General features: G+C 61.1%; 36 protein-coding genes and 1 riboswitch. Of the genes, 28 read left to right on the top strand and 8 right to left on the bottom strand.

Features of this window, described 5'->3' with window-relative positions:
- Together KVT38_RS28110 and KVT38_RS28115 are read left to right on the top strand one after the other, a co-directional pair.
- Window positions 1-731: ABC transporter ATP-binding protein (locus KVT38_RS28110; RefSeq protein WP_368859173.1), on the top strand; the 731-nt coding region annotated here is incomplete at its 5' end.
- A gap of 12 nt (window positions 732-743) precedes the next feature.
- A complete protein-coding gene (locus tag KVT38_RS28115) occupies window positions 744-1,379 on the top strand; it encodes a metallophosphoesterase family protein (protein WP_217597067.1) in 636 nt (211 codons plus the stop codon).
- A gap of 45 nt (window positions 1,380-1,424) precedes the next feature.
- On the opposite strand, the gene KVT38_RS28120 is transcribed toward KVT38_RS28115, so the two are convergent.
- On the bottom strand, window positions 1,425-3,107 hold the full coding sequence (locus KVT38_RS28120) for a VanW family protein (protein ID WP_217597068.1): 1,683 nt from the start codon (window positions 3,105-3,107) through the stop codon (window positions 1,425-1,427).
- A gap of 268 nt (window positions 3,108-3,375) precedes the next feature.
- Here KVT38_RS28120 and ftsE point away from each other — a divergent pair, with 268 nt between their 5' ends.
- From ftsE to KVT38_RS28150, 6 genes are all read left to right on the top strand, one after another.
- The gene (ftsE, locus tag KVT38_RS28125; RefSeq protein ID WP_217597069.1) at window positions 3,376-4,062 is read left to right on the top strand and encodes a cell division ATP-binding protein FtsE; all 687 of its coding nucleotides are present in this window, start codon (window positions 3,376-3,378) and stop codon (window positions 4,060-4,062) included.
- A complete protein-coding gene (gene ftsX / locus KVT38_RS28130; RefSeq protein WP_217597070.1) occupies window positions 4,052-4,966 on the top strand; it encodes a permease-like cell division protein FtsX in 915 nt (304 codons plus the stop codon). Before ftsE ends, ftsX begins: the two co-directional genes overlap by 11 nt.
- 39 nt (window positions 4,967-5,005) lie before the next feature.
- Window positions 5,006-6,184 carry a murein hydrolase activator EnvC family protein gene (locus KVT38_RS28135; protein ID WP_217597071.1) on the top strand — a complete coding sequence of 393 codons (1,179 nt, stop codon included), beginning with the start codon at window positions 5,006-5,008 and terminating at the stop codon, window positions 6,182-6,184.
- Between the two features lie 715 nt (window positions 6,185-6,899).
- Window positions 6,900-8,420 carry a PDZ domain-containing protein gene (locus KVT38_RS28140; protein ID WP_217597072.1) on the top strand — a complete coding sequence of 507 codons (1,521 nt, stop codon included), beginning with the start codon at window positions 6,900-6,902 and terminating at the stop codon, window positions 8,418-8,420.
- 90 nt (window positions 8,421-8,510) lie between these two features.
- Window positions 8,511-8,620, top strand: a riboswitch (guanidine-I (ykkC/yxkD leader).
- 98 nt (window positions 8,621-8,718) lie between these two features.
- On the top strand, window positions 8,719-9,072 hold the full coding sequence (locus KVT38_RS28145) for a DMT family transporter (protein ID WP_217597073.1): 354 nt from the start codon (window positions 8,719-8,721) through the stop codon (window positions 9,070-9,072).
- Window positions 9,072-9,389 carry a DMT family transporter gene (locus KVT38_RS28150; protein WP_217597074.1) on the top strand — a complete coding sequence of 106 codons (318 nt, stop codon included), beginning with the start codon at window positions 9,072-9,074 and terminating at the stop codon, window positions 9,387-9,389. Before KVT38_RS28145 ends, KVT38_RS28150 begins: the two co-directional genes overlap by 1 nt.
- 34 nt (window positions 9,390-9,423) lie before the next feature.
- On the opposite strand, the gene KVT38_RS28155 is transcribed toward KVT38_RS28150, so the two are convergent.
- Both KVT38_RS28155 and KVT38_RS28160 read right to left on the bottom strand, forming a co-directional pair.
- Window positions 9,424-10,551 (bottom strand): TFIIB-type zinc ribbon-containing protein, encoded by a 1,128-nt coding sequence (locus KVT38_RS28155; RefSeq protein ID WP_217597075.1) that lies wholly within the window; start codon window positions 10,549-10,551, stop codon window positions 9,424-9,426.
- A 6-nt stretch (window positions 10,552-10,557) separates the two neighbouring features.
- A complete protein-coding gene (locus KVT38_RS28160; protein WP_217597076.1) occupies window positions 10,558-11,664 on the bottom strand; it encodes an SPFH domain-containing protein in 1,107 nt (368 codons plus the stop codon).
- A 124-nt stretch (window positions 11,665-11,788) separates the two neighbouring features.
- Between KVT38_RS28160 and KVT38_RS28165 the strand changes: the two genes are divergently transcribed.
- Window positions 11,789-12,376: a YcxB family protein gene (locus KVT38_RS28165; RefSeq protein ID WP_217597077.1), complete on the top strand. Its 588-nt coding sequence runs from the start codon at window positions 11,789-11,791 to the stop codon at window positions 12,374-12,376.
- 103 nt (window positions 12,377-12,479) lie between these two features.
- On the opposite strand, the gene KVT38_RS28170 is transcribed toward KVT38_RS28165, so the two are convergent.
- Together KVT38_RS28170 and KVT38_RS28175 are read right to left on the bottom strand one after the other, a co-directional pair.
- Window positions 12,480-13,289, bottom strand: a complete 810-nt coding sequence (locus KVT38_RS28170; RefSeq protein ID WP_217597078.1) for an OmpA/MotB family protein — start codon at window positions 13,287-13,289, stop codon at window positions 12,480-12,482.
- Window positions 13,249-14,070 carry a flagellar motor protein gene (locus KVT38_RS28175; protein WP_217597097.1) on the bottom strand — a complete coding sequence of 274 codons (822 nt, stop codon included), beginning with the start codon at window positions 14,068-14,070 and terminating at the stop codon, window positions 13,249-13,251. Before KVT38_RS28175 ends, KVT38_RS28170 begins: the two co-directional genes overlap by 41 nt.
- A gap of 166 nt (window positions 14,071-14,236) precedes the next feature.
- On the opposite strand from KVT38_RS28175, the gene uvrB reads away from it, so the two are divergent.
- The 4 genes from uvrB to rpiA all read left to right on the top strand — a co-directional run bounded on the left by uvrB (window position 14,237) and on the right by rpiA (window position 21,663).
- Complete coding sequence (gene uvrB / locus KVT38_RS28180) at window positions 14,237-16,225, top strand: excinuclease ABC subunit UvrB (RefSeq protein WP_254639626.1); 1,989 nt, start codon at window positions 14,237-14,239, stop codon at window positions 16,223-16,225.
- 312 nt (window positions 16,226-16,537) lie between these two features.
- A complete protein-coding gene (locus KVT38_RS28185) occupies window positions 16,538-17,455 on the top strand; it encodes a transposase (protein WP_217597079.1) in 918 nt (305 codons plus the stop codon).
- A gap of 495 nt (window positions 17,456-17,950) precedes the next feature.
- Entirely contained in the window at window positions 17,951-20,815 is a 2,865-nt protein-coding gene (gene uvrA, locus KVT38_RS28190; RefSeq protein WP_217597080.1) for an excinuclease ABC subunit UvrA, read from the top strand.
- A 155-nt stretch (window positions 20,816-20,970) separates the two neighbouring features.
- Complete coding sequence (rpiA, locus tag KVT38_RS28195; RefSeq protein ID WP_254639631.1) at window positions 20,971-21,663, top strand: ribose-5-phosphate isomerase RpiA; 693 nt, start codon at window positions 20,971-20,973, stop codon at window positions 21,661-21,663.
- On the opposite strand, the gene ilvN is transcribed toward rpiA, so the two are convergent.
- Window positions 21,660-22,136, bottom strand: coding sequence for an acetolactate synthase small subunit (ilvN, locus tag KVT38_RS28200; RefSeq protein ID WP_217597081.1), 477 nt, complete (start codon window positions 22,134-22,136; stop codon window positions 21,660-21,662). The two genes, rpiA and ilvN, sit on opposite strands and share 4 nt — an antisense overlap.
- Window positions 22,133-23,962 carry a biosynthetic-type acetolactate synthase large subunit gene (gene ilvB / locus KVT38_RS28205; RefSeq protein ID WP_217597100.1) on the bottom strand — a complete coding sequence of 610 codons (1,830 nt, stop codon included), beginning with the start codon at window positions 23,960-23,962 and terminating at the stop codon, window positions 22,133-22,135. Before ilvB ends, ilvN begins: the two co-directional genes overlap by 4 nt.
- A 139-nt stretch (window positions 23,963-24,101) precedes the next feature.
- Between ilvB and KVT38_RS28210 the strand changes: the two genes are divergently transcribed.
- From KVT38_RS28210 to KVT38_RS28235, 6 genes are all read left to right on the top strand, one after another.
- Complete coding sequence (locus KVT38_RS28210; RefSeq protein WP_217597082.1) at window positions 24,102-26,288, top strand: LuxR family transcriptional regulator; 2,187 nt, start codon at window positions 24,102-24,104, stop codon at window positions 26,286-26,288.
- Between the two features lie 39 nt (window positions 26,289-26,327).
- Window positions 26,328-27,755: a sensor histidine kinase gene (locus tag KVT38_RS28215; RefSeq protein ID WP_217597083.1), complete on the top strand. Its 1,428-nt coding sequence runs from the start codon at window positions 26,328-26,330 to the stop codon at window positions 27,753-27,755.
- The gene (locus KVT38_RS28220; protein ID WP_217597084.1) at window positions 27,742-28,458 is read left to right on the top strand and encodes a response regulator transcription factor; all 717 of its coding nucleotides are present in this window, start codon (window positions 27,742-27,744) and stop codon (window positions 28,456-28,458) included. The genes KVT38_RS28215 and KVT38_RS28220 overlap by 14 nt, the downstream gene beginning before the upstream one ends.
- 70 nt (window positions 28,459-28,528) lie before the next feature.
- Window positions 28,529-29,266, top strand: coding sequence for a YwaF family protein (locus KVT38_RS28225; RefSeq protein ID WP_217597085.1), 738 nt, complete (start codon window positions 28,529-28,531; stop codon window positions 29,264-29,266).
- Window positions 29,263-30,855 carry a DUF2339 domain-containing protein gene (locus KVT38_RS28230; RefSeq protein ID WP_217597086.1) on the top strand — a complete coding sequence of 531 codons (1,593 nt, stop codon included), beginning with the start codon at window positions 29,263-29,265 and terminating at the stop codon, window positions 30,853-30,855. Before KVT38_RS28225 ends, KVT38_RS28230 begins: the two co-directional genes overlap by 4 nt.
- A gap of 59 nt (window positions 30,856-30,914) precedes the next feature.
- Window positions 30,915-31,139 (top strand): hypothetical protein, encoded by a 225-nt coding sequence (locus KVT38_RS28235; protein ID WP_217597087.1) that lies wholly within the window; start codon window positions 30,915-30,917, stop codon window positions 31,137-31,139.
- A 63-nt stretch (window positions 31,140-31,202) separates the two neighbouring features.
- Here KVT38_RS28235 and KVT38_RS28240 read toward each other — a convergent pair whose 3' ends face one another.
- The gene (locus KVT38_RS28240) at window positions 31,203-31,718 is read right to left on the bottom strand and encodes a DinB family protein (RefSeq protein WP_217597088.1); all 516 of its coding nucleotides are present in this window, start codon (window positions 31,716-31,718) and stop codon (window positions 31,203-31,205) included.
- A 347-nt stretch (window positions 31,719-32,065) separates the two neighbouring features.
- On the opposite strand from KVT38_RS28240, the gene KVT38_RS28245 reads away from it, so the two are divergent.
- From KVT38_RS28245 to pcrA, 9 genes are all read left to right on the top strand, one after another.
- Window positions 32,066-32,272 (top strand): DUF2759 family protein, encoded by a 207-nt coding sequence (locus KVT38_RS28245; RefSeq protein ID WP_217597089.1) that lies wholly within the window; start codon window positions 32,066-32,068, stop codon window positions 32,270-32,272.
- Window positions 32,273-32,446: 174 nt separating this feature from the next.
- Window positions 32,447-33,568: a S1C family serine protease gene (locus KVT38_RS28250; RefSeq protein WP_254639627.1), complete on the top strand. Its 1,122-nt coding sequence runs from the start codon at window positions 32,447-32,449 to the stop codon at window positions 33,566-33,568.
- 19 nt (window positions 33,569-33,587) lie between these two features.
- Window positions 33,588-35,498 carry a stalk domain-containing protein gene (locus KVT38_RS28255; protein WP_217597091.1) on the top strand — a complete coding sequence of 637 codons (1,911 nt, stop codon included), beginning with the start codon at window positions 33,588-33,590 and terminating at the stop codon, window positions 35,496-35,498.
- 155 nt (window positions 35,499-35,653) lie between these two features.
- Window positions 35,654-38,173, top strand: coding sequence for a U32 family peptidase (locus KVT38_RS28260; RefSeq protein WP_217597092.1), 2,520 nt, complete (start codon window positions 35,654-35,656; stop codon window positions 38,171-38,173).
- Between the two features lie 237 nt (window positions 38,174-38,410).
- Entirely contained in the window at window positions 38,411-39,760 is a 1,350-nt protein-coding gene (locus tag KVT38_RS28265; protein WP_217597093.1) for a UDP-glucose dehydrogenase family protein, read from the top strand.
- Window positions 39,761-39,781: 21 nt separating this feature from the next.
- Window positions 39,782-40,654 (top strand): UTP--glucose-1-phosphate uridylyltransferase GalU, encoded by an 873-nt coding sequence (galU, locus tag KVT38_RS28270; RefSeq protein WP_217597094.1) that lies wholly within the window; start codon window positions 39,782-39,784, stop codon window positions 40,652-40,654.
- A 76-nt stretch (window positions 40,655-40,730) separates the two neighbouring features.
- Window positions 40,731-40,961, top strand: a complete 231-nt coding sequence (locus KVT38_RS28275) for a hypothetical protein (RefSeq protein WP_217597095.1) — start codon at window positions 40,731-40,733, stop codon at window positions 40,959-40,961.
- Window positions 40,962-41,420: 459 nt separating this feature from the next.
- Window positions 41,421-42,158, top strand: coding sequence for a heptaprenylglyceryl phosphate synthase (gene pcrB, locus KVT38_RS28280; protein WP_254639628.1), 738 nt, complete (start codon window positions 41,421-41,423; stop codon window positions 42,156-42,158).
- Between the two features lie 63 nt (window positions 42,159-42,221).
- A partial coding sequence (pcrA, locus tag KVT38_RS28285) for a DNA helicase PcrA (RefSeq protein WP_217597096.1) occupies window positions 42,222-44,405 on the top strand: 2,184 nt, incomplete at its 3' end.

The following is a 44,405-nucleotide window of genomic DNA, read 5'->3' on the forward strand; positions in this document are numbered from 1 at the left end:
CGCGCGCCCTGGCGACGCAGCCGGATCTGCTGCTGCTCGTCGAGCCGATGTCCAATCTCGACATGCGGCTTCGCATCGAGATGCGGACGGAGCTGTCGTACCTGCTACGCAAGCTGGGGACGACCGTGTTCCATGTGACGCACGATCCCGAAGAGGCGTTTGCGATGGCGGACCGGCTCGTCATCATGCGCAACGGCAGGATCGACCAGATCGACAGTCCCGAAGCCTGCTATCGCCGGCCCGCGACGGCATCCGTCGCCTCGCTGCTTGGCGCGGGCAACCGCCTCGCAGGGCCGATCGCCGAAGGCGAGGCGGTGCCTGCCATCCGTCTGGACGGCTCCTTCGTAACCGGACGGACGGCGTCCGATTGGAGCGCCCGCCGTCCGGCAGGGCCGGCCATCGCGCTGTTCCGTCCGGACGCGGCGGCTTGGGAGACCGAGGATGCCCGGGCATCCGACCCGAGCCAAGAGGTTGCCGCGGGGGCGGAGGCCGGTACTGCCGGCTCCAGCGAGGTCGTTTTCCGCGGGGCGCCGGCCTTCAACCGGCTGGCCGCCCGCATCGCGCACAGCGCCTTCGAAGGCAATCGCTGGCGCGTGCTGGCGGAGATCGGGACCGGCGAGATGCTTTCGTTATTTCATCATGAGCCTCTAAAGGCGGGGGCGCGCGGCTGGCTGCGTTTTCCCGTCGACGAGACCTACTTGTACCCGGCCGACGCCGGCAGTGAAAGGTAGAGAAGGATTCACATGACCCGCATACTCGTCATCTCCGACATACACGGCCACGCGGCGGCGATGCGCGCCTTGCTGCGCATGGCCGAATACGCGCCGGGCAAAGATCGGCTCTACCTGCTCGGCGACTTCATCAACCGGGAGCGCGAGAGCTGGCCTGCGCTTAAGGAGGCGATGGCGCTGGTCAAGGAAGGCGCGCGCGCCGTGCTCGGCAACATGGAGCGGTGGCTGCTCGACGCCTCCGCGCGCGGCGAAGGCTTGCCCGCCGACGCGGAAGAGCTGCGTTTCCTGAACGAGACGCCTCTGTATTGGCGGGAGGAAGGTTTCCTGTTCGCCCATGCCGGCATCCGCCCGGGACTGCCGCCGGCCAAGCAAAGCGCATCGGACTTGACCGAGATTCGCGGCGAGTTCTGGGCGGACGGCGGACCGCTCCCGTATACGGTCGTTTTCGGCCATACGCCGACCTTCAAGCTAGGCGCGCCGGCAGGCGAGCTGTGGCTGGGCCGCGACCGGATCGGGATCGACACGGGCGCGAAGCACGGCTGCCGCCTCACGCTCGTCGATCTGACCAACCGGCTGGCCTATTCCTGCGGCGTAGAGCCGGAGCGCCAGCCATACGATTGTCGCTTGTCTTCCTGGGCGGCCAAGTAAACCCAAAATTCAAGCCGCCGAAGGCCCGGCGGCTTTTGCATTTCCTCACATCGGCTCTGCCGGCGTCCGTCCTTGCGGCGCAGGCGGCGTCTCCGAGCGTCTCGCGCGCGCGTCCGCGGGATTTACCGCGAAGACTGCATCCTGAGCGCGGTAGACGGAGCGGTTCAGCTTGCTGCGCGCGGCTAACCGGCCGTCCACGTACTTCAACCGGTACGTGTCCACGACAGCGCCCGGCCTTCCTGCCTGCAGAAGGTGCGACAAGCCAACGGGGATGCCTGCGTCCGTTCTGTACACGGTGGGGGGTGGAATATCTTTTACGCGAACCGTCTCCAGCTCATACCTCACATTGTCCGCCATCGTGCCGAACAGCTTGACCGTCAACCTTTTTTCTCGAACCGAGGCTTTAATAAGCAGCCGTTTTCCCGTATCGTTGCGAAACCGGAAATTGATCGACCCCTCCGCAAAAGTCGCGTCCGTGCCTTGCGGCAAGTAATTCACGGGCAGCGAGTGGTTGCGCCGCTCGACGATCTCAAGATTCGAGGCGCGCAGGACTGCGTTGTAAAGCGTGCTCGAAACCTGGCAGATGCCGCCGCCGATGCCCGGGACGAGCTTGCCCTTCAGGATGACGGGAGCCGCCCGGTAACCGTAATCCCGCCGTGCCTTGGCGACGACGGCGCCGTAATCGAACGTCTCGCCGGGCAGAAGCACGATGTCGTCCAAGGCGTCGGCGGTCGCCTTGACGTTATGGACGCGACCTTCGCCGCTCGCCGCGAAGGAGGTGGAAAACTCGGCGATCTTGCGCGAGATGCCTTGCGCCTGCAGCGCCGCCGTCGTGATCTCGGGCTGCACGAGAACGACGGGCAGACGCGCCTCGATCTCCAGCGGCTCGTTTGCAGCTGGTGCCGTTTTGCCGAGCGTCGCTGGCGCATGCTTTTTGAATTCGGCCAGCAGCGAAGAAAGATCGAGCGTCTCGCCCGGCGTTTCCGGCACATAGACGACGCGATCGGAGGCATCGATCGCGCGAACGGCGTCGATCGGCGCCTTTTCCGCGATCGCCCCCCACATCGCTTCGGCCTTCGCCGCGAACATCTCCTCGTCCCAGACGGCTTCGACCGGGAAACGTTTCGCGACCGCCCGCGCAGCGGCCCGCCGATCCAGCCAGCCTGCGTCCCGGAATTGCGCGATCGCCCTTATCGCTTCCTCGGCGTTCAAATGGAGCCCAAGCTCGCGCCAGGAGAGCGCCGACCCGGACGCGTCTTGGCCAGGGGAGAGCTGCCGACGCTCATGGACGAGCGTCACGCGCTCGTCTAGCCTCGCCTCGATTCGCGCCCGTATCTTGGCGATTGCGGCATCCGCGCTCATCCCGCCTAACGCCAAGCCGCCCACGGATACGTTTGCCGGCAGCGCGCGAGAATGGCGCGTTCCGCGTTTCGCGACCGCCGCAGCCCCCGCGTTCCCGCTGGCCAACAACGCTCCCCCGGCAGCCCCGCCGCCCGTGAGCGCATTCATCGCTGTCTCTCGGGCAGCCGACCCATAGCCTGCGACGGTGGTCGAGCCCACTGCGGGCGAACCCAAGGCAGTCGCGTCCGCGGCGTCCGGGCCCACGACAGTCGAGTCTGCGGCGGTCGAACCAGCCGCCAGCGCACGACCCGCCGCGGCCGTCCCGGCTTCCACGCCGACGATTAGCGCAAGGACCACTGCCGCGATCCGAAAGAATCGGTTGCCCATTTCCGATGATCCCTCCTTCCGCAAAAACGTTCCACCTTAGAATTCCCGACAGATTAAAAATTTCTCAAAATAACGAAAATCGACAAAAACGCAAGCCGAAACAAGCGCGAATACGCGTCCGTGCGCCAGATAAAGCTCGACAAATAAAGGATTTGCCGGCAAGATGTCGAAGTACCATTAGTCTGCGGAACTTTAGCCTTTCGACGGGAAGCGCTCCCGGAACGTATACATGCACGGGCTGTCCAACAATGAAACAGGAAGTGATCGCGTGATCGAAATGCACGACATATGGAAGACCTATCCGGACGGCACGCCCGCCCTGCAAGGCATCAACATCGTGATCGACCGCAACGAGTTCGTCTACGTCGTCGGCCCTTTCGGCGCCGGCAAGTCGTCGTTCATGAAGCTGTTCTATTGCGAGGAAGTGCCGACCAAGGGGCAGCTGTCGGTCAACGGGTTCAATATAGGCAAGCTCAAGCAACGCAAGATTCCGTACGTTCGCCGCAATATCGGCGTCGTATTCCAGGATTTTCGCCTGCTCCCCAAGCTATCCGTGTACGAAAATGTGGCCTTCGCGATGGAGGTCGTCGAGTCGCCGAAGCGGCAGATACGCCGCCGCACGATGGAAGTGCTCGAGCTCGTCGGACTGAAGCACAAGGCGAGCAGCCTGCCCGCCCAGCTTTCCGGCGGCGAGCAGCAGCGCGTCGCGATCGCCAGAGCGATCGTCAACAACCCTTCCGTCATCGTGGCGGACGAGCCCACCGGCAACCTCGATCCCGAAACCTCCTGGGGGATCATGAAGCTGCTCGAAGAGATCAATTTCCGCGGCACCACGATCGTCATGGCCACTCACAACAAGGAAATCGTCAACACCCTCCGCAAACGGGTCATCGCGATCGAACGGGGCACCATCGTGCGGGACCAGCAGAGAGGGGATTACGGCTATGAAGTTTAGCACCCTCGTGCGCCACATCCGCGAAGGTGTCAAGAACGTCTTTCGCAACGGCTGGATGTCGTTCGCTTCGATCGGATCGATCGTCGTGTCGCTGTTCGTGCTGGGCGTGTTCATGCTCCTCGCGCTCAACGTGAACCAGTGGGCCGACCAGTTCGACAGTCAGGTTCAAGTCAACGTGTACCTCGAGTCGGAGATCGGCCAGTCCAAGATCGACGAGCTGAAAACGCGCATCGGCAACATCGCCGAGGTCAAGCAGGTCACCTTCGTCTCCAAGGAGGAGGGGCTTGAGAAGCTGCGCGAGGATCTGGACGAGGACGTAAAAGGCGCGCTCGACGGCTACAAGGATTCCAATCCGCTCCCGGACGCGTTCGAGGTCGAGCTGTTCGACGCGCAGCAGGTAGCTTATGTGGCCAAGCAGATTGAGGCGTTTAACGAGACTGACACGGACAAGCCGATCCTCAGCGTCAAGTACGGACAAGGCTACGTCGAAAAACTGTTCCGCATCACGAACGCCGTTCGCAACGTCGGCCTCGTCGTTGTAGCGGGACTTGCGGTCATGGCGATGTTCCTCATCTCCACGACGATCAAGATGACGATACTGGCGCGGCGCAGAGAGATCGGCATTATGAAGCTCGTCGGCGCCACGAACAATTTTATCCGCTGGCCGTTCTTTATCGAAGGGATCATCATCGGACTGGCGGGCTCCGGCATCACGACGGCGCTGCTGCTGTACGGGTATTCCGAGCTGATCGCATCGACGCATTACAATATGGGCCTCATGATGATCGAGGTCGTCGACATGAACAAAGTCGGCTGGCTGGTTGGCGGCACGCTCGTCGCGCTGGGCACGTTGATCGGCGTCTGGGGCAGCGTCGTGTCGGTTCGCAAGCATTTGAAGGTGTAGCTCTTGCCGTTCATGATCAGATGATGGAGGAGAACATGCGTGAATAAAAGATTGATCGCAGTACTGGTTATGCTGCTGGGCGTCGTATTTCTCGTTCGGCCGTACGAGAGCCACGCGGAGACGAAGATGCAGAAGATCGAACGGCAGCTCAAGGAGATTCAGGCCCAGATGAACGCTGCCGCGGAAAGCAAAAAGGCAGCCGAGCGCCGGAGCGAGGACCTCACGAATAAAAAGGCGCTTGCCAAGACGGATATGTTTACGCTGCTCAAGCAAATTCAGCAGACGTCGGACCAGCTCGACGCGACCCAAGCCAAGATCGAGTCCGCCGAGGCCAAGCTGCTGAAGACGACATCGGAGCTAGAGTCCGCCGAAGCCTCCAGACAGAGCAGGGACGAGCAGTTGAGGGACCGGATCCGGCTTATTTACATGAACGGCTCCGTCTCTTATCTGGACGTGCTGCTAAGCTCCAAGAGCTTCTCGGACTTCGTAGGCCGGTTCCAGTCGCTGCAGTCCATCATGGAGCAGGATAAAGAAGTGCTGTCGCAGACCGAGAGCTACAAGGCGCTCGTCGCCGACAAGAAGGCGCAGGTCGAAGCGGACCTGGCTTCTGTCAAAAAGCTGTACAGCGACATGGCCGACAAAAAAGCCGAGCTTCAGGACCAGGAAAAAGAAAAAGAAGTGCTCGTCGCGAGCATTAATCAGAAGATCGAGGAAACCGAGGACATCAGCGAAGAAGCCGAAGCCGCGCTGATGGAGTTCGGCCAAAAGTACTCGAAGCTGCTGGAGCAGAAAAAGGCGCTTAAAACTTACTACACTGGCGGCAAGCTTGGCCTTCCGCTAAAACGGGAATATCGCCTGTCCTCGCCGTTCGGCTACCGGACGCATCCCGTGACCGGACAGAGGAACAAGCTGCACACGGGCTTGGACATGGCCGTTCCGCAGGGCACGCCGGTTTACGCGGCCGAATCGGGGACCGTCATCGTCGCCCAGTCGTGGAGCGGCTACGGCAACTGTATCATCATCAACCACGGCGGCGGCCTCTGGACGCTGTATGGCCACTTGAAGCCGGGCGGAATTCTCGTCGAAAAAGGCGAGACCGTCAAGCGCGGCGAAAAAATCGGTCTCGTCGGCATGACGGGCACCGCAACCGGCTACCATCTGCACTTCGAGGTCCGCAAGGACGGCACGCCGGTCAATCCCGCACCGTATCTCAAATAATCGTCGCCTCGCGCACAGCCGCCCATGGCGCCGCTCACCGTACCGGTGGGGGCAGCTCCGGGCGGCTGACGCATTTTTAGGCATTTAAACGGTATCCCTTTCGAACAGGCGGGGGATGATGAGCAGGAGATGGATGTGCGGCACGTTTGAACGGTATCCCTTTAAGTCAGGACGAGGGGCTGCACGTAAGAAGGATGTTGTACGAGACATTTGAACGATATCCCCTTCGAGCAGGAGACCGTTTTTTAACGCAAAGAAGTAGCGCCCTGCGCCTTTTTAACGATATCCCCTTTAGTCAGGCAGCAGGTATTCCGCATTTATAGAGGCCTTTAAACGTTATCCCCTTCAGTCCGGTCATAGGCTTACGTGCGCATGGAGGGAGCCTTTGCACGGTATCCCCTTCCGTCAGGCGATAGGCGATGGGTCAACAGGCAAACAGGCGACATGCGGAGGCGTAACATACGTGGATAGACGCGCGAACAGTTCTACAATGAGGCCGTCACCACTATAGCAGCCACTGCACGCAGCGTTACCTGCAGCGTTTCCTGCTCAAAGGGGATACCGTTAAAAAGAGGTAAAACGGCGGTAATCCATCGACGGATTCCACTATTTGTAAGTTTATAAAACGCTTTCCGGCAGGATTTGAACTTCCATCTGTCGAATACGTAGGGTCGGCATACTTATCGGATTAAGGAAACGGAAGGCGGGATTCGTCTTGGATCTGACGATCGATTGGTTGCGGTTGGCGGGCGAGAGTATCGGCGTTCTGTTTCTATCGCCCTTTTTATATATTGCGCTCGCGATGGTTTGGTGGCATTCGCGCCAGAGCAACGTGCTGCAGCGCAGGTTGTTCCATGTCAGGCTGCGAGGCACGCTGCCGATGACGGCGGCCCGCATCGTCGCGGGATTTGTCGCGGGCATCGCATTGTCCGCGCTCGGCTTTGCAGCCGGCGCACAGCTCACCGCTTCGACGCTCGTATGCGTCTGGGTCGCGACGTTCGTGCTTGCGTTGTTCAAGCTGCGTTATGTCTGCCTCGCCTACGCGGCCGGCGCGCTTACCGTCGTTCAAACGATTCTATCATGGACGGGCGTGCCTGACGGAGACGATACGGTGAACCGGGTCTGGCAGGCGGTAAAAGATATCGATGGTCCGTCGTTGTTATTTTTGGCTGGCCTGCTGCACATTGCGGAAGCGCTTCTCGTCCGGCTGCAGGGCTCGCGTTATGCGACGCCGCTGTTCCTCGAAGGCAAGCGGGGAAAACCGATCGGCGCCTATTCGCTGTCCGGTCTTTGGCCAGTCCCGTTGCTATGGCTCGTGCCGGCGGCGAGCGACAGCGGGCTGACCTTGCCGTGGACGCCGCTGTTCGGCATGGACGGCGGGCCTGCGATGGCCGCAGCTGGTTGGACGTTGGCGGCCTTCCCGGTGCTGATCGGATTTACGGACCGGACGGCGACTCGTTGGCCGGAAGCCAAAGCCAAGGAAATGGGCGGCGGACTCCTGCTTTACGGGCTGGCGATCGCGGCGCTGGCAGCCGGCGCAGCGTTTTGGGGGCAGCTTACGATCGTGGCCGGCGCAGCGGCATTTATTTTGCACGAAGGTCTGCTCTTCTGGGGAAGGCTGCGCGAGCGGGGGCATCAGCCCGTTTATGTGCAGGACGGCAGAGGCGTCGTCATTCTGGCCGTTCTGCCCGGCACGCCGGCGTACGAGATGGGATTGATCGCAGGCGAGACGGTGAGCAAGGCGAATGGCGTCCGGGTGCGCAGCAAAGAGGAGCTTCACGCTGCGCTGCAGTTGCAGCCGGCGTTCACGAAGCTCGAGGTGCTCAACCGCGAGGGCAACGTAAAATTTGCCCAGCGGGCCAGATATGCGGGGGAGCATCACCAGCTTGGCCTCATCCTTGCGCCGGATGAGGATGCTGAGTACGTAGCTGCACCGCGATCTTCCTCGCTGCGCCAGGGACTCCGTCTAGCTGGAGCAAGGCTGCGCGGCCAAGGCGCCCGAAGAAGCCACGGCGGTTCGGAGGAGGCGGCAGCGTCGGAAAGCGGACCACCGCCTGAGGGCAGAGGGATGTCGGGGGACGGCGTCCTGGCTCTGGCCGAAGGAACGCCGGCTCTAGAGCCAGAGCCGACAAGACGCGTCGACGACGCAGCGGACCAGGCCTTCGGAGCTGGGCCGACGGCGGCAGCGAAGCCCGTGCCGGAGGGACTGCCTCCGCGCAGCGGGCGTCGCAAATAGTAAGCGGATACGACGCTTGTCCGCTTTTTCTGAAATCAGATTTTCTGTAATCGGATTTGACAGTCCAAACGTTGTTCGTTAATATGGATGGGATTCGTCCTCTAGGGTTCCGGGGCGGCTTCGGCCGGCCGTCTGGTCCAAGGGAGGGCGCGCCTTGCCGAGTGCGGCAGGCGGCACGGAGGGACAAAAGCCCGGGAGTATCAGAATGCAAGGTGTTGCGCGACTTTTAAGCCGCGCGTCTTGCATGCCGATGCTTCCGGGCTTTTTTGCATCTTGAACGCGGGAAGAGGGATTGTCGATGACAAAATACTGGACGCTGCTCGTTACAGCCGGCGTGACGGAAGTGGGTTGGGTATCGGGCTTGAAGCATGCTTCGACCTGGTGGGAATGGCTGCTGACGGCCATCGCCTTAGCTTTTTCTTTTTGGAGCTTGATGGAGGTAACCCGCGTGTTGCCGATCGGCACGGCTTACGCCGCATTCACGGGGATTGGCGCAGCAGGGACGGTTATCGGAGAAGCCGTGTTTTTCGAAGGCGAGCTCAATACGGCTAAGTTGGCGCTTGTCGCGCTCATGATCGTCGGCATCGTCGGCTTAAAAGCGACGTCCGGCCCCAAACCGAAGTCGGATCAAGAGGAAAGGGGGACGCACTGATGGCTTGGATATATTTAGTTTGCGCAGGCTTGTTCGAAGTAGCGGGGGCGGTGGGGTTGAATCGTTGGAGCAGCCGCAGGGACGCGTGGGGACTTATAATCATCTGCGTGAGCTTCTTGTTCAGCTTCAGCCTGCTGACCCTCGCGATGCAGGATATCTCGATGGGAACGGCCTATGCCGTGTGGACCGGCATAGGCTCGGTCGGCGCGACCGTGCTTGGCATGGTTTTTTATGGCGAGTCGCGCCAGGCTTCGAGACTTTTCTTTCTTGCGCTTGTCATTGCAGCCGCGGTGGGCTTGAAGTTGATCGGAGAATAAAAATCACGCCCTGCTTTGGAGCGGGGCGTGATTTTTATTGAGGCGTTTGCTGGGTGCTCGCATACCACAGAACGATTGCCCCGACGACGGCCAGACATGCCAATACAAAAAAGGCAATCTTCCAGGCGCTGCGCGGCGCCTGACCGGAGACGAGTCCCGTTTGGCCGTTTACCATGAAGCGGTAGGGCTTGGATTTGTAGCTGTAGCTCGCATTCCAAACCGGCAGCAGCAGGTGCTTGAACGTACGATTGAAATATCCGGTATCGATGTTCAGCGAGCGGACTTCGTCGCCGCCGATCTCTGCGCGGATGTCGTCGCGCAGCACATCGTCGATTCGCTCGCGTGCCTGCTCCCAGCCTTGCGTTCGGTTGACGGAATAGCGCTCGGCGATATAGCCGCTCAAATAGTCCGGTTTGTACCCGAGCAGTCCGCCCAGCTCGAAGTTGCCCAGGCGCTCCAGCAGCCTGGCGTCGTACTGGCCGGATGCCGGGATCAGCACATCGTTGAAGAAGCGGTCGTAATCGCCGCTCACTCGGTGCCAGACCGTGTAGCGCTCCTGCTCGGTATAGGTTTCCGTTTTCCCGTTTACGACGCGCGTCCTGGTCACAGTCCGATAATGATAGTCGCCGCGTTCGGCGGTGTACGCCGAAGAAGTATTCGCATCGTACGTCCAATACGGAATGTAGATGCCGGCCAGACGCGCGTTTGTGTTTTCCCGTTTAAAGGCGCCGGGGAGAAACCAGCGTTTCTTTTTCCAAGCCCGGAAGGCGGCTGTCGCGTCGTCTTTGTCGACTTGAAACGGAATGAGCGATTCGGGCTTAATCGTAGCCTCAGCGGCCTCAACGGGCTGGGGCAGCACCTTCGGCGAGCCGCAGAACGGGCAAAGCGTCGCCGTCTGCAGGGCCGGAATCAGACTCTCGCCACCGCAGGACTGGCATTTGATCGTCTGCTGCGCCAAGCCCCAATCCGTGTCCGCATCTTCTGGCATACTGTCGTCCAGCGCATGCTCCCTCGGGACCGCGTCGTCGGCGTCAATGGCCTGCAGCCGGCCGCAATATTGGCATTTTAACTGCTGACTGTCCGCGTCGAAAAGCATCGTTCCACCGCAGCTCGCGCATGGAAATTGGATAGCCTCGATCGCGGCGTTTGCGTCTGTCGCCATCCTGCACTACACCTTCGTTCCGCAGTTAGAGCAAAACTTCGCGTTTGGAGCGAGCGGCTGCCCGCATTCCGAACAGAACTTTTTCGCCGGCGCCGCGCTGCCCCCGTCGGGTGCGACCCCGCCGACTTGCGCAGCCCGCTCGCTCGCGGCTGAACCGCTGCCCGGAGCGACGGAGCCTGCGCCCGAACCTGCACCCGAACCGGCACCCGAACCTGCGCTCGAAGCTCCGCCGGCATTCGCGCCGTTTTGCTGCTCGTTTTGCCGCATCATCTGACTCATCGCCTGTCCCATCGCCATGCCCGCACCCAGACCGATGCCCGTTCCCGCTGCGCCGTCGGCCGGATTGTTCGACGCCTCCCGCAGCGCTTCGGCTGTCTGATACTTCATGTACTGATCGAGGTTGCCCACGATATTCATCGACGAGCGGCGATCGATCGTCTTCTCGACTTCCTCTGGCAAGGAAATGTTCTCGATCGTGAGAGCGGTCAGCCAGAGGCCCATCGCCATGAAATGTGCCTGGAGCTTGTCGGCCGCCGCACGGCTCAATTCATCGTACGAAGCCGCCAGGTCGATGGCCGGAATTTTCGACTCGCCCAACAGATCGCTTACGCCGGAGACGATGACCGACTTGAGATAGCCGGCCACGTTTTCCGCCGAGAAGTCCTGCTGCGTCCCGAAAATTTCTTTCAGAAACAGGGCAGGATCGTTCACCTTAAGCGCGTAGTTGCCGAAGCCACGCAGGCGCACCATCCCGAATTCCGCGTCGCGCATCAGAACCGGGTTTGTCGTGCCCCACTTCAGCTGCGTAAAATTGCGCGTACTTACGAAGAATACATCGGCTTTGAAGGGCGAGTTGAAGCCGTATTTCCAAGACTTCAGCGCGGTAAGAACCGGCATGTTCTGCGTGCTCAGCGTATAGGTGCCCGGCCCGAAGACGTCGGCGATCTGGCCTTCGTTGACGAATACGGCTGCTTGCGACTCGCGTACAACGAGCTTGGCGCCCATTTTGATAGCGTTGTCGTAGACAGGAAAGCGGTATACCATCGAACCGGTATCGTCCAGCCATTCGATGACCTCGATAAACTGGCCCTTAATGAAGTCGAACAATCCCATATTCAGCCTCCGTTAGATCTCGTTTGCTCTCATTATAAGCTTTATTTCCCGTCCGTTCGATAAAATGTTGGTATAATGAAAACGGCAAGCGCGTCAGCGCAGCAAAAGGATGCGGGAGGAAGTTATGGCCAAAACCGTGAGGGCGCAGTTCGATACGACAGAGAAAGACCTCGTGGCGTTGAACACGAGACATTTTTACGGCAGTCCCGGCTTTGTTTTCTTTATGCTCATATGCGGGGCGAATTTCCTGTACATGGGGCTTTCGATGATAAAGGAAGGAGAGGGAGCGGCGGATCATTTTCATTTTGTCCAGTGGCTCCTGCTGGCCTTCGGGCTGTTTATCCCGGCATCCTCTTATCTCAGAGCGGCGCAAGCGATAAAACGGCGTTTTGCGCCCGAGCACCGGGAGTACGAGTTCGACGAGTCCGGATTCCGCTATCGCACGCCTACCGCGCAAGGGCAGGCTGCCTGGACGGCTGTTCGACGGTTTGCGATCGGTCGCCGCATGATCGTTCTCTACGTCGGCCAGAAGGGCGTGAGCCTCATTCCTGCGCGAAGTCTGTCAGGCAGCGAGGATCTGGCGCAATTAAAGAGCTGGATCCGGCAAAAGGTATCTTCACAAATCGTTCGCCGCGCAGCGAGAAACCGCGTCCTATTGTATGCCGGCATCGCAGCCGCCGTCATCATCGCGGCCGCGCTGGCTTTCGCTTAAGGGTGACAGAATTACGTGCCCGAGCCGTAAGTTGTAAAACAAAAGCCTCCTCAGCGATCGCTGATGGAGGCTTTTATCTTAAATATGGCCGATCTGTCGGTCGCTACCGGGCGGATCCTTCCGGCTGCCGCACGACGAGAATCTCCACGCGGCGATTTTTTTGACGATTCACCTCGGTATCGTTCGCAGCGACGGGGCGCATGTCTGCATAGCCGGCGATTTCGAATAAATCTTCCGGCAGCTTGCGGATGTCGACAAAATACCGGAGGACGGACAGCGCGCGGCCGGAAGACAAGCCCCAGTTGTCCTGAAATGCGGAGCCGGGCTGGATCGGCAGGTTATCCGTATGGCCCTGGATGGAGATTGTCGTATCCAGCTTGGTGAAAAGGCTGGACAGCTTGTCCAACGCCGGTCTGGCGTCCGGTTTAAGATCGGCTTTTCCGAGATCGAACAGAAATCTGTCGGACAGGCGGATCGAGATGCCTTGCGGCGTATCGCCGACGAAGACGTCCTGCTGCAGCTTGTTTTGCTGGACGTACGTCTCGATGACCTTCAGCAAGTCCTGCAGCGCCTGTTCCCGTCTGCGGGCAATCTCGGCGTCGATCGCCGCGCTTGAGCTGGCCGAGGATGCGGGCGACGCGGATGTGGATGCCGATGGCGCGGGATCCGGGTGCTTGGACACGTCCGTGCTTCCTTGGATGCCGGTGCCCATCTCGATGATGCTGTCCGCCCGATTGAACTCCAGCTGGAGCGACTTCGCCAGGCTGTCGTATTTTTTGATATCGATCTGGCTCATCGCGTACATAATGATGAAAAATATCAGCAACAGGGTGATCAGATCCGCATAGGTAATCAGCCAGCGGTCATGGTTCTCATGCGCGCTTCGGCTGCGTCGGCTCCGTCTCTGCGCCATCTTCGCTCTCCTCCTTTTTCCGGTCGAAAGACAGCGACTCCGTATGCATGAAGGCAGTCAGCTTCTTGCGGATGAGCGCCGGATTTTCCCCGGCCTGGATCGCCAGAATGCCTTCGAGCATCATCTCCGTGAACTGCACGTTCTCTGCGGCGCGGATGCGGATTTTCGAGGCGATCGGCAAGTAGAGAACATTCGCCGAAGCGACGCCGTACAGCGTAGCGGTAAAAGCGACCGCGATCGCCGGACCGAGCGAGCCGGGATCCGACAGATTGCTAAGCACGTGGATGAGACCCATGACGGTGCCGATAATGCCCATCGTCGGCGCATATCCGCCGGCAGATTCGAATATTTTCGCCTGGTTTTCCATCCGCTGCTCGATGGCGTCGATCTCGAATTCGAGGATTTGCCTGCTGAGCTCGGGGTCGGTGCCGTCGACGACGATTTGAAGGCCATTTTTGATAAAAGGGTCAGGGTGCTCGACGATTTTATTTTCCAGAGCGAGCACGCCTTCGCGGCGGGCGGTCGTGGCCAATTCGACGAGTTCGTCGATCCGTTCTCCTACCTCCAGTGCGCTCGGGCGGAATGCCGTCTTCAGCGATTCGGGGATCTGCTTGAGCCTGGAGGCGGGGAAGCTGACGACGACGGCGGCGAACGTGCCGCCAAATACGATGAGCAGCGCCGTTTTTTCGAAGAGCCCTTCCCAATGCCCGCCTTCCCATAAAAAACCGCCTATCAACGCAGCGAGGGCCGCCAATATCCCCCACGAGGTTGTTTGATCCATGCGCTGCTTCATGCAGCTTCACTCCTTTGACTGGTTTCCGGGAACCCGATATAATGAATGAGAACACATATTCGGACTCGTTGGAAGGGATATCCTGATTATCGGTCAGATGAAGCAGGGTACGATATAGGACTTTGGTCTACAAGACACGGAGGTGGGCTTAAACATGGCAGTGCCGTCCGGATTCAAGCTGCAATCGGAATACGAACCGCAAGGGGATCAGCCGGAAGCGATCCGTCAGCTCGTCGCCGGCATTCATGAAGGGAAGCGGCATCAGACGCTGCTCGGCGCGACGGGGACGGGGAAGACGTTCACGATCGCGCAGACGATCGCCAAGGTGAACAAGCCCACGCTGGTCATCGCGCACAACAAGACGCTGGCTGCGCAGCTGTGCAGCGAGTTCAAGGAGTTTTTCCCGGAAAATGCCGTCGAGTACTTTGTAAGCTACTACGACTACTATCAGCCGGAGGCGTATATTCCGTCCTCGGATACTTATATCGAGAAAGACTCCAGCATCAACGACGAGATCGACAAGCTTCGCCACTCCGCGACCTCGGCTCTCTTCGAGCGTCGCGACGTTATTATCGTGGCGAGCGTATCATGCATTTACGGTCTCGGTTCTCCGGAGGAGTACCGGGACCTTCGCTTGAGTCTGCGCGTGGGCATGGAGAAGTCGCGCAACGCGATCCTGCACAAGCTGGTCGACATTCAATACCAGCGCAACGATATGAACTTCACGCGCGGGACGTTCCGCGTGCGCGGCGACGTCGTCGAGATCTTCCCGGTGTCGGTCGGCGACCGCGCGATCCGGGTGGAGATGTTCGGCGACGAGATCGAGCGGATCACCGAGATCGACGTCTTGACGGGCGAGATCATCGGCGCTCGCGAGCATGTCGCGATCTTCCCGGCGTCTCACTTCGTGACCGCCGAGGAGAAGATGAAGGTCGCGCTGGTCAACATCGAGCGCGAGCTGGAGGAGCGACTCGCCGAGCTGCGCGAGCAAGGCAAGCTGCTTGAAGCGCAGCGACTGGAGCAGCGTACGCGCTACGATCTCGAGATGATGGCCGAGATGGGCTTCTGCTCCGGCATCGAGAACTACTCGGGTCCGCTCACGTTCCGCGAGCGAGGCGCCACGCCGTACACGCTCATGGACTTCTTCCCGGACGATTACCTTATCGTCATCGACGAGTCCCACGTGACGCTGCCGCAGGTGCGAGCGATGTACAACGGCGACCAAGCGCGCAAGACGGTACTCGTGGATCACGGCTTCCGCCTCCCGTCGGCGAAGGACAACAGGCCGCTGCGCTTCGAGGAGTTCGAGGCCAAAGCGAAGCAGCTCGTCTACGTATCGGCGACGCCGGGGCCGTACGAACTTGAGAACTGTCCGACGATGGTGCAGCAGATCATCCGTCCGACAGGGCTTGTCGACCCGATCATCGAAGTGCGTCCGACAAAGGGGCAGATCGACGACCTGCTTGGCGAGATTCGTGCCCGTATCGAACGCGACGAGCGCGTGCTCGTGACGACGCTAACCAAGAAGATGTCGGAGGATCTGACCGATTATATGAAGGAAGTCGGCATCAAGGTCCGCTATTTGCATTCCGACATCAAGACGCTGGAGCGGATGGCGATTCTGCGCGACTTGCGAATCGGCACGTTCGACGTGCTTGTCGGCATCAACCTCCTACGGGAAGGTCTCGATTTGCCCGAAGTTACGTTGGTCGCCATCCTTGACGCCGACAAGGAAGGATTCCTCCGCGCCGAGCGTTCGCTTATTCAGACGATCGGCCGGGCGGCGCGCAATGCCGAAGGACGCGTCATCATGTACGGCGACAAGATCACGGATTCGATGGCAAAGGCGATCGGCGAGACCGAACGCCGCCGCGCGATCCAGACCGCCTACAACGAGAAGCACGGCATCACCCCGCAGACCATTCGCAAGAAGGTTCGAGACGTCATCGAAGCGACGAAGGTCGCCGAACAGAAGAGCGCGTATCTGACCGGTCTCGAGGACGTCGACAAGCTATCCAAGAAGGACCGCCAGTCCGTCATCAACCGCCTGGAGGCCGAGATGAAGGACGCCGCGAAAAACCTCCAGTTCGAACGCGCCGCCGAGCTACGCGACGCGCTGCTTGAACTGAAGGCAAGCTTATAAATGGAGTGCGCAATCCTTGCCAGGATCATGAATCCTGGCAAGGATTATTTTTTGCAAAAGCCTGCGCGTAACCGACCGGGTCGGTCTACAACATTGCTTTTCTGCCGTTTCAACGGTATCCCCTCCGAACAGGTTACAACGTGACTTGAGTGCGTTTGAACGATATCCCCTCGGCTCAGGTGGGCGCTTAAGATGCAGCTGTTTAACCAATATCCCTCTCGATCCGGTTACAAAATGACGCTATGAATCGTTGGATGATCGTGGTAATGTAGGAACAAACGTTCTTGTTTTCGACGAGGAGGATGAACCGCTTTGCGATCAATTTACGAGCAAATGCCGGCATTTCAGGAAGATGCTTGCGAGATTGCGTTGTTCAAGGCTAAGTGGCCGGACGGTTTTCGCTGCCCGCGTTGCGAGGGAACCGCGTATTATCACATTACTTCCCGGCGCAATCGGCTTTACGAGTGCCGCGTCTGCCATCATCAAACCTCTCTGACCGCCGGAACGATAATGGAGGGGACTCGCACACCGCTCGTAAAGTGGTTCAGCGCCTTGTATTTGATGCAAAAAGGGATTTCCGCCAAGCTCCTGGCAGAGATTATTCAAGTGACTTACAAGACGGCATGGCTAATCAACCACAAGCTTCGGCATGCCATCCAAGTTTGGGACGAATCGAAACCTTTAAAAGGAGAATTGCGACTTTACGGCGATTTCTATGCGCGTCCGGCTATGAGCGGTGTATTCGATCCGCCCGATCAACGGGATCAGCCGGCAGTTGTAGGCGCTTCAATCGATCCTGAATCCGGCGAAGTGGCCGAAGTTAAGATTAAGCGGGTACCGCACGCACAATTCAGGCGGCGCTTATACGACGTCGAGTCCTACGGCACTTTCCTTTGGCGCCATGTGACGGATGTTCAATCCGAGATCCAAAGCATTGAAATCGTCAGACAGAGCGATAGCGAGGGAGTGACGGAGCTCGGTTTGATTTGGCGCGGGGTGATCGGCTGGCTGGCCAGAACGTTCGGGGGCATCGGTCCGAAGCATCTTCAAGCATACCTGGACGAATTTTGTTATCGAATCAACGCAGGCACGAGTGCGTTTGCTACGCTGTTAAATTTGTGCGGCATCACTCGAACAGTGACACTGCGCGGTCTGGTAAACAAGAGAAGAGCTGTGCGATCTGTGAGATGGACGGGAAAAACCAGCTTCAGGCAGCAAAAAGTTTCGTGAGGGAGCTTCGCGTCGCGAAAGTTTTCCCTTTTTAAATATGAATGGATCGCTGCATTTACGAAATCCGAGAGTAGCTAGTGAGGTGGGCGACCTGATCGAGAGGGATATCTCGGAAAAGGCGGATACGGCCCTTATTCAACGAAGGGCTCGACTGCTGAGGTCGGCTAAACAGGATGCTGGGATTGGTCTATGAAACGTCGAATAGGGGATTAGCTGCCTGCGAAATTTGTGTTTCGTACAGTCGCGCCTGAGCGAAGGGGATAACGTTGAAACGGCAGAAACAGCAACTGTTTGGGTCGTGGGCGGTCGAATCGGTGTAAGGACCCATGAGTAGCGCTCTCCAAAGAACGCCGCGTATTGTTGGGATTTCCATTTGCGAACCAGTTCGTCGGCAAGTATAATGAGATGAGAACACATATTCTTATGTGATGGGAACGTGAACGGAGGCGGCGCGGAGAGCGAGCCCAGGCCGTTAACGACAGGAGGCTGTACGTTTTGGGAAGCGATCAGATCGTCATTAAGGGCGCCCGCGCCCACAACCTGAAAAATATCGACGTGACCATTCCGCGCGACAAGTTTGTCGTGCTGACCGGTCTGAGCGGATCGGGCAAGTCTTCGCTCGCGTTCGATACGATATACGCCGAGGGGCAGCGCCGGTACGTGGAGTCGCTCTCCGCCTATGCGCGCCAGTTCCTCGGACAGATGGACAAGCCGGACGTCGATTCGATCGAAGGACTGTCGCCGGCTATCTCGATCGACCAGAAGACGACCAGCCGGAATCCGCGGTCGACCGTCGGCACCGTGACGGAGATTTACGACTACCTGCGCTTGCTCTATGCGCGCATCGGGAAGCCGCATTGCCCGGAGCACGGCATCGAGATTACTTCGCAGACGGTGGAGCAGATGGTCGACCGGATTATGGAGTATCCGGAGCGGACCCGACTGCAGATTTTGGCGCCGATCGTGTCGGGGCGCAAGGGCGAGCATACGAAGCTGCTGGCCGATATTCAGAAGCAAGGCTTCGTACGCGTGCGCGTGAACGGGGAGATCATGGATCTGTCCGAGCCGATCGTGCTGGAGAAGAACAAGAAGCACTCGATTGAGGTCGTCATCGACCGGATCGTCGTGAAGGAGGATGTCGCGACGCGTCTGGCGGACTCGCTCGAGACGGGGCTCAAGCTGTCCGGCGGACAGATCATCGTGGACATCATCGACAAGGAAGAGCTGATGTTCAACTCTCATCTGGCCTGCCCTGTGTGCGGGTTTTCGATGGGCGAGCTGGAGCCGCGGCTCTTCTCCTTCAACTCGCCGTTCGGCGCTTGTCCGGATTGCGACGGGCTTGGCGTTAAGATGGTCGTCGATCCTGACCTGCTGCTGCACGACAAGAGCAAGAGCATCGAGCAGGGGGCCTTTTCCGCTTGGGCGGGGAGCACCTCGACGTATTATCCGCAGTTTCTCGCTGCGGTGTGCAGCCACTACAAGATTCCGACCAAGGTGCCGGTATCCGAGCTGACGGACAAGCAGATGAAGCTGCTGCTGTACGGCACGGGGCCGGAGAAGATCCGGTTCAAATATCAGAACGAGTTCGGCTATACGCGCGACGCGATGGTCCAGTTCGAAGGCGTCGTACCGAACCTGGAGCGTCGCTACCGGGAGACGGCATCGGATGGCATCCGCGAGTTTATCGAGGAGTATATGGGGGCCAAGCCTTGCGAGGGCTGCAAAGGAAAGCGCCTGAAGAAGGAAGCGCTGGCCGTTACGGTCGGCAGCCAGAACGTTGCTTACGTTACTGCGCTGTCGATCGGCGACGCGATGAGCTTCTTCGAGGCGCTCGAACTGAGCGCCAAGGACAAGCAAATCTCCAACCTGATCTTGAAGGAGATCAGCAGCCGCCTGGGCTTCCTGGTCAACGTGGGACTGGATTATCTCACACTCTCGCGTGCTGCGGGCACGCTGTCGGGCGGAGAGGCCCAGCGCATTCGGCTGGCCACGCAGATCGGATCGAGCTTGATGGGCGTCCTGTACATTTTGGACGAGCCGAGCATCGGCCTGCATCAGCGGGATAACGACCGGCTGATCAAGACGCTGGAGCATATGCGGGATCTCGGCAATACGCTTATCGTCGTCGAGCACGACGAGGACACGATGATGGCGGCCGACTATCTGATCGATATCGGGCCCGGCGCGGGCATTCACGGCGGGACCGTCGTGGCGCAAGGCACGCCCGAAGAGGTCATGCGCGACGATAAGTCGTTGACTGGCGCTTATTTGAGCGGCCGTCAATTCATCCCGGTGCCGCTCAAGAGGCGCAAACCCGACGGCCGCTGGATCGAAGTGAAGGGTGCAACGGAAAACAACCTGAAAAACCTGAGCGCCAAGTTCCCGCTCGGCGTGTTCACGGCTGTGACAGGCGTATCGGGCTCGGGCAAGTCGACGCTCGTCAACGAGATCTTGTACAAGACGCTCGCACGCGACTTGAACAAGGCGAAGGTGCGTCCGGGTCAGTACAAGGAGTTCATCGGACTGGAGCATTTGGAGAAGGTCATCGACATCGACCAGTCTCCGATCGGGCGTACGCCTCGCTCGAATCCGGCGACTTACACCGGGGTGTTCGACGATATCCGCGATGTATTTGCGATTACGAACGAGGCAAAGGTGCGCGGCTACAAGAAGGGACGCTTCAGCTTTAATGTGAAGGGCGGCCGCTGTGAAGCCTGCAAGGGCGACGGCATCATCAAGATCGAGATGCACTTCCTGCCCGACGTCTATGTGCCTTGCGAAATATGCAAGGGCAAGCGTTACAACCGCGAGACGCTCGAGGTCAAGTACAAGGGCAAGAACATCGCGGAAGTGCTGGAGATGACGATCGAGCATGCGACGGAGTTTTTCCAGAACATCCCGCGTATCCATCGCAAGCTGCAGACGCTGCTTGACGTTGGCCTCGGGTATATGACGATCGGGCAGCCGTCGACGACGATGTCGGGGGGCGAAGCCCAACGCGTCAAGCTGGCGGCCGAGCTGCATCGCAGAAGCACGGGCAAGACGCTGTATATTCTCGACGAGCCGACGACAGGCCTTCACGCCCATGACATCGACAGGCTGCTTCAGGTGCTGCAGCGGCTGGTGGACTCGGGCGAGAGCGTGCTCGTTATCGAGCACAATCTGGACGTCATTAAGACGGCGGATTACCTGGTCGATCTCGGGCCGGAAGGCGGCAGCGGCGGCGGCACGATCGTGGGCGTCGGCACGCCGGAGCAGCTCGCGGCCAACGCGAAGTCTTACACCGGCAAATACCTGGGTCCCGTGTTGGAGCGGGATCGTGCGCGGACCGAAGCTGCAATGGCTACGGTTGAAGCTTAATTTTAATTGCAGATCGACGCGAAGCGTGCACGTCCGGGAGGACCGGACTGCACTGCCGGAAGGCGGCGGGCATGGGAGCTTATGAAGCTGCCAGTGCTCCGCCGCTTTTTGCTATAATGCTTGTATAAATCAGGAGAGCGGGAAAGGTGAGTCATATGGCAATCGATCCGAAACGATTGGCGGGCGAAGAAGCGGTCAAGCTTGTCGAAGAAGGAATGCTGGTGGGACTGGGGACGGGCTCCACAGCGTACTGGACGATTATGGATATCGGACGGCGTGTTAAGGAAGGCTTGAAAATTACGGCAGTTCCAACGTCAATTCGATCCGAAGAGCTGGCCCTTTCGCTTGGGATACCGTTGGTGCCTCTGGACGGCATTCCGCCGGGCGGCATCGATCTGACGATCGATGGCGCCGACGAGGCGGACGGAGACTTGAATTTGATTAAGGGCGGAGGCGGGGCGCTTCTGCGAGAGAAAATTATTGCCGCGCACAGCAAACGGCTGGTCATTGTCGCCGACGCTTCTAAAGCCGTGAAGACGCTGGGTAAATTCCCGCTGCCGGTCGAGATCGTGCCGTTTGGCTTCAAGCTGACGATGGGACGTCTGGAAGCGCTAGGCGGGCACCCTGAGCTGCGCCTGAGCGAGGGGGATGAGCCTTACGTGACGGACAACGGCAATTACATTGCGGACTGCCGTTTCGAAATCATCAAAGACGCGGCGGCGCTCGAGACGACGTTGAACCTCGTACCGGGCGTCGTCGAGAACGGTCTGTTCGTCGGCATGGCCGAACGCCTGATCGTCGGCCGCGAGGACGGCGCGATTAGCGTTCGGACGTGCAGATCGTTTTAGCGCGACATCGCGGTCTCGCCCGTACGGGCGACTTCCAAAATGCCATAGGCTTGAAGCAAGGTGAGCAGCGCATCGTTTTTCTCCCGGTCGCCGACGGCCTGGATCATCATCGTCTCGGGACCGACGTCGACGACCGCACAGCGAAATGTCTCGACGAGGCCGCGGACGGCCGCTCTTGAATCTGGCTGTACCGACAGTCGAACGAGCATAAGCTCGCGTGCCACGGCGGGTTGGTCGCCGAGCGGCAAGACCGAAACGACGTCGATCAGCTTGCGCAACTGGCTGGCGATCTGTCCGAACTCGCGCTCGCTGCCGCGCACGGCGACAACGAGCCGCGAATGCCCTTCGCGTTCGGACGTGCCGACGGTGACGCTGTCGATGTTGTAGCCGCGACGCGAGAAGAGGCCGCTGACCCGTTGCAGGACGCCGGGACGGTCCCGCACGAGCACGTTCAGATATTGACGGTCGCTCACTGTTTCTCCTCCTTCTTTTCCCCATACAAGTCCGGGTCTCCGAGCAGCATGTCTTGCAGTCGCTCTCCCTGCGGCACCATAGGATAGACGAGCTCGTCTTTGTCGACGACGAAGTCGATGAGCACCGGACCGTCCGTCGCCAGCGCTTCCGCCCAGACGGCTTCGGCTTCTTGCTTGTTCGATGCGCGCAGCCCCTTCACGCCGTAAGCTTCGGCCAGCAGCACGAAATCCGGACTGCCGCCGAGGTCGATGTGGCTATACCGGCCCTCGTAGACAAGCTCCTGCCACTGCTTGATCATGCCGAGCGTCCGGTTGTTGATGACAACGATCTTCACCGGGATGCGGCGAATCGCGCAGACGGCCAGCTCCTGGGCGCACATCTGCATACCTCCGTCCCCGTTGACGGAGACGACGAGACGGTCGGGATTGCCGATCTGGGCGCCGATCGCCGCCGGGAAGCCGAAGCCCATCGTGCCGAGCCCGCCCGAGGTGATCAGCGTGCGCGGACGGTTGAAGCGGCCGTACTGGGCTGTCCACATCTGGTGCTGGCCGACATCGGTCGTGACGATCGCGTCCCCGCCAGTCGTGCGGGCGATCATCTCGATGACGTACTGCGGCTTCAGAACTTCGTCGGAGTCGCGGTAGCGGAGCGGAAAGTCTTTTTTCCACGCGGATAGAAGGGACAGCCAACTGCGAACCGCGGGAGAGATGGCGTCGGCCTCGCGGGGACGCTCGGCAGCGTCCAGATCCAGCGCGCGATTCAAGGCGGACAGTGCCAGGCGAGCGTCGCCTTGAACCGGATAGTCGACCTGCACCAGCTTCCCGATCTCCGCGGCATCGATCTCGATATGCGCGATGGCGGCACGCTGGGCGAAGCCGTCGAGCCGCATCGTCACGCGGTCGTCGAAGCGCGCGCCGGCCGCGATGAGCAGGTCGCAATGCAAAATCGCCTGATTTGCCGCATACGTGCCGTGCATGCCGAGCATGCCGAGCCACAGCGGATCGTCGGCGGGCAACGCACCCATGCCCATGAGCGTCGTCGTCACGGGAATGCCGGCGCCCTGCGCCAGCTGCGCAAGCTCATCGGCAGCGCCGCTCTGGATGATGCCGCCTCCGGCGAGCAGCAGGGGTCGCTCGGCCTTTCGGATAGCCGCGGCCAGCGCCTTGACGCTGTTCTCGTCCGGAGGGACGGGAGCCAGCAAGGACGGCGGCAGATCGAGCTGCTCGGGGTAGATGAACTCGGCGCTAGCCGCAGATACGTCTTTGGGGATGTCGACGATGACCGGTCCGGGCCTGCCGGACGCCGCGATCGCGAACGCCTCGCGTATCGTACGGGCCAAATCCTCGACCTGCGTGACGAAAAATCCATGCTTCGCGATCGGCTGCGTAATGCCGATAATATCGGCTTCCTGGAACGTGTCGGTGCCGATCAGCGACGTCGCGACATTGCCGGTGATGACGACGAGCGGCACCGAGTCCATATGCGCCGTAGCGATGCCTGTGACAAGATTGGTCGCTCCGGGACCCGACGTGGCAAGGCACACGCCCGTCCTGCCCGTCGACCGGGCGTAGCCGTCCGCGGCGTGCACGGCGCCCTGCTCGTGTCGCGTCAGCAGATGCCGGAAGTCCGGATTGCCGTGCATCGCGTCGTAAATATAAAGAACGGCCCCGCCCGGATAGCCGAATACGCATTCGACGCCTTCGAGCAGGAGCATGCGCAGCAAAATCTCGGAGCCGCTGATCCGCTCCCTGCGGAGGAGCCGCTGCCGCAAAGCCTCGCCTGTGTCCGTTGTTTCGATCCGTTCCGCTGCTTGCACTATTTCCATCGCTTCTATCGGTTCCATCGTTCGAACGCCTCCTTCGGCTGTGCTAAGCCGAGCGTATCACGGCCGAGGCGGGAGAGACGCTATCCTTTCGGATACATTGATAGTATACTTTTCGATAAAAAAGGAAGGGGACTTGGGCATGTCGGGAACGATGGGGGAGCGGCTGGCGCGGCTGATGGACGATCACTTCGTCGGCCGTGCCTTCGAGCTCGGATACTTCGCGGATTGGCTCGCCGGAGCGGGAGAGCGCGCGGAACGTCTGCTGAACGTCTACGGCCCGGCCGGCATGGGCAAGTCCTATCTGCTCCGGCAGTACGCGGGCATCGCGAGGCAGGCCGGCTGCGCGGCCGCCGAGGTGCAGATCCGGGACGCGCTGGAGGGGCGTGACGCGTTCGTCCGGCGCTTGCTGGCGGCGCTAGGCGACGAGGCCGCGCCGCTCGCCTCCGGCGACGTTGACGCACCGGGACGCTCGTCGCTGGAGGAGCGTTGCCTTGCAGCCATCGGGGAGCTGGACCGCGCGGGCGGATGCGTGCTGCTGCTCGACGGCTGCGAGTCGCTGGGGAGCCTGGATCACTGGCTTCGGGAGTCGTTTTTTCCGCGCTTGCCGGGACGCTGCTTCATCGTGATGGCGGGCCGGCGGCCGCTCGAGGGTGCCTGGTTGGCGCTTCCGGCCTGGCGACGGCTGATCGTGCGCCTGCCGCTGCGCGAGCTGTCCTACGACGAGATCCGGACGTATCTCGAGCGATGGGGCGTGGCAGACGAAGCCGCGATCGACGGCGTCTGGCTGCGGACGAAGGGACACCCGCTAGCGTTGTCCTTGCTCGCGCCCGAAGGACCGGCGCCCGTGCGCGTCGCGGAGCGGCAGCGGGGCCCGGACTGGCGCGAGCCGGCTGCGCAACCGGACGCCGATCACATGCCCGGGACTTCCGCGCTGGAGCAGGTCTGGGAGGCCTGGCTGGCGGAGGTGGCGGACGAAGCGCTGCTGCAGGCGCTCTATGCGGCGTCTGTCGTGCGCACCTTTAATCTTGAGACGCTGGGCGAGCTGACGGGCGGCACGCTCTCGCCGTCCGCGTTCGCCGAGCTGTGCCGGCTCTCGTTCGTGAGCCGCAGCGGCGGCGGATGGCAGCTTCAGGAGTTCGTCTGGGAGCATCTGCGCGTCCGGCTGCGGGAGACGATGCCGCAGACGTACGCCAGGCTTGAGGCGCGCGCGGCCGCCTATTACCGCAGGCAGATCGAAGCGGAGCTGCAGAGCGGCCGCGGTCTGGGCTCGGCCTGGAGCGAGCTGCTGCGACATGCAGGCAACCCGGTGCTGCGCGCCCACTATCGGCATGCGGCGGACGCCGGCAGCCAGTGGGAGCCAATGCACGCCGGCACGCTCGGCGAGGCGCTCCGCTATATCGCGCGGCGGCGTCAGGGGACGCGCGACTGGAAGGTCGTCTGCGGCGACCCGGACTCGGGCGCCATGTTCCGCTTCGCGCTGCCGCAGACCATCACCCAACGGCGTCTCGCGCACCTCGATCCCGAGCGGCTGCACGCGCTGGCCCCTGGCGCGGTCCGGCTGCTGCGCGACCGCGACGGCCGTGTCGCCGGCATCGCGGCAATCGTACCGATCGACGGCCGCACGCTCGGCGAGCTGTCGGCGCTGCCGGTGTCGCGTGCCTATTTTGCCGCGTGGCCCGAGGACAAGAAGCGCGCGCTCGCGGCCGACCCGGATCGGACGGAGGGGTGGTACGTCTACGCGATGGACGCCGAAACGCTGGAGCGCGATGATCTGCGCAGCGCCATGCTGCAGCCGCTGCTCGAGCTGGCGGCGACGGGAGCGCTGCTCGTCGAGTCGCCGCCGCCGCATGCTTATTACCGGCTGAGCAAGCGCAGCCTGGGCTTTGTCGAAGTGCCCGAAGCCGCGCATGCGGACTACGGGCTCGGAGAGCCGGCCGCGACTTACGAGCTGGATACGCGCGGCGACGGCATGCGGGCGTTTTTGCGCCGTACGGGCGCTTGGGCGGGCGAAGCCGCCGACGATTCGCCGGACGACGGTGTGCCGACCGCCCGAGCGGCCGTCGACGTGCCGTCCGAACCGTTCGCTTCGCCCGAACGGACTGCTGAACAGCATAAGCAGCCGGAACCGCTGACGCCTCGCGAGCACGAAGTCGCCCGGCGGCTCGTCATCGGCGAGACGAACGCGCAGATCGGCGCATCCCTGTTCATCAGCGAGGCGGCCGTGAAGAAGCATGTAAACGCCATGCTGTCCAAGTACGGGCTGCGCAACCGGACGCAGCTGGCCGCCAAACTGCTGGAGGACGGCATCGAAAGCAGCGGCCACTGAGCCGGGATAGATCGGCCACGATGGGAGGAGGAAGCAAGGATGCTGTTCGTATGGCCGGTCTTGTGGGCGGTGGCGCTGTTTTTGCTGGCCGCGGGCTCAGGCTCCTCCGCTTCGCGGCGGCTCGCCGCCGTCTCCTTCTTTGCCGGGACGGGCGCGCTGGCGGCTGTCCTCGATCTGAACATCATTCCCGCGCTGGTTGAGGGCGCCGTCCGCGAAAGCTGGGAGCGGCCGCTTTATCATCTGCAGGCGGCGGCGTCCGTCGCTTCTTACTATGGCGTGCCTTACGCCTTTTTGCTGTTCGCGCTGGCGTTCCGCCCCGTGCGGATGCCTACCGCGCTCCGGCGCGCGCTGCCCTTTGCGCTGTTGGCGCCCATCGCGCTCTGCCTGCTGCTCACGCCGGGGTACACGGAGCGATATCCGATCTCCTTCGATATCGTCGTCTGGTGGGCTGCACCGTACATCTTGTACGGAGCGGCGCATATTTTGCTGCTGAGACCCCGGCGCTCGCCGCTGTCTCCGACCTATTGGATCGTCTGTCTCGCCGTCGTGCCGCCCGTTTTATTTCTCATGGTCATGAGCTATGTGCTGCCCAGCCTCGGCATGCTGCGCATGTGGGTATACAATGCATGGGTAGCCTCACTGGCGGTCGCTGTATTTCTGATCGGCCTGTTCAGCTACGGGTTCATGGGTATCCGCCTGCTCGTCGACCGCCGCCGACTGGACACGACGTGGCGAGCCGTCAATGCGGGCACAGCCATCCTGAACCACGCGATGAAAAATGACGCGGGCAAGCTGCGTCTGTTCGGGGAGAAGACGAAGCGGTACGCGGAAAAAACCGGCCAGTCCGAGCTGCTGCGGGACATCGAGACGATGCTGGCGGCGTCGCTGCACATGCAGGAGATGATCGCCCGCGTTCACCGGCGGACCGGCGATCTGGAGCTGAGGCGGACGAGCGTCCGCCTCGGCGCGCTTGTCCGCGATACGCTTGCGGCGCTGGAGCCGCAGCTCGCCGGAGCGCGGACGCGGCTCGAGCTGCCGGCGCGGGAGTGGCTGGCGGAGGTAGACGCGGCGCAGCTCGGCGAGGCGCTGAACAATATCGTCGCCAATGCGGCGGAGGCGATCAAGGGGCAGGACGGCACTCTGACGGTGAAGCTGTCCGAAGGCCGGCGCGAGCTCGTCATCGAGGTGACGGACACCGGCCTGGGCATGACCCGGAGCCAGCGCGCGCACGCGCTGGAGCCTTTCTACACGACAAAAGGCGGCGGCACCAACTTTGGCTTGGGTCTGCCTTATGCCTATCAGGTCATGCGCAAGCACGGCGGGTCGCTGGCGATTCGGAGCAAGACCGGGCAGGGTACGAGCGTGTATCTGACGTTGCCGCTCCGAAGCGTGCAGGCGCGGCCGGACCGTTCGGCGCCGCCGGCGGCGCAAAACCTAAAGGAGGCGGGGCTGGATGCAAACCGTTAACGTATGGATCGTGGAGGACGACGAGGATTGGCGACGCGGACTGGTCTCTTACCTGAGCGAGGAGCCGGACCTTCGGGTGACGCTGGCGAGCGGCGATCCGGCCCGGGTTCGCGACGCGCTGGGGCGGACGGAGGAGACGGAGGACGCACCGTGGCCGGACGTCGTTCTCATGGACATCATGCTGCACGGCGTGCCCGAGGGCGTCGCGCTGGCGGAGGAAGCGGCCGTCGCCGCGGGCGCGCGGGTCATTATGCTGACGTCGATGGAGGAGAAGGACCTTATTTTGCGCTCCTTCCAGGCCGGTGCCATCGATTATCAACTGAAATCCGACTTCGAGGGACTGCCCGACGCGATTCGCGCCGCAGCCCGGCGCGAGGCGCCGATCAGTCCGGCGGCCGCGGAGCGGATGCGGGAGGAGTTCAGGCGCCTGAAGGCGCTGGAGCGGGAGTTCGAGGTCAAGAAGGTCCAGGACCTGATCACCCCCGCGGAGCTGCAGCTGCTCGAGATGGTCGATCGCGGTTATTCGCAGTCGCAGATCGCAGACAAGCAGTTCATTTCCATCCGCACGGTCAAAAACCATATCAATCACATCCTCCGTAAGCTCGGCGTACCTGGCTCCAAAGAGGCGGCGAAGCAGGTCCGGGAGATGGGCTTGTTCAAGCCGAAGGAAGAGCCGGGACGCCCGCTGGACCCCGGGGAATAAACGGATCGCGATAGCGCCAAGATGGTACCACGTAAAGTTGGTACTATTTTTTTTGCCCTGATTTTCTAAAATGAAGGTGAAGAGAGGGGGAGCGAGCATGACGTTCGAACCGTACGGAGCGTCGCACTGGGCGGCGCTCGGGCTGCTGGCGCTGATCGTCGCGGCGATGTGCGTGCAGCGGCGCGGGCTTCGGGGCTCGAAGCGGGCCAGGCTCGTTCTGGCAGCGGCATCGGCCGCCGTGGAGCTGGCAATGCTGGCCGACCGCACGATCACGCGGGACTGGGATATTTACGCGCTGCCGTTCGAACTGTGCAGCCTCATGATCTGGCTGACCGCGATTATGGTGCTGACCGGCAGCCGGCGGCTGTATGAGGCGACGTTTTTCCTCGGCATCCTTGGCGCGGCCCAGGCGCTGGCGACGCCCGACCTGACGGCGCCGTTTCCGACGTTCGGCTTCGCGCACTTCTTCCTCGGCCACATCCTCATCGTCGTCTCGAACCTGTACATGACGATCGTGGAGGGTTACCGCCCGACGCTGCGGTCCGCCCTGCGCGCCTTCGGCTGGCTTCAGGTGCTTGCGGTGCCCGCCGCCATTGCCGACGCCTTGGCAGGGACCAACTTCATGTTCCTCGCCCGTAAGCCGCCCTCGGCGTCGCTGCTCGACTTGCTCGGCCCGTGGCCCTGGTACCTGCTCGAGCTCGAGGCCGTGGCGCTGGCACTCTGCCTGCTGCTGCTCGGCGCCGTCAAGCTGGCCGATCGCCTTTTCCCAAACGCTATCCCATCTCCCAAGGAGGGTTCACCGTCATGACCGACCATCTGCGCAAGCATTGGACATCCCTGCTCGGCGTCGCGCTCGTATTGACCGCCTTTATCACGCTGTTCCGCTATACGGTCGACCGCGGCTGGATCACCGATCCGATGAAGATCGGCATCGGGCTGCTGGCAGGCATCGGCATCGCGCTGGTCGGCGTTCGAATCGCACTAATGCCGAAGGGGGCCGTCGCCGGCGAGATCGGCATCGGTCTCGGCGCCTGCATTTTGTACGCGACATTCGCTTTCGCCGGCATCGCCTACGACCTGTGGTCGACGATGACCGTGTTCCTCGGCATGATTACCGTTACCGCGCTGGCGATCGCCTACGCCTGGCGATTCGGCTCCCGGCTGCTCATGAGCATCGCCTTGGCCGGCGGCCTGCTGTCGCCGATGCTGATGCTGCCCGAGACCGACCAGGTTTTTGCGCTGTTCCTTTACCTGCTCGTGTTGAACGCCGCCTTTTTCTCGATCAGCATCGCGAAGGGCTGGAGCGAGCTGCGGCCGATAGCTTTCGCCGGCACCTGGGCGCTCTACGCGATCTACTTTTTCTGGTTCGTCCCGTCGACGGACGGCTGGCTCAACATGCCGATCCGGTACGCGCTGGCAGCCTTCCTGTTCTATCATCTCGGTTGCCTGATCGCCAGCATGCGGCTCGGTCGCTGCTTCGACGGATTAAATATGTATCTGAGCCTTGCCAACGGCATCCTGTTCGGCGTATGGGCGCTGATCATCTTGAACGGGGAGCTGGACGGCGGCTATACGCTGCTGTTCATCGGCCTGCTGTTCCTCGCGGCTGCCGCCTTCGTACTCCGGCAATCGGGACGCACGCTCGCCTACGCGGCAAGCCACGGCCTGATCGGCGCGTTGCTCGTGCTGGTCGCCCTTCATCTGCTAGGCAGCGGCCTGGCCGTCAAACCGATGCTGAACGTGTTCCTGTGGTCGGGCGTCGCGATCGCTCTTGCGGCGGCGGGTCGCCTGCAAAAGCGGAAGCATTGGCTGCCGGAGACGCTCTCCATGTCGATCTGGTTCATCGTTGGCGTCTACTGGTTCTCGACGACCTGGACTACGCCTCGTGGCGACTGGTTCGGCGTCTACGTCCCATTCCTGAACTGGGGCGCCGTGTCCTGGCTTCTGCTGGCCGCAATGGGCTTCTACTATGCGACGGCACGGCAGGCGGTGGGCCTCGACGGCGCGGACCGCAAGCTGGTATCGAATGCGCTCGCGCTCGGCGCCCACCTCGTCATCGGCGGCTTGCTGACCGTGCAGATCGCGGGCTTGTTCGACGCTTACGGCTGGGCAAACGGGGAGACGACGCTGCTTCGGCTGGCATTGTCGCTGGCTTGGGGCGTCTACGCCCTGCTGCTGTTCCTTTGGGGCGCGTACCGCAGGGAGCCGCTATTCCGCTGGTTCGGCTCCGGGGTTCTCGTGCTCGTGGCGCTGAAAGCGATGATCCTCGACCTGCAAGGAGAGGAGACGCTGCTCAAAGTACTCGTCCTGCTCGGATTGGGCGGCATTTCGTTCCTGATCACCTGGGTGAACGGAAGATGGGCGCCAGGAGCGGAGAAGGCGGCAAACGGTAGATAATGTGCGGCTTTCGCTTTATAATGCGAGAATAAGATCCGAGGAAGGTGGTCCCCGCCATCGTGGTCAGCGCGCTGTTAACTATCGTTGTCATGCTGCCCGTCGTCGCCCTGGGCTGGTTCGCGTTCGTGCTGGCCGTTCGCCGCGCGGTCGATACTTCCGGGACCTCTCGCAAGCTCGAACAGCTGGCCGAAGAGGTTCGTCTCCTCCGACGGGAGCTTCGCGAGCGGGATGCCGGCTTGCGGAACGGCGAGGCCAAGGGACATCAAGTCGATCGCAGCGTGTAGCCGTTGCCGTAAAAACGAAAAAGCGGGCCTCCTCTCAGAAGGGGAGCCCGCTTTTTCGTTCATTCACTTCAGGTACTTCTCCTCCACGATCCGCAGATGGTGCAGCTCATGGCCGCTGTTGATGCAGGCCAGCGCCCGCACGCTGACGGGATTGTCGTTCGCATGGCCGATCCGCGTCCAGTCCTCGGCTCGCAGCCCGCGCAGCAGCGTGAGCGTCGCTTCTCGAACCGTGCGATAGTCCTCGGCCAGCTGCTGCAGGCTCCAGCTCTCGAACGGTCCGCCCGGTACCAGCTCGTCCTGCTCGTAGCCGGGCAGGTTCGTCTGGTCGCCGCGGGCGATGCGGAGCAGCCGGTAGCTCTGGATGCGCTCATTGTCGCTGATATGGCCGAACACTTGCTTGAGCGACCACTTGCCGGGCGCGTAGCGACTGTTCGCTTGCTCCTCCGTGAGTCCTGCGATCAAGTCGAGCGTGCGCGTTTTTTGCGCCTCCAGAATCTCGATCAGATCGCCTTCGGGGACAAGCGAGATGTACTGGCCTTGGTAGGGCGTGTATTCGTTGGCATTCGGACGTTCGCGCATGGGCGTACAGCCTCCTCGATATAGGGTTGATTAGAGCGTAGTATCGGCCGGCGATCGTGTCAACCCGGCGCAGACGAACGTCGAATTTCAGTCGCGCTTGTTATAAATGTTGGCGGCGCTGGACATTTTATATTTCCGAGAAGGTTCGACGCGGTTGCCCCGGCTCAAGGCGATCATCCGTTCAGAGACGCGCGCCCCACCTCCATATGAAGTAAGGACTGGACGTTAGCGCTTTCGCGATGATTGTGACAAAGTTGTTACGCCGGCAAATTCGGACTTGCAACAAGGGTGCCTTATGGCTAACATAGAGGATACTGGGAAAGTTATGAGATAAGGGAGGACAACCCATGTTTCTCGCAGAAAATGCGGCTGAATCCGCAAGCACGTTCGCGGTATTCGACATTTTCATGGTAGTTATCACGGTTCTGATCGTCGCCGGGCTCGTTCGCCTGTTGAGGCAGCGCCAGAACAAGAACATTTTCGCCATCGGATTCACGGTTGTATCCTTGATCGTTTTCCTGATCGCGGACGTGAAGATGGTCAGCGGCTGGTAAGTTTTACGGCTGCATTCCAACCCATAACTAAGACAAGAGAGCCGGCGCGCGAGCCCGGTTCTCTTTTTTTATACGTTCGACATGAATCGACACAATCTCCGATGTCCCCTTAAGCGGGATTCTGATATGGTAAAAAGGTCATTATTTACGAACGAGAGGCAGTTGGGGAGCGGGTTGTATAAAAAGGTAAACGGCAAAGCGGCGATCGGTGCCGCGTTTTTTTCGTTCGGGCTGCTGTTGGCCGGTTCGGCCACGGCGGCGGCGCCGGTGTCGGGCTCGGTCAGCCTGCCGGTCAAGGTCATCAACGGCGAAGCCTATGTCAAGGCGACGTCCTTAACCGCCGCGCTCGGCGGCACGGGAGCCTACGACAAGGCAAGCCAGACGTATAAGTACACGCCTGCGGACGTGCCGTCCGTTATTAAGCAGGTCGCGCCGAGCGTCGTCGCCATCATCGGCAAGCCCGATGCGGCCGGCGGCCGGTTCGAGCTGGCGCACGGAACGGGCGTCATCATCAAGGAGGATGGGCTGATCGTGACCAACGCCCACGTCGTGCAGGATATGACACGGATCGTCGTCGTCACTGCCGACGGCAAGGAGTACGAAGGCACGCGCAAGCAGATCGACGTCACGAGCGATCTGGCGCTCGTACAGATTAAGGCGAGCGGTCTCAAGCCCGCGAAGTTTGCGGCTTCTCCGCTCAAGGTCACAGTCGGCGAGCCTGCGATCGCGATCGGCACTCCGGTGTCGTTCTCGCTGCGCAATACGGCTACGGTCGGCGTCGTCAGCGGGCTCAACCGGTCGATCTCCGACGACTATAACCTGCTGCAGACGGACGCGGTCATCAATCCGGGCAACAGCGGCGGGCCGCTCGTCAACATGAAGGGCGAGGTCGTCGGCATCAACTCGATGAAGCTCGAGGACGTCGATATCGACAGCATGGGCTTCGCCATTCCGGCGGACACGGTGCAGTACGTGCTGAACCAGTTCGCCAAGTACGGCAAAGTCATGCGCCCTTCCCTCGGCCTGGAGCTTGAGGAGAGCTGGTCCGCCGTCGTCGGCCTGCCGACCGAGGAGCCGATGACCGTCACGTCGGTCGTCTCCGCGGAGGCGCAGGCTGCAGGCTTCAAGGTTGGCGACCAGATTTACGCGGTCGGAGGCAAGCAGATCGCCACGCTCGTCGAGCTTAGCGAGCTGCTCAAGTCTTATTTGCCGGGCGGCAAGATTGCCGTCACGGTACTGGCTGACGGAGATCTCGTGTCCCGTCAAGTCGTTTTGTCCAAGAGTTTGTCTCAATAAAAAGGAGCTAGATGAACTAATGTCCAATTCGAGGACCGTCTTTTCCCCTAAAATGTTCTTGTCTTTCCTGCTCGTCCTGGCGCTCGCCATCTCCTCCGGAACGGCAGCGTTCGCTGCTTCGACCGCAGCGGCCGCGACGACGCAAGTCGTCATCAAGCTGAAGCTGGGCAGCGGTCAGATGACAGTAGACGGCGTTGCTGCGACCGTGCAGCCGCCATTTCAGCAAAAAGGCGTCACCTTTATTCCGCTCAGCGTGCTCACCAAAGGAATCGGCGCGCAGTTGCAGCTGACCGACAACAAAAAGATGACGCTGACGCACAGCGCGAGCCTGAAGGTCGTCATGGCTACCGGCAGCAAGACCGCCTACGTCAACGGCGTTCAAAAGGCGCTGCCCGCAGCGCCGGTCGCCGTCAAAGGCGTCATGATGGTGCCGCTGCGCGCAGCCGAGCTGCTTGGCGCCAAGGTCGCGTTCACGGCGTCGACCAAAGAGATCGTCATCAAAGGTACGCGCGCCGCCGCAGGCGGCGGCAAGGGGACGATCGACACCGACGCAGGCAAGTCCAAGATCGGCGACAGCTATTTCAAGTGGTCGATGAACTACCCGACGGGGCTGGCGCAGAATTATCAGACGGGCACCGGCGACTTCATTTCCTTCCAGGACGTGAAGAAAAACTATTATTTGTCCATTTCCGTCGAAGAAGCGAAGGAAGTGCTCACCGCGAAGGAGCAGCGCGAATACCTCGAAGGTTACATCGACGACGAGACGGTGCTGAACGTCAAGGAAATCACGCTGCCGTCGGGCAAATTCCAGACGATGGTGACCAAAAGTTCCGACGGATTTTATTACGAATACAGAGCCATTCAAGCGAATGACCGATTCTACATTCTCATGTTCGGCAAGTCGGCGAAGGCCGCTTCCGAGCTGACGGCCAACAAGCCGCTGCTGGATAGCTTCGCGCCCCAGTTCGATGCCAAAAACGCAGCGCTGAAGGATCTCAGCAAAGTCAAAGACGGCGTCGTCACTTACAAGGACGCAGACTATGGCCTCACGATCCAGCTTCCTCCGGAGTGGGAAGAGGGCTACGAGGACGGCATCAGTTACTATAATGGCGATGATTCGATTACGTTCGACATCACCTCGCTTAAGGCGGGAGATACGCTGGATGCGTGGGTGAAGCGCCAGATCGGGGCGGTCGACAATCGCCTGACCGACAAGTATAAGGAGCCGGCGGTCGTATCGGATATTATCTGGAACGGCATTCCTGCGAAGCTTGTGAAGTTCTCCTTAACGCAGGACGGCACAACGTGGGTGGATCACTACGAAATTTTTGCAGTCAAGGGCGCTTACAAGTATGATACGGGGTACACATACGAAAGAGATGGCGGATCGAATCAAGCCGACATTCTCGACATGCTTCAAAAGAGCATGAAGGTCGACTTCGCCAAAGTCGAGAAAACCTTCGGTCAAGTGCCGGATGCCGACGATGATATCGATCAGAACAATACTGTAACGAAAACCAGCAAAAAATTCGGCTACAGCATTACTGTCCCGGAAGATTGGACTCAAGCCGGAATGGACATGGAACGAGATACAGTCACGTTCGATGATGCGGGATTTAACTTCGTTATCGTCATGGAAAAAGGCCCGACGATGCAGGGGTATCCGGAAATGATGGAAAAGGCGTATACGTCATCCGGGATCTGGAAGGTCGACAGCCGGACGGACGAAACGTTCGCTGGGGAAAAGGCGGTCAAAATGACGCTCACGCCGATCGTTACTTCCAATACCGGCGGCAAAATTACCGCTTACCTGATAGAGAAAAACGGCGGCATTTATCTCATTCAAGCCGCGATGAGCGACGCGAGCGCGACCGAATTCAACCTGAAGCGTATCGAAGAGGCGTTCAAATCGTTCAAATTCAACGATTGATTGCCGACTAACGTACCGAGGCGGCCAACTCCCTTTATAACGGGGCTGGCCGCCTTTTTGCGCGCCCGCCGCCATTTTCCTTTGGTCCGAGCGCCTCGCTTTGCTATACTGATAGAGAGAACGCCGCCTTGAGGCGGCATGGAGGTTAAGCATACATGAGCGATCAAGCCGCGGTGCGGCGTGAAGATATAGAGCTGTTGGCTCCCGCCGGAGACTGGGAATGCATGCGTGCGGCCGTCGCGAATGGCGCGGACGCGATCTTTTTCGGTGTGGAAAAATTTAATGCGCGGGCGCGCGCGAACAACTTCAAGATGGACGAGCTGCCGGAGATCATGGCGTTCCTCCACAGGTACGGCGTCAAAGGCTTTCTCACGTTTAATATCCTCGTGTTCGAGGACGAGCTGAAAAACGCGCAGGAGCTCGTCGAAGCTTGCATCGACGCCGGCGTGGATGCGGTCATCGTGCAGGATCTCGGTCTCGTCAAGCTGATCCGCGAGATCTCGCCGGACTTCCCGATTCACGGCTCGACGCAAATGACGATCACCTCCCCGGAGGCGGTCGAGTTCACGAAGCCGTTCGGCATGGAGCGGGTCGTGCTCGGACGCGAGAACAACCTGAAGCAAATTGCCAAGATCGGCGAGCAGGCGAAGCTGCCGATGGAGGTTTTTGTGCACGGCGCCTTGTGCGTCTCGTATTCGGGGCAGTGCCTGACGAGCGAGATGTGGGGCGGACGCTCCGCGAACCGCGGCGAATGCGCGCAAGCCTGCCGCCTGCCGTACGATCTGATGGTCGACGGCGAGCACAAGCCGATGGGCAATATCGCCTATCTGCTGTCGCCCAAGGATCTGGCCGCCATCGACATCATGCCGGAGCTGATCGAAGCGGGCGTCACATCGTTCAAGATCGAGGGCCGGCTCAAAAGCCCGGAGTACGTCGCCAACGTCGTGAGCAAGTACCGCAGCGCCATCGACAAACACTTCGCGGGACAGGATGCCAGGCCGTCGGCGGAGGAGATCCGCGAGCTGCAGCAGAGCTTCTCGCGCGGCTTTACGCACGGCTTCCTTGAGGGCACGAACAACAAGCAGCTCGTCGAGGGCACCTTTCCGAAAAGCCGGGGCGTGTATCTGGGCCGCGTAGAGCGGCTGACGCGCGACAGCGTCGTGTGCCTGCTCGAGGCGCCGCTCAAGCGCGGCGACGGTCTCGTCTTCGACGCCGGCGACCCGACGAAGAAGGAAGAGGGCGGACGCGTGTACGATCTGCGCCGCGGCAAGATCAAGATCGAGGGCGAGGTCGCGCAGGGCGGCGAGATCGAGATCGTGATGGGTCGCAATGACGTCGACCTGACCAAGCTCCACGTCGGCGACCGCATCTGGAAGACGAGCGATCCTGCGCTTGACCGCCGTCTCCGCACGACGTTCGAGACGGACAAGCCGTATCGCACGTTCCCGGTGTCCGTCACCGTCTCCGGCCGCGAAGGCGAGCCGCTCCGCACGATCTGGACCGACGCACAGAAAAATACGACCGTCGTCGTCCAGTCCGAGATGCCGCTCGAGCGCGCGATGAACCGGCCGCTAGGCCGCGAAGTGCTCGAGGAGCAGCTCGGCCGCCTCGGCGGCTCGCTGTATCATCTCGGCGAGCTGACCGTGTCGCTCGAAGGCGAGGTCATCGTGCCGAAGAGCGAGCTGAACCGCATCCGCCGCGAAGCGGTGCTGCAGCTCGAGCCGCTCCGCGACCGACCGCCGGTCTACGTCAAGCGCGATGTCGACGCCTACGGCGACGCGCCGCACCCGGCGCCGTCCGTGCTCGAGACCGGCGGCGGCCGGCTAACCGTCCTGTGTCGGACGCTCGAGCAGGTGCAGGCGGCCGTCGAGACCGACGCCGCGATAATTTACGCGGACTTCGAATTCATCAAGCAGTTTCCCGACGCGATCGCGGTCTGCCGAGCGGCGGGCAAGCCGATTGCGCTGGCGACGCCGCGTATCCACATGCCCGGCGAGAACGGCTACCACCGCAACATCCTGAAGCTGGCGCCGGACGCGGTACTCGTGCGCAATACGGGGGCGCTCTATTTTTACCTGAAGGAACGGATGGAAAATCCGGGCGCCAAGCACCCGACGCTCATCGGGGATTTCTCGCTGAACGTGGCGAATCACAAGACGGTCGAGCTGTTCCGCGAGGCGGGTCTCGACTGGGTGACGCCGTCCTACGACCTGAACGTCCAGCAGATGGTGGATATGCTGCGCCTGTCGGACACGTCGCGGCTCGAGCTCGTCATCCACCAGCATCTGCCGATGTTCCATACGGAGCACTGCGTCTACTGCACGTTCATGAGCGAGGGCACGAACTTCACGAACTGCGGCCGTCCCTGCGAGGAATCCCGCGCGTCGCTGCGCGACCGGATCGGCTTCTCGCACCCCGTACGGGTGGACGAAGGCTGCCGCAACACGGTGTACAATGCGATCGAGCAGTCGGGCGCGGAGTACCTGACGACGTTCCAGGAGCTGGGCGTGCCGTCTTACCGGGTCGAATTCCTCGAAGAGGACGCCGCGAAGGTGCGCGAAGTGCTGTCGCTATATCGGGCGGCCATGCAGGGCCGGATCGGCGGCACCGAGGTGTGGAAGAAGCTGAAGGCGATCAACCAGCTCGGCGTGACGCGCGGGCAATTGGTTAAGTAACACAGGCTAAGAAGCCGCTTCATCCTTTGGGATGGGCGGCTTTTCGGCTTCTTTTTGGCTTATTCGGCTTTTTCGACGTTATGCAGGCGGGCGCAGGATTTGACGCTTGTCGTTTTTTGACGTCCGAACTGTTAGCGCCGAATCGATTTTACATTCCGTTAACCTGAAGCGCATCCAGACATGAGGTCCCATTGATACAATGTACGGACGACGTTGGAATCCAAGGAGGGACCTTTTATGAAAATCGCGGTTGTAGGAGCGGGAATCGTAGGATTGACGACGGCGGCCGGATTCGCGGATTTGGGACACCAGGTCTATTGCTGCGATACGGACGGCGATAAAATAGAGCGAATCTCGGACGGCAGAATTCCCTATTGGGAGCCCGGTCTTGTCGAGCTGGTCAAGCGGGGGCAGGAGGCAGGACGGCTTGCTTTCGGCGCCGGCGCGTCGCCTGCCGTCGGCGAAGCCGAGGTGGTATTTCTCGCTGTCGGAACGCCTGCAACGGATGACGGGGAGATTCTGCTCGCCCAGCTATGGGAAGCTGCGGACCTGATCGGGCCGCGGACCGACGGAGCGCGCAGGTTGATCGCCGTTCACAGCACTGTGCCGGTGGGTACGGCCGAGCGGCTGGAAGCGCGTCTTCGGGCGAGACTGCCGTCGGAGTCAGGCGCCGACGTCGTGTCCGTGCCCGATTTTTTGCGTGAAGGCCATGCGGTGCGGGACTTCTTCGAGCCCCCGCGCGTCGTCGTCGGTTCGGCGACGCATGAGGCGGCCGAGTCGATGGATCGGCTGTACCGGAGGCTCTCCACGACCGTCGTTCATACGGACCGCCGAAGCGCGGAGCTCGCTAAGCTCGCGTCCAATGCGGCGCTGGCGATCAAAATCTCCTTCGCCAACGAGATGGCGGCCCTCTCGGAGCAGACCGGCGCCGACTACCCGGATATCGCCCGCATCATGGGGCTGGATCCGCGCATCGGCCCGCACTTTCTGGGCGCCGGCCTTGGCTTCGGGGGCGCCTGCCTGCCGAAGGACGCGCGTGCGCTCGTCCGTCTGGCGAGCGAGGCCGGCGCGCCGCAGACAGTCGCTACGGCGGCCATCCGCGCCAACGCCGTTCTGCCGCAGCGCATGGCGCGCAAGCTGGAGGCGGCGCTCAGCGGCCTGTCGCGGCGCCGCGTGGCGCTGCTCGGGCTCGCCTTCAAGCCCGGCACGTCCGAGCTGCGCGAGGCGCCGTCGCTGCGCCTGATCGCCGAGCTGAAGAAGCGTTATCCCGGCATCGCGCTGGCGGCCTACGACCCGGCCGTCGACGTCGGGATGAAGCGGCAGCTGCCCGCCGGAGTCGGGCTGTACGGCTCCGCCGAAGAGGCGCTGCGCGGCGCGGACGCCGCGATCGTCGTGACAGAATGGCCGGAGATTCGCAAAATATCGGCAGAAGACTACAAAAGCTGGATGAGCAGGCCTATAATATTAGATGGACGCAACTGCCTGGATGCGCACGCGCTGAACGCGCAAGGCGTCGTATGCATCGGAGTCGGGCGTCTGCCGGCCGCGCCGCAAGGAATTCCGGCGTATCAAGGACGGCACGCATAATATAGAGAGGATGCCTGTCTTATGAAAGTCCGCAAGGCCATTATTCCCGCAGCCGGTCTCGGCACCCGCTTTCTTCCCGCGCCGAAGGCGCTGCCCAAAGAGATGCTGCCGATTATCGACAAGCCCGGCATTCAATATATCGTCGAAGAAGCCGTCGCCTCGGGCATCGAGGACATTATCATCGTGACCGGCAAGGGCAAGCGGGCCATCGAGGATCACTTCGACAGCTATTACGAGCTTGAGGAGAACCTGCGCCAAAAGGGCAAGCTCGACTTGCTGTCCGAGGTGCAGCGCGCTTCGGATCTGATCGATATTCATTATATTCGGCAAAAGGAAGCGAAGGGTCTCGGCCATGCGATCTGGTGCGCGCGCAACTTCATCGGCGACGAGCCGTTCGCCGTTCTGCTCGGGGACGATATCGTCCGCTCCGAGACACCGTGCCTGAAGCAAATGATGGACGTGTACGACAAGGTGGAGAGCAGCGTGCTGGCCGTCAAGCGCGTGCCCGAGGACGAGATCTCCCGCTACGGCATCGTCGACCCGGCCGACGGGGCCGATCTGAGTCTGGACATCGTCCCGGTTCGCGGCGTCGTGGAGAAGCCTGCGGCGGAACGCGCACCCTCCAACATCGCGATCATGGGCCGATACATATTAACGCCGGCCATCTTCAACCTGCTTGAGACGCAGGACACCGGCGCGGGCGGCGAGATTCAGCTGACGGACGCGATCTTCCGTTTGCTGCAGCAGGAGTCGGTGTACGCGTACGCTTTCGAAGGCGATCGGTACGATACCGGCGAGAAGCTCGGGTACCTGAAGACCATCGTGGATTTTGCGCTCCAGCGTCCGGATCTGGGCGACGCGTTCAAGGCTTATTTGGAGAGCAAGCTTAAATAACGTTGCGTGAAGCACACGCCGCTATTCCTTCGGGGATGGCGGCTTTTTATTTTTCATTTTTTGGGAGGCGGTTCAAATGGCAAGGGAGAAGAATGGCAACGCAGTGGAAATCGTTCAGGCTTTTATCGAAAAGCAAAGGAAGTCGGCGAGCGGACAACGGCTCGAGATGCTTCAGCGCGACCTGAGCGGTACGATCAAGCTTCTGACCGACATCTTGCTGCCCGTTTTTGGCACGCTCGACGGCTTTCATTTGGAGTATGAGATCGTTGGCACGAACGGCGTCAAACTCTACGCAGGTACAAATTGACTAGCAAAGGAAGTGAGCTATTAAGAGGGTGAGGGTAAACATTGGTTGGTGGACGGGTGATGAGTAAGCGAGTTGTGCGGCGGTATCGCATAATTCGGCACTGTGGAGCATCGAAGGCATGAGTTGTGCGACGGCATCGCATAATTCGGCACTATGGGGCGGCAAAGGCACGAGTTGTGCGGCGGTGTCGCATAATTCGGCAATGTGTAGCGTCGAGGGCACGAGTTGTGCGGCGGTATCGCATAATTCGGCAGCTTGGAGCGTCGAAGGCACGAGTTATACGACGGTATCGCATAATTCGGCAGCGTGGAGCGTCGAAGGCACGAGTTGTGCGGCGAAATCGTATTACTCAGCCCCGGCTCGCGCGCTCCAGTATTTTGAGTATCGAAAACCCTGCCGTTCGCCTTCCTTCATGACCCGATTTCCTGTAGACTAGGGGTAAACGCCGTGGAGGAACGCATGATCGCATTTTCGGATATGTACGCCGCGTGGCGGCACGTGTTTAAGCTGGATCCGGATCGCGCGATATCCGACGAGGCGCTGGAGCGGATCTGCTTGTCCGGCACGGACGGCATACTGGTCGGCGGGTCGAGCGGCGTCACCTACGACAATACGGTGGACCTCTTGGCGCGCATTCGCCGCTACGAGGTGCCGTGCGCGCTGGAGCTGACCGGCGCCGACAGCGCCGTTCCGGGCTTCGACGGCTATTTGGTGCCGATGGTGCTGAACGCCGGGCGGACGGATTGGATCGTCGGCCGGCAGGCGGAGGCGTTGGCCGAGTACGGCGCGTTCATGCCTTGGGAGCTTACCGCAGGCCAAGCCTACTTGATCCTGAACGGCGCGTGCACCGCGGCGCAAGTGACCGAAGCGCGCACGGCGCTCACTGCGGACGAGGTGCTGGCTTACGCCCAACTGGCCGACCGGCTCTGGCGCGTGCCGGTGCTGTACCTGGAGTACAGCGGCGCGTTCGGCGACATGGAGCTGGTCCGCCAGGTTCGCGACCGACTGACGCAGGCGCGCCTGTTCTACGGCGGAGGCATCTCCACGCCCGAGCAGGCAAGGGCGGCCGCGGAGTCCGCACATACGATCGTCGTCGGCAACGTCATCTACGTTGATCTGCCGGCGGCGCTTGCGACCGTCGACGCGGCGAAGCGCGCGATCGGCGCGGGCGGTTCGGCCCGAAGTCCTGGGGACTGACCGCCTGCGCGGCGAGGCGAATGGACGCCTCCCACAAGCTACAAGCAAAGGAGCGTTATCATCATGTTTTTTGAACCGGCCCAACCGTCGTCCGAGACGACGTTTAATATCGACGAAGCCGTGAACCGGCTGAATCCGAAGCAACGCGAGGCGGCCGTCGCCACCGACGGACCGCTACTCATCATGGCCGGCGCGGGCAGCGGCAAGACGCGGGTGCTCACGCACCGCATCGCCTACCTGATCGCCAAGCGCATCGCGGCGCCGTGGAGCATTCTCGCGATCACCTTTACGAATAAGGCGGCGCGCGAGATGCAGGACCGCGTTTCCAAGCTGATCGGCGCGAGCGGGCGCGACGTATGGGTGAGCACGTTTCACTCGATGAGCGTGCGCATTCTGCGGCGTGACATCGAGCGGATCGGCTTCGGCTCCAACTTCAGCATCCTGGACTCGGCGGACCAATTGTCCGTCATCCGGGGCGTCATGAAGGAGCAGAACATTGACACGAAGAAGTTCGAGCCCAAAGCGGTGCAGGCGATGATCAGCGGCGCCAAAAACGAGCTGCTGTCGCCGGAGCAATACGAGGCGCGCGCGGGCGACTATTTTCAGACGATCGCGGCCAAGGTGTATACGCAGTATCAGCGCCGCCTGAAGGCGAACAACTCGCTCGACTTCGACGATCTCATTTTGCTCACGATCCAGCTGTTCCGCGAAGTGCCCGAAGTGCTCGAGTTTTATCAGAACAAGTTCCGCTTCATCCATGTCGACGAATACCAGGACACCAACAAGGCGCAGTACATGATCTGCAAAATGCTCGCCGCGAAGCACCACAACATCTGCGTCGTCGGCGACAGCGACCAGTCGATCTATCGCTGGCGGGGCGCGGACATCACAAACATTCTCAACTTCGAGGCCGACTATCCCGAAGCGCGCACCATTTTGCTGGAGCAGAACTATCGCTCGACCTCCAACATCCTGGAGGCGGCCAACCAGGTCATCAAGAACAATATGGGCCGCAAGCCCAAGAACCTGTGGACCGACAGCCCCGGCGGCGAAAAGATTACGGTCTACCAAGGCGATTCGGAGCATGGGGAAGGCTACTTCGTCGCGGGCGAGATCCGAAAGAACAGGCAGAACGGCCGCCGTTACGACCATCATGCGATTCTATACCGTACGAACGCCATGTCACGGGTGATGGAAGAAATATTGATCAAATCCGAGATTCCGTATCAGATCGTCGGCGGCACCAAGGTCTACGACCGCAAGGAAATCAAGGACATTCTGGCTTATCTGCGACTCATCTCCAACCCGGACGACGATATTAGCCTCAACCGTATCATTAACGTCCCCAAGCGCGCGCTGGGCGATACGACGATGGGGAAGGTCCAGGAGGAGGCGCAGCGCCAAGGCATCTCCATCTACAAGCTGATCAGCCAGGGCGAAGGACTGCTGGGCGACGGTTTGTACCATCTGGACATTCAGTCGCGCGCCAAGGCGGCGCTCTCCGAGTTCAGCGCGCTGATCGCCAATCTGACTGCGATGGTCGAGTATTTGTCCGTGACTGAATTAACGGAGAAAATGCTGGAGATGTCCGGCTATCGCATGGAGCTGCAGCGGGAGAATACGATCGAGTCGCAGGCGCGGCTGGAGAACATCGAGGAATTTCTGTCCGTCACCCAGGAGTTCGAGAACCGCAACGAGGATAAGTCGCTTGTCGCCTTCCTGACCGATCTCGCGCTGATCGCGGACATCGATTCGATGGGAGACGACGAGGACGCCAAGGAAAAAGGCGACGCCGTCGTGCTCATGACGATGCACAGCGCCAAGGGGCTCGAGTTCCCGGTCGTGTTCATCGTCGGCATGGAGGAGGGGATTTTCCCCGGCAGCCGTGCGTTCATGGACAACGACGAGATGGAGGAGGAGCGGCGGCTCGCCTATGTCGGCATCACGCGGGCGGAGAAGAAGCTGTACCTGACCTGCGCGCAGAGCCGCTTGCTTTACGGACGCACGGCGGCCAATGCGCCGTCGCGCTTCCTGGAGGAGATTCCGGACAATCTGAAGGAATCGGTGGAAATGAGGGGCGGGCGCATCGGCGGCTCGTTCGGCGGGTTCGGCTCGCGCCTGGGCGGCGGACGCAGTCAGGGTGCGGGCGGTTATGGCGGCGGCAGCTTCGGCGGCGCAGGGGCGCAGCCGGGCTTTGGCGCGCGGCCGCAGGCCGGCGGGTTCGGCGGAGCCGCGGGCGGCGGCTTC

The sequence above is a fragment of the Cohnella sp. GbtcB17 genome (assembly GCF_019091135.1).
Taxonomy (GTDB): Bacteria; Bacillota; Bacilli; order Paenibacillales; family Paenibacillaceae; genus Cohnella.

Excerpts from the sequence above, each read along its gene's own strand:
- KVT38_RS28120 (WP_217597068.1), bottom strand. The coding sequence starts at position 3,107 with ATGGGCAACCGATTCTTTCGGATCGCGGCAGTGGTCCTTGCGCTAATC.
- KVT38_RS28230 (WP_217597086.1), top strand. The coding sequence starts at position 29,263 with ATGACCGACCATCTGCGCAAGCATTGGACATCCCTGCTCGGCGTCGCG.
- KVT38_RS28150 (WP_217597074.1), top strand. The coding sequence starts at position 9,072 with ATGGCTTGGATATATTTAGTTTGCGCAGGCTTGTTCGAAGTAGCGGGG.
- KVT38_RS28260 (WP_217597092.1), top strand. The coding sequence starts at position 35,654 with ATGAGCGATCAAGCCGCGGTGCGGCGTGAAGATATAGAGCTGTTGGCT.
- galU (WP_217597094.1), top strand. The coding sequence starts at position 39,782 with ATGAAAGTCCGCAAGGCCATTATTCCCGCAGCCGGTCTCGGCACCCGC.
- uvrB (WP_254639626.1), top strand. The coding sequence starts at position 14,237 with ATGGCAGTGCCGTCCGGATTCAAGCTGCAATCGGAATACGAACCGCAA.
- KVT38_RS28255 (WP_217597091.1), top strand. The coding sequence starts at position 33,588 with ATGTCCAATTCGAGGACCGTCTTTTCCCCTAAAATGTTCTTGTCTTTC.
- ilvB (WP_217597100.1), bottom strand. The coding sequence starts at position 23,962 with ATGGAAATAGTGCAAGCAGCGGAACGGATCGAAACAACGGACACAGGC.
- KVT38_RS28220 (WP_217597084.1), top strand. The coding sequence starts at position 27,742 with ATGCAAACCGTTAACGTATGGATCGTGGAGGACGACGAGGATTGGCGA.
- KVT38_RS28155 (WP_217597075.1), bottom strand. The coding sequence starts at position 10,551 with ATGGCGACAGACGCAAACGCCGCGATCGAGGCTATCCAATTTCCATGC.
- ftsX (WP_217597070.1), top strand. The coding sequence starts at position 4,052 with ATGAAGTTTAGCACCCTCGTGCGCCACATCCGCGAAGGTGTCAAGAAC.
- KVT38_RS28225 (WP_217597085.1), top strand. The coding sequence starts at position 28,529 with ATGAAGGTGAAGAGAGGGGGAGCGAGCATGACGTTCGAACCGTACGGA.
- pcrB (WP_254639628.1), top strand. The coding sequence starts at position 41,421 with ATGATCGCATTTTCGGATATGTACGCCGCGTGGCGGCACGTGTTTAAG.
- KVT38_RS28170 (WP_217597078.1), bottom strand. The coding sequence starts at position 13,289 with ATGGCGCAGAGACGGAGCCGACGCAGCCGAAGCGCGCATGAGAACCAT.
- KVT38_RS28145 (WP_217597073.1), top strand. The coding sequence starts at position 8,719 with ATGACAAAATACTGGACGCTGCTCGTTACAGCCGGCGTGACGGAAGTG.
- KVT38_RS28245 (WP_217597089.1), top strand. The coding sequence starts at position 32,066 with ATGTTTCTCGCAGAAAATGCGGCTGAATCCGCAAGCACGTTCGCGGTA.
- KVT38_RS28240 (WP_217597088.1), bottom strand. The coding sequence starts at position 31,718 with ATGCGCGAACGTCCGAATGCCAACGAATACACGCCCTACCAAGGCCAG.
- KVT38_RS28160 (WP_217597076.1), bottom strand. The coding sequence starts at position 11,664 with ATGGGATTGTTCGACTTCATTAAGGGCCAGTTTATCGAGGTCATCGAA.
- KVT38_RS28265 (WP_217597093.1), top strand. The coding sequence starts at position 38,411 with ATGAAAATCGCGGTTGTAGGAGCGGGAATCGTAGGATTGACGACGGCG.
- KVT38_RS28115 (WP_217597067.1), top strand. The coding sequence starts at position 744 with ATGACCCGCATACTCGTCATCTCCGACATACACGGCCACGCGGCGGCG.
- KVT38_RS28175 (WP_217597097.1), bottom strand. The coding sequence starts at position 14,070 with ATGGATCAAACAACCTCGTGGGGGATATTGGCGGCCCTCGCTGCGTTG.
- KVT38_RS28210 (WP_217597082.1), top strand. The coding sequence starts at position 24,102 with ATGTCGGGAACGATGGGGGAGCGGCTGGCGCGGCTGATGGACGATCAC.
- rpiA (WP_254639631.1), top strand. The coding sequence starts at position 20,971 with ATGGCAATCGATCCGAAACGATTGGCGGGCGAAGAAGCGGTCAAGCTT.
- KVT38_RS28215 (WP_217597083.1), top strand. The coding sequence starts at position 26,328 with ATGCTGTTCGTATGGCCGGTCTTGTGGGCGGTGGCGCTGTTTTTGCTG.
- KVT38_RS28165 (WP_217597077.1), top strand. The coding sequence starts at position 11,789 with ATGGCCAAAACCGTGAGGGCGCAGTTCGATACGACAGAGAAAGACCTC.
- KVT38_RS28275 (WP_217597095.1), top strand. The coding sequence starts at position 40,731 with ATGGCAAGGGAGAAGAATGGCAACGCAGTGGAAATCGTTCAGGCTTTT.